Origin of the sequence: Lelliottia sp. WB101 (assembly GCF_003051885.1) — a bacterium.
Classification (GTDB): domain Bacteria; phylum Pseudomonadota; class Gammaproteobacteria; order Enterobacterales; family Enterobacteriaceae; genus Enterobacter; species Enterobacter nimipressuralis.
The window spans coordinates 517,445-574,923 of sequence record NZ_CP028520.1 but is presented as its reverse complement, the minus strand read 5'-3'; the positions used below and the strand labels follow the sequence as shown (position 1 = coordinate 574,923).

Sequence of the window (57,479 nt, the reverse complement as noted above, 5' to 3'; positions counted from 1 at the left end):
GCCGGACGACTGTCAGCGTAACGAAGAGCGCATCGAAGCGAAGCGCCAGAATTTGATGCGCGATATCACCCTGAACAAAGGCGAGCTGTTCCGCATCGTGGATGTGCAGGTGATGCCGGAGAGCCTGCCTGCAGCGCTGTCTCACCTGCTCAACTCGAACGTTAATGAATTTACCAAATCGCTGGTGATCGACTGCGGCGGCACCACCCTGGATATGGGCGTGGTGATTGGCGAATTTGACGATGTGTCGGCCATCTACGGCAACAACGAAATCGGCGTGGCGATGGTGACGGACGCGACGCGCAAACTGCTGGCCGCTGCCGACAGCGACTCCAGCTATCTGGTGGCGAATGAGCTGATCAAGCGCCGCCACGATCTTAACTTTGTAAAAAGCGTGATTAACGACGAATCGCGCATCGACGACATTCTCGAAAAGATTGAGATTAAAATTCAGGAGCTGGGCGATCAGGTCGCTTACGAAGCGAAAAAATTCGCCAAAAACCCGAACCGCGTTTACCTGGTCGGCGGCGGTGCGCACCTGATCGAAGGGGCGATTCGCGACGTCTACGCGACCCTCGGCGATCGCGTGGTGAGCATTGAAAATCCGCAGAGCGCCCTGTCGCGCGAAATCTGCCTGTACCACTCTGACGCCGGTGTGCAGACGGTCGAGGAGCCGTTAATGGCCGAGGTGGGTGACGATGCGTAAGGGACAGATTCGCCGCGTCAATCTGTCCCTGCACCTGACGCCAGACCAGTCGCGCGCGGATCTGCGCGCGATGCAGCAGCTGCAAAAGTGGCATCAGTCCATGGACAAGTCTGCCAGCATTGACGACACGAATATGGAGATCCGCGCGTTCCACCGCGACGTCTACCTGGCGGGCCTGCAGCTGCACCTGATGGACCCGTCCCTGTGCCACCATGTGGCGGAATCGCTGGGGCGCGAAACGCTAACGCTCGCGCAGCTGCTGGGGGAATTGACGCCGCAGGAGTCTGTGCCGGAAAAAGCGGTGGATAGTTCCGCAGAGCAACTGGCGCAGTTGCAGATGATTCGTAACGAAGTCGCAGCTCTGAAGCCGCTGCTGGAGCAGCAGAAGCTGGCGTTACAGCAGTTACGAATGGCCGGGAAAACGGCGGCGGAACCTGAGCGCGCGGCGAGTGGCAAAGAAGAGCTGGATTTGAGTCAGGTGGATGCGCCGACGGAGAAGATGAAGAAGGTACGGCAGAAGGGCATTTTCTAACGGCTTGTGCCTGTTATCCTGACCCTCTCTCTGTGTGAGAGGGCCGGGATGTGAGGACTAAACACGCAGCGATCAGGTAATGACCATCGGCCAGTCAGGCGGGGTATGGCTCATCGCTTCGATCATCACCTCTTTCATGTTGCCCCAGATCGTCGCCACGTCCACCATGGTGATACCCAGTAATCCCGTCGCGAACCAGCATGCAGCGCCTACGCCCAGTAAGGTGCTAATCACCGCCAGCCCCGCAAGGTCAGATTTACGAAATTGAATGTTCAGCGTGCTGGCTAAAAACATCAAAACCGCACTCAACAACGGCCAGCGCAGTAAAACCATGCTGGTGGTAATGGTCGCCATAAAACCAGATCCTCGGAAAGCGTGTGAACAACAATGAAACAGTGTTTCGCGTTACAGAATATGTGTGAACTATATCACATTTGTTCTTTTATTCGCCAGTCTCGTTGCGGCAAAAATGTGCGCTTTTTAACCCTTCTCAGGAAAAGAAGGGGGACGCAAAATATATCTTTGCAGACTAATCGTGATTTCATGTACGTCTTTATAACGAATTCATTGAGATACAAAAGTCTCTACAGCCAGGAGGGGTCTGTACAATATTTACAGTATTTGACCTATGGCTTATGCTTGAACGGACAATAAAATATACACAATTAATAATTCAGGTTACTGAATTCATTGCTTTTTATTCTCTGGTGTCACTTATTATTCACACACACATGCAATTTTTCACATATTTATGCGTTGCCTGGAATAAAAGCTCTCAATGAGATTATTCGAATCCTGAGTTATTCGTTGCGCCTGTTTTCTATGTTTCAACGACCTGCGAATAAACATGATGAAAGAGACATGCCGCGAAATTGTTAACGACAGCATGCAGGCTTTGCATGCTTTAGCAAAATTGATGCCGCTGTTAACGTCCCAGTGTTCGCTGACTGAGATGCTGGAAACGATCAACCGCTCGCTGGGTTCGGCGCTGGCGTGGGTGAGTGTGGATGATGATAGCGGCTTGCCGCGCGTGGTTTGCGCGGGTGATGTCACCTGCCACTCTTTTGAAGTGACCGATTTTCTTGCCAGCACGCTGATGAAGCGTCATCACCGCTCGTGGCGCGCCATTTACTGGAAAGAAAATATTGGCCGCTCGCTTTTTAACGCCCAGCATCCGGGTTATGTGCAATTACAAAGCGGCGTGTTATGTAAACTCTCTTCCCGGGATGGCAGCTGCAACGGCTATTTCTTCCTGGGTTTTTCGCAACGATTGTGTGCATTACCGACGCTGAAAAATGTGGTGGTCGTGCTGGTCGAAAAATTAAAAGATTATTTTGCCGATATGATTTCCCGCGAGCGAACGGCAAAAGAGATGCAGCTGGTGGTGACGCAATATAAAACGTTATTTGAACGCGCGCCGGTATTAATGAACTCTTTTGATCGGCGTAATCGCTGCGTATTGTGGAATATGGAGTGTGAAAAGATATTTGGCTGGACGATGGCGGAGATCAATATGTATCCCGATCCGCTGGCGCTCTTTTATCCCGACCCGGAAGTGCGGCAGCGGGTCCGCGAATCGGTCCATGTGTCGCCTCTGAAAGACATGTACGAGTGGCATCCGATCCGTAAAGACGGGGAAGAACTCACCATTCTGTGGTCGAACATTCTGCTGCCGGACGGCTCTATTCTGAATATTGGTCTGGATATCACCGAGCGTAAAAAAGCCGAGCAGCAGCTGGCGCTGAAAGCCACCACCGATGACCTGACTGGCTGCTTGAATCGTTCGGCAATTTTACAGGCGCTGCAGAGCGCTCTTGAGCGCAATCAAACGCGTGACAGCCCATTCTGCGTGCTGATGTTTGACCTGGATTATTTCAAGCAGATCAACGACGAGTGGGGCCATCAGGTGGGTGATGCCGCGTTGATCCACTTCTGCGATCGCCTGCGCGAGTTAAGCCCTGCACATTCCGCACTGGGGCGGGTTGGCGGAGAAGAGTTTTTACTTCTACTCTCAGAGGCGGACTGTGAAGCGGCTATAGCCCTCTCGACAAAACTGCGCGCGGCGCTGCTGGAGCGGCCGATGTGGGTGGGCGATAAATCTCTGCTCCTCACCTTTAGCGCCGGAGTGGTGGAGGTCGGACGTGGACAGCGCGATACCTCGTCGCTGCTTACCCGCGCCGACAAAGCTTTATATGATGCAAAACGAAGCGGCAGAGGAAAAACGGTGATTGCCATTGATTATTTATAAATCAATATCGGGGTAAGCCGTATCCAATAAGTCTGAAAATTCATGATCACGCTGAGCTTTTTTCATGCTGTCGTGAGTTTGGCTTAATCAATGATCCTCTGTTGTGTTATCTTAAAACTCACCGTTAAGTCTTGATATTTATTTTCCTTAATAAAAACGGCACGCATTCTTTAAGTTTGGCTTACGGACAAATAATATCGTCATAACCAAATATTGGGTTTCTGATGATAAAAGTCAGTTGCTAACTTCGCATGATTCATGCAACGTAATCACCTGTTTATCAAAGCATCCGGCCTTCATTACTACAGGCACACATATTGCAGGGATATAGGGCGGAAATGAATCGTAGCGCACGGCGCAAGGTGCTGAGGGTAGTCGGGATCATCATGGTAGTTTTGCTACCGGTGATGCTGGCGCTATGGTTTGCCCAGCTAAGAGCCGTCACCGAAACAAGCAGTCAGCTACGCTCCTTTGCGCAACTCGCTTTAGATAAAACTGAACTGGTAATTGAACAGGTTGATTTAGCCCGCGACGCCGCCGAAAAATATCAGGGCGAGATTTGTTCCCCCACCCATCGGCAATATATGTTGAACGTTGTGCGTGGCCGTCTGTATGTGTCCGATTTAATTTATGCCGAAGGCCAGCAGTTTCTCTGCTCCACGGTAATGACTCCCGATAAGCCGTATCTGATACCTGACGCCAATTACAAACGAAAACCTGACGTCTCTATCTATTATTTCCGCGATACACCCTTTTTTGCTGGTTATAAAATGACTTATATGCAGCGCGGGAATTATGTCGTCGTGGTCAATCCGCTCTCATACAGTGAAGTGATGTCGACGGATCACTCTCTGGCATGGGGCGTATTTGATACGGTGACCAATGCCTTCTTTTCCGTCAGCCCGCGGGCCAATATTTCTTTATTACACACGCTCGTCGGAAATGTGAGCGCGCCATTTCAAAAAGACGATCGTTTTTACACCATCGTCAGCTCAGCGAAGCGGCCTATTGCCGCGATCGTCTCGACATCCAATACCCGTTTTTATGAAATTCTTTACCACCAGGCCACATTGACCCTGCCGCTGGGGATGATTTGCAGCATTATTATTTTGCTGGTCTGGTCGCGCACGCACCGTGAATTTAATTCGCCAGGACGGTTATTGCACCGCGCGCTCAATAAGCGCCAGCTGTGCGTTCATTATCAGCCGATCATTGATATTAAAAATAACCGCTGCGTCGGTGCCGAAGCGCTGCTGCGCTGGCCGGGGTTTAATGGCCCGGTGATGAGCCCGGCAGAGTTTATTCCGCTGGCGGAAAAAGAGGGGATGATTGAGCGCATTACCGATTATGTCGTCGAAGAGGTGTTTAACGATCTCGGTGATTTCCTCGGCAACAATCCGCACCTCTATATTTCGATTAACCTGTCGGCGTCGGATTTCCACTCGTCGCGCCTGATTGCCCTGATCTCGGATAAAGCGCGGCATTACTCCGTGCGGGCGCAGCAGATTAAAATTGAGGTAACGGAGCGCGGATTTATTGATGTGCCGAAAACCACGCCGGTGATTCAGGCGTTTCGCCAGGCGGGTTATGAGGTGGCGATCGATGATTTTGGCACCGGGTATTCGAACCTGCATAACCTCTATTCGCTCAACGTCGATATCCTGAAAATCGATAAGTCGTTTATCGATACCCTGACCACCAACAGCACCAGCCACCTGATTGCGGAACACATCATTGAGATGGCCCAAAGTCTGCGGCTGAAAACCATTGCGGAAGGGGTGGAAACGGCGGAGCAGGTGACCTGGCTCCTCAAGCGCGGCGTGCAATATTGTCAGGGCTGGCACTTTGCGAAGGCGATGCCGCCGCAGGAATTTATGACCTGGCAGCAACAGCCTGTCGGCGTGCTGATCCCGCGCACGAGTTAATTCAGCTGGTGGCGGTAGTCGCTCGGCGTGCGGTCGAATTCGCGACGAAACACCCTGGAGAACGTCTGCTGCGACACATATCCCAAATCCATCGCAATATCAAAAATCGGACGCTTGGTCGTGCGCAGAGCCTGTGCCGCCAGCAGTAACCGACGCTGACGGATGTAATCCCCCAGAGTCTGATGCATGACGGTGCGGAACATCCGCTGCAGATACCACTTCGAATAGCCCGACTTTTTAGCGACAGCGTCAATATTTAACGGTTGGTCGATATGTTCATCAATCCATTCAATCAGTGTCTGAATAATTTGCTGATGCGACATAAGGTTGCCCCTCTTTAGATACAACTTTCTCTGTTGATTCGTCGTTTTCTCTGCGGGGGAGTATAATTCCTCAAGTTAACTTGAGGTAAAGAGGTTTTATGGAAAAGAGATTACCCAGAATTAAGGCGCTGCTGACGCCGGGGGAAGTCGCAAAGCGTAGCGGGGTGGCGGTCTCAGCGCTGCATTTCTATGAAAGCAAAGGCTTAATTAAAAGTATCCGCAACGGGGGCAATCAGCGCCGCTACACCCGCGATGTGTTGCGCTACGTGGCGATTATCAAAATTGCGCAACGGATCGGCATTCCGCTGGCGACCATTGGCGATGCGTTTGGCGTGCTGCCGGAGGGGCACTCCCTGAGTACGAAAGAGTGGAAGCAGCTATCCTCCCAGTGGCGTGAGGAGCTGGATCGGCGCATTCATACGCTGGTGGCGTTGCGCGATGAACTGGACGGGTGTATCGGCTGCGGGTGTCTGTCGCGCAGCGACTGCCCGCTGCGAAATCCGGGGGATACGCTGGGTGCGCAGGGGACCGGCGCGCGGCTGCTGGAAGAAGATTGAATTCGCAGGATTTATATGCCGGATGGCGCAATGCATATCCGGCCAACAAAAAACGCACAATCCTGTGGGCTGACTAAAATGTAGTAGCCACCCAACGCAGAAAAAACTAAAGCGCCAGACTAAGGCGCTTTAGTTTATTCCCGGTCTTTGTCTTTCTCTCTATCCCGTTGGTACACGGGAGGGTTTCCCCCGACATCAACACCCCTCATGTCGAGCACGTTGGGGAGGTTCCGGTTTGTGTTGACACTTTAATTGTATGCAAAACCCGGTTGTTCGCCAGTGGCTTTGGTCAGAATCTCGCCAAAACTTTTTCGCCATGTTGTGCAATTTTCTATAGTTAGTTTGTATGAATCACAGGAGAAAACCATGCTGACGCTCCACCACCTGAACCAGTCCCGCTCCCAGCGCGTTATCTGGGCGCTTGAAGAGCTATCTGTGCCGTATCAGATTGTCCGCTACCAGCGTGAAAAGACGATGATGGCGCCCCCGTCGCTCAAAAAAGTGCATCCCCTGGGCAAATCGCCGGTAATCGAGGATAACGGCCTGATCCTCGCAGAGTCCGGCGCCATTCTGGAATATCTGCAGGAGACCTATGACACCCAGTCGCAGCTCAAGCCCGAGGGCGCGGCGGACAAAAATCAGTATCGCTTCTGGCTGCACTATGCGGAAGGTTCCCTGATGCCGCTCCTGCTGATGAAGCTGGTGTTTGCCAGCCTCGGTAAGCCGCCGATTCCGTTTGGTATGCGCTCGCTTGGCAAAGTGCTGGGTGGGGGCGTGCAAAAAGCCTGGCTCAATCCGCAGCTCGAAACCCACGCGCGCTATATCGAATCCCATCTCAGCGAAAACCCCTGGTTTGCCGGTGAGCAGCTGAGCATGGCCGATATCCAGATGACCTATCCGATCTTCGCACTGCTGGCACGCGGTGGGATCGACAATCTTCCGCACACCCAGGCGTGGAAAAAAAGAGTGGAAATGCGTCCTGCCTGGCAACGCGCGATTCAGCAGGGTGGGCCTTTTGAGATCCCTGGCGGGTGACAGATTGTTATCAAATTGCGCATTCACGATAACGTTTGCGCATCCTCTGGTTATTTCTTCAGCGTCATAAGGGAATTTTAGCGAAAAACGATAAAGTTCAGTTGAAAAGGGCGTGGATTACGCTAGATAATCGTTTGCCTTCAATTCACCACCCGTTTTGTCAGCGCGGAGCTAAACGTTTGCTTTTTTTGTGACGGCCCCTTTTCGTCGCAAACGCAGCACAAGGATTTGACGTTTCGCTGGCAGTGGAGTTGTCCACCACGCTGACAGGCGAATGATAAAAATTTCTCAGGGGATGTTTTCTATGTCTACGCCATCAGCGCGTACCGGCGGTTCACTTGACGCCTTGTTTAAAATTTCTGCTCGCGGCAGCACCGTGCGTCAGGAAGTTGTTGCAGGTCTGACGACGTTTCTGGCGATGGTTTACTCCGTCATCGTGGTGCCTGGCATGCTGGGTAAAGCGGGCTTCCCACCGGCGGCCGTTTTCGTTGCCACCTGTCTGGTTGCGGGCGTCGGCTCCATCGTCATGGGTCTGTGGGCAAACCTGCCGCTGGCGATTGGCTGTGCGATCTCGCTGACCGCCTTTACCGCGTTCAGCCTGGTGCTGGGTCAGCACATCAGCGTGCCGGTCGCGCTGGGTGCGGTATTCCTGATGGGTGTGTTGTTCACCATCATCTCCGCCACCGGGATTCGTAGCTGGATCTTGCGCAACCTGCCGCAGGGCGTGGCGCACGGCACCGGTATCGGTATCGGCCTGTTCCTGCTGCTGATTGCGGCGAACGGCGTCGGTCTGGTAATCAAAAACCCACTGGACGGCCTGCCAGTGACCATGGGCCATTTCGCCAGCTTCCCGGTGATTATGTCCCTGATTGGTCTGGCGGTGATTATCGGCCTGGAAAAACTGAAGGTGCCGGGCGGTATTCTGCTGACCATCATCGGTGTTTCGATTGTCGGTTTGATTTTTGATCCGACCGTTCACTTCTCCGGCGTTTTCGCCATGCCGTCTCTGAGCGACGACCAGGGTAACTCCCTGATTGGTAGCCTGGATATCGTCGGCGCGCTGAACCCAATTGTTCTGCCAAGCGTGCTGGCGCTGGTGATGACCGCGGTGTTTGATGCCACCGGCACCATCCGCGCTGTCGCGGGGCAAGCGAACCTGCTGGATAAAGACGGGCAGATTATCGATGGCGGCAAAGCGCTGACCACCGACTCCCTGAGCAGCGTCTTCTCCGGCCTGGTCGGTGCGGCACCGGCGGCGGTGTACATCGAGTCCGCAGCGGGCACGGCGGCAGGTGGTAAAACCGGTCTGACGGCGATCACCGTGGGCGTGCTGTTCCTGCTGATCCTGTTCCTCTCTCCGCTCTCCTATCTGGTTCCGGCCTACGCGACCGCGCCTGCGCTAATGTACGTGGGTCTGCTGATGCTGAGCAACGTGGCGAAAATTGATTTCGCGGATTTCGTCGATGCGATGTCCGGCCTGATTACCGCCGTGTTTATCGTACTGACCTGTAACATCGTGACCGGCATCATGATCGGTTTCGCCTCGCTGGTGATTGGTCGTCTGGTCTCCGGTGAGTGGCGCAAGCTGAACATCGGCACCGTGGTGATTGCCATTGCGCTGGTGGCATTCTATGCGGGCGGCTGGGCGATTTAAGCCTGTCCGACGCCTTAAAACGGGTGGCTTAGGCCGCCCGTTTTCATTTTCAGACCCATTTCGTTGTCTTTTGCGTTACTCTGGAAGCGGTAGAATAGAAGCACGACGCTTCAGCTTATGCCTGTCATACGTTTAGTTGCACGTGCGTTGGCTGCGGTCATTCTCCCTCATCACTTACTTGAGTAAGCTCATGGAGATGCACTTACTGCCACCTTCTTTCAACTCGACTTATTTAGGGCATACACAATAAGAAACACGCAAACAGGGAACGCATGGAAATCTTCTTCACAATACTCATCATGACCCTTGTGGTCTCACTTTCCGGGGTAGTTACCCGCGTACTACCCTTCCAGTTACCCCTTCCGCTGATGCAAATCGCCATTGGTGCGCTGCTGGCGTGGCCGACGTTTGGCCTGCACGTTGAGTTCGACCCCGAGCTGTTCCTCGTGCTGTTCATTCCGCCGCTGCTGTTTGCCGACGGCTGGAAAACGCCGACGCGTGAATTTCTTGAACACGGGAGAGAGATATTTGGTCTGGCGCTGGCGCTGGTTGTCGTCACGGTTGTCGGGATAGGGTTCCTGATTTACTGGATGGTACCGGGCATTCCGCTGATACCGGCCTTTGCACTCGCCGCCGTCCTGTCGCCAACGGATGCCGTGGCCCTGTCCGGTATCGTCGGCGAAGGCCGGATACCGAAGAAAATCATGGGCATTCTGCAGGGCGAGGCGCTGATGAACGACGCCTCCGGCCTGGTGGCGCTGAAATTTGCCGTCGCAGTGGCGATGGGAACCATGATTTTTACCATCGGTGGCGCGACCGTTGAATTCTTTAAGGTGGCGATTGGCGGCATCCTGGCCGGGTTTGTGGTGAGCTGGCTGTACGGTCGCTCGCTCGGGTTCCTCAGCCGCTGGGGCGGTGACGAACCCGCCACGCAGATCGTCCTGCTGTTCCTGCTGCCGTTTGCCTCTTACCTGATTGCCGAACATATCGGCGTATCGGGCATCCTGGCAGCCGTCGCGGCGGGGATGACCATCACCCGTGCGGGTGTGATGCGCCGCGCACCGCTGGCGATGCGTCTGCGCGCCAACAGCACCTGGGCGATGCTGGAGTTTGTCTTTAACGGCATGGTGTTCCTGCTGTTGGGCCTGCAGCTGCCGGGCATTCTGGAGTCCTCGCTGGTGGCGGCAGAAGCCGATCCGAACGTGGAAACCTGGATGCTGTTTACCGATATCGTGCTGATTTACCTGGCGCTGATGCTGGTGCGTTTCGGCTGGCTGTGGACGATGAAAAAATTCAGCCTGCGTTTTCTGCACAAGAAGCCGATGGAGTTTGGCTCCTGGACCACGCGCGAGCTGCTGATTGCCTCATTTGCGGGCGTTCGCGGGGCGATTACCCTCGCCGGTGTGCTCTCGATTCCCCTGCTGCTGCCGGATGGCAACGTCTTCCCGGCGCGTTACGAACTGGTGTTCCTGGCGGCTGGCGTGATCCTGTTCTCGCTGTTTATCGGCGTGGTGATGCTGCCGATTCTGCTGCAACACCTGGAGGTGGCCGACCACTCCCAGCAGCATAAAGAGGAGCGTATCGCGCGCGCGGCGACCGCCGAAGTGGCGATTGTGGCGATTGAGAAGATGGAAGAGCGTCTGGCGTCCGATGCGGAAGAGAACATAGATAATCAGCTGCTGAAAGAGGTGAGTTCGCGGGTGATTGGTAACCTGCGCCGCCGCGCCGATGGGCGTAACGACGTAGAAAGTTCGATGCAGGAAGAGAATCTGGAGCGCCGCTTCCGTCTGGCCGCGCTGCGTTCAGAGCGAGCCGAGCTTTACCACCTGCGTGCTACGCGCCAGATCAGCAATGAGACGCTGCAAAAACTGCTGCACGATCTGGATTTGCTGGAAGCCTTATTGATAGAACAGTAGGGCGCGCGACCTGATGGCGGCATCCATTCCCTCTCCCTTTCGGGGGAGGGGGAACACCCGCCGCAGGACTTACTCCGCTGCGACCCAAAACCCTTCGCAGCACGTCAGCCACGCCTGGGCGCTGTGCGACAAATACACCCCTTCGCGCCAAATCATCCCCAGTTGCCAGTGCAGATCGCTCTCAAGCGGTATCCAGCGCAGCGTGTTCTTATCCAGACGCTCGCAAATCGGCTGCGGCAAAATCGCAATCCCGACGCCCGCCTGCACCATGGCGGCAAGAAAATCCCATTGACCGCTGCGCACGGCGATGCGCGGTTTGACGTCGTGCTGATGGAAAAGCTGCATCAGCTGGCGGCTCAGGGCGAAATCCTCGTTGTAAATCAGCAGAGGATGCTCCGCCAGCAGCTCGGGTTTTACCGTATCGATCTGCAGCCAGTCGCCGGAGCGCGGGACCAGCACGCACAAGGGGTGGCTGAACAGTGGCAGCGTCGCCAGACCGCTGTCCTCTTCGACGGGCAGGGCTGTCATCGCCAGATCCAGTTCGCCGTTCATTACCGCCTGTTGGACGGTCAGCCCGCCGAACTCGGAGATCTTCAGCTCGACGCCGGGATAGCGCTGGCGATAGAGGCTGATCGGTCCGGCCATCATCATGCCAACCATCGGCGGAATGCCTAAGCGCAGCAGGCCCTTGTTCAGGTGGTTAATATCGCCAAGCTCGGCTTCCAGCTGGCGGAACTCAGCCAGAATCGCCAGACCGCGCTCAAACACGACGCGCCCGGTGTCCGTCAGCAACAGCTTGCGGCCATCGCGAATCAGCAGGGTACAGTTCAATTCATCTTCGAGATTTTTCAGCATTTTGCTGATGGTGGGCTGGGTGACAAATAACTTCTCCGCTGCGCGGGTAAAACTCTGCTGGCGAACCACTTCGACAAAATAGCGCAGCGTTCTTATGTCCATGATTATTCCTCGAAACTATACCTTTGATGATTTTAATTCATTTCTGTCCACTCCGTGTGGTCACTATACTGGCGCCTCGTCTCATTTCTGAGGAATTCTCCCATGGCCGTGGCGTTAGGTCGTGTTACGCCTGCTGTTGTGCAACGGCTCCAGGTACCGGTTCAGGTACTGCTTTATGCCGCGCTGTTTGTTTTCGCTGAATATCTCGTTACCTGGCTGCATCTGCCGCTGCCCGCCAATCTGGTGGGAATGTTACTGATGCTGACGCTCATTCTGTGCCGCATCATCCCCCTGAACTGGATCCGCGCGGGTTCTCGCTGGCTGCTGGCGGAAATGCTGCTGTTCTTTGTTCCGGCGGTGGTGGCGGTGGTGAACTATGCGCAGCTGCTGATGGTCGACGGCTGGCGGATTTTCGCCGTCATCGCCCTGAGCACGCTGATGGTGCTCGGCGCAACGGGATGGGTGGTGGATAAAGTCTATCGCTATGAGATCAGCAGGCAGAAGCATGACTAACTTTCACATCAGCGTGCTGTGCCTGGTGGTCACGCTGGTGATCTATTTTGCCAACAAACGCCTCTATCGCCGCTTTCACGCCCTGCCGCTAATGCCGCTGGTCTTCACCCCGTTGTTACTGGTGCTGATGCTGATCTTCGGCCACATCTCCTGGCAAAACTACATCGGTGAATCCCACTGGCTGCTGTGGCTGCTCGGCCCGGCGACTATCGCCTTTGCCGTGCCGGTTTACGATAATCTGGCGGTGATCCGACGCCACTGGATGTCCCTGACGGCGGGTGTTGTGACGGCAACGGTCGTCGCAGTAACCAGCTCTGTGTGGCTGGCACGCTTGTTCACTCTGTCGGATGAGATCCAGCGCAGTCTGGCGGTGCGTTCCGTCACCACGCCCTTTGCGCTTGCGGCGGCGAAACCTCTCGGCGGACAGCCGGATCTGGTGGCGCTGTTTGTGGTCGTAACCGGCGTGTTTGGTATGGCGGTGGGCGATATGCTGTTTTTGCGTCTGTCGATCCGCGAAGGGATGGCAAAAGGCGCCGGGTTTGGCGCGGCGTCGCACGGTGCGGGGACGGCGCGTTCTTATGAGATGGGTCAGCAGGAGGGCGTGGTCGCCAGCCTGGTGATGATGCTGTCCGGTGTGGTGATGGTGCTGGTTGCCCCGCTGGTGGCGTGGGTGATGTTCTGAAGACTCCCCGGCCAGCGTGACCGGGGAGAGTTAGCACTTAATGCGCGCGGCCCTGATCGATCCCAAGACCCGTTTGTGAGCGAATAAACTGGGCGCGGAATTTGTCGCGTTCCAGATTTCCTTCCGGTGAGTTATCGGTGGCCGAGAAGAACCAAATTCCGATAAACGCCACGGCAATGGAGAACAGCGCCGGGTATTCGTACGGGAAGATGGCTTTTTCGTGACCGAGGATCTGCACCCAAATAGTCGGGCCGAGGATCATCAGAATCACCGCCGTCAGCAGGCCCAGCCAGCCGCCAATCATCGCGCCACGGGTGGTCAGTTTTGACCAGTACATGGAGAGCAGAATGATCGGGAAGTTGCAGCTTGCGGCAATCGAGAACGCCAGGCCGACCATGAAGGCGATGTTCTGTTTCTCGAACAGAATGCCCAGCAGAATCGCCACCACGCCCAGGATCAGCACGGTGATTTTAGAGACTTTCAGCTCCTGACGCTCCGTTGCCCCTTTACGCCACACGTTCGCATAGAGGTCATGAGAGACCGCCGATGCGCCTGCCAGGGTCAGGCCAGCAACCACCGCCAGAATCGTGGCGAACGCCACGGCGGAGATAAAGCCGAGGAACAGGTTGCCACCCACGGCATCGGCCAGATGTACCGCCGCCATGTTATTGCCGCCAATCAGCTGTCCCGCCGCATCTTTAAACGCCGGATTCGCCCCAACCAGCATGATCGCGCCAAAGCCGATGATAAAGGTCAGGATGTAGAAATAGCCCATAAAACCGGTGGCATAGAAGACGCTTTTACGCGCTTCGCGAGCGTCGCTGACGGTAAAGAAGCGCATCAGGATGTGCGGCAGACCAGCCGTACCAAACATCAGACCGAGACCGAGCGACAGCGCGGATATCGGGTCTTTCACCAGCCCCCTGGGCTCATGATCGCTTCCCCTTTCGGGTGAACCGCCATTGCTTCGGTGAACAGGTTGTTGAAGCTAAAGCCGACGTGTTTCATCACCATAAAGGCCATGAAACTTGCGCCGAACAGCAGCAGCACGGCTTTGATGATCTGCACCCAGGTGGTGGCGAGCATCCCGCCGAACAGAACGTACATCACCATCAGCACGCCAACCAGCACCACGGCGACGTGGTAGTTCAGGCCAAACAGCAGCTCGATCAATTTACCTGCGCCCACCATCTGGGCAATCAGGTACAGCGCCACCACCACCAGCGAACCGCAGGCGGAGAGGGTACGGATCGGGCCTTGCTTCAGGCGATACGAGGCCACGTCAGCAAAGGTATAACGCCCGAGATTACGCAGACGCTCAGCGATCAGGAACAGAATAATCGGCCAGCCGACGAGGAAGCCGAGAGAGTAAATCAGACCGTCGTAGCCGGAGGTGTAAACCAGCGCGGAGATCCCGAGGAACGACGCGGCTGACATAAAATCGCCCGCAATCGCCAGCCCGTTCTGGAAACCGGTAATGTTGCCACCCGCCGTGTAGTAGTCATTACGCGAGCGCACGCGTTTTGACGCCCAGTAGGTGATGTAGAGGGTCAGCAGCACGAAAATCAGGAACATGATAATCGCCTGCCAGTTGGTCGGCTGGCGTTGGACGTCGCCGGTCAGGGCATCGGCCGCATGCGCCGCAAAAGGCAGTGTGGCGGCTAGCGCCGTCAGAACTCGCTTCATGATGCTTTTACCTCACGCAGTACTGCTTTATTGAGACGATCAAATTCACCGTTCGCGCGCCAGACGTAGACGCCGGTCAGCACGAAGGAGATGACAATCACACCGATGCCGATGGGGATCCCGCGCGTGACGCTGGTTCCGGCGTGCAGGGGCGTGCCCAGCCAGTGCGGGGCAAAGGCGATCAGCAGAATAAAGCCGACGTAGATAATCAGCATGATGATGGAAAGGATGAAGGCAAACCGTTGCCGTTTTTCGACGAGCTCCCTGAAATGCGCACTATTTTCTATCTGCTGATAAATATCAGTATTCATCACAGAACTCTCCAGAGTATTGGTGTAGGGAAGGGCGTTTTTATTATTCCCTCTCCCGAAAGGGAGAGGGTTAGGTTGAGGGGAACTCAGTTACGAAGGCATTGCGATGGCCTGCTTCTCTTCGAGCAGTTTGTCCACCACGCCAGGATCGGCGAGCGTTGAGGTATCACCGAGGTTACTGGTGTCGCCCGCAGCGATTTTGCGCAGAATGCGGCGCATGATCTTGCCGGAGCGGGTTTTCGGCAGCGAGTCGGTCCAGTGCAGCACATCCGGCGTGGCGAGTGGGCCGATCTCTTTGCGCACCCAGTTACGCACTTCGGTGTACAGCTCAGGCGTCGGCTCTTCGCCATGGTTCAAGGTGACGTAGGCGTAAATCGCCTGGCCTTTGATGTTGTGTGGGATCCCAACCACCGCCGCTTCGGCGATTTTCGGATGGGAAACCAGCGCCGACTCAATCTCAGCGGTGCCCAGACGGTGGCCGGAGACGTTCAGGACATCGTCCACGCGTCCGGTGATCCAGTAGTAGCCGTCTTCGTCACGGCGCGCGCCGTCGCCGCTGAAATACATGTTTTTAAAGGTCGAGAAGTAGGTCTGCTCGAAGCGATCGTGATCGCCAAACAGGGTACGCGCCTGGCCCGGCCAGGAGTCGGTGATCACCAGGTTGCCTTCGGTCGCGCCGTCGAGCGGGTTACCTTCGTTATCCACGAGCGCAGGCTGCACGCCGAAGAACGGACGAGTCGCGGAACCGGCTTTCAGCGGGATTGCGCCCGGCAGCGGAGTGATCATGAAGCCGCCGGTTTCGGTCTGCCACCAGGTGTCCATCACCGGGCATTTTTCGTTGCCGATTTTTTTCCAGTACCACTCCCAGGCTTCCGGGTTAATCGGCTCGCCGACGGAGCCAAGAATGCGCAGGGAGGAGCGGTCGGTGCCTTCGATGGCTTTGTCGCCTTCGGCCATCAGCGCGCGGATCGCGGTCGGCGCGGTGTAGAGAATGTTGACCTTATGCTTATCGACCACCTGACACATACGGGCAGGTGTCGGCCAGTTCGGAACGCCTTCGAACATCAGCGTTGTCGCGCCGCAGGCCAGCGGGCCGTACAGCAGGTAGCTGTGGCCGGTGACCCAGCCCACGTCGGCGGTACACCAGTAAACATCGCCCTGGTGATAGTCGAAGACATATTTAAAAGTAGTGGCCGCGTAAACCAGATAGCCGCCGGTGGTGTGCAGCACACCTTTCGGCTTGCCGGTCGAGCCGGAGGTATAGAGGATAAACAGCGGATCTTCAGCGTTCATCGCTTCGGGCTGATGCTGGTCGCTGGCTTTTTCGATCAGGTCGCTCCACCACAGGTCACGCCCCTCTTTCCACTCGACGTTGCCGCCGGTGCGCTTAAGGACGATGACGTTGTTGATGGTTTTGACGTTCGGGTTTTTCAGCGCTTCGTCGACGTTTTTCTTCAACGGAATGCCGCGTCCGGCGCGCACGCCTTCGTCGGCGGTGATCACCAGTTTTGAACTGGAATCAATGATGCGCCCGGCGACGGCTTCCGGCGAGAAACCGCCGAAAATCACCGAATGTACGGCACCGATGCGCGCGCAGGCGAGCATCGCCACGGCCGCTTCCGGCACCATAGGCATATAGATGGCAACCACATCGCCTTTTTTGATGCCCTGCGCTAACAGCACGTTGGCAAAGCGGCAGACGTCGCGGTGAAGTTCTTTATAGGTGATGTGTTTGCTCTGCGAGGCGTCGTCACCTTCCCAGATAATGGCGGTCTGATCGCCGCGCTCGGACAGATGGCGGTCCAGGCAGTTCGCGGCCAGGTTCAGGGTGCCGTCTTCGTACCATTTAATCGAGATGTTGCCTGGCGCGAAGGAGGTGTTCTTCACCTTCTGGTAGGGGGTGATCCAGTCAAGAATTTTGCCCTGCTCGCCCCAGAAGGCATCAGGGTCGGTGAGAGATTGTTGATACTTTTGCTGGTACTGCTCCGGATTTATCAGGCAACGGTCCGCAATATTTGCGGGAATGTCATGTTTGTGAATTTCGCTCATGGCTTTTGTTCTCCTTTTAGGATGTTAATAATATGTCGCAAAAACGTTAATTGTAGGGGCTTTGGTAGCTTTGTTTGTTATTTGGGCGACAGATCACGCAATAAATGAACAGGTGAAAAAAGCAGCAAATGAAACTTTGAAGGAAAATAATTTACACAGTCGATTATTCACAATTAGTTGAAAAAAACCGTTTTTATAACAAAAGGTTATTTATAAGAATTATTACAAATTAGCGTCCTATGACCTTTTTGCAGTGGAAAGCCTTGTTCTTTAAGGCTTGCGCAGCAGGCCATGCAAATGATACTGATACGGCGCGTTAAAAAACCCCATAAACCAACGCAACACAATTCATACCCTTTCAGTATGTGTCATTCCTGCCAGTGATGGGGGGAAGGGCGCTTCATTGAGGAAGTCTGTTTTTATGAAAAACTTGAAAATCAGCCTCGCCTGGCAAATTTTGCTGGCCATGGTGCTGGGCATCTTGCTGGGCAGTTATCTGCATTATCACAGTGACGACCGCGAGTGGCTGGTGGCGAATATGCTGTCACCGGCGGGCGATATCTTTATTCACCTGATCAAAATGATTGTCGTCCCGATTGTGATCTCAACGCTTATCGTCGGTATTGCCGGTGTCGGTGATGCGAAGCAGCTCGGGCGTATCGGTGCGAAAACCATCATCTATTTCGAAGTGATCACTACGGTTGCTATCATTCTGGGTATTACGCTGGCGAATGTGTTCCAGCCGGGTGCCGGGATTGATATGTCGCAGCTGGCAACGGTGGATATTTCGAAATACCAAAGCACAACCGCAGACGTGCAAAGCCATGCGCATGGCCTGATGGGAACCATCCTGTCACTGGTGCCGACCAATATCGTGGCGTCGATGGCGAAGGGCGAAATGCTGCCGATTATCTTCTTCTCGGTGCTGTTTGGTCTGGGCCTCTCTTCCCTGCCCGCCACGCACCGCGAACCGCTGGTGACCGTGTTCCGTTCTATCTCCGAAACCATGTTTAAAGTGACACACATGGTGATGCGCTACGCCCCTGTGGGGGTGTTCGCGCTGATTGCCGTGACCGTTGCGAACTTCGGCTTTGCCTCCCTGTGGCCGCTGGCGAAGCTGGTGATTCTGGTTCACTTCGCGATTCTGTTCTTTGCGCTGGTCGTGCTGGGGCTGGTTGCACGTCTCTGCGGCCTGAGCATCTGGATCCTGATTCGCATCCTGAAAGACGAGCTGATTCTGGCGTACTCTACCGCCAGCTCCGAAAGCGTGCTGCCGCGTATTATTGAGAAGATGGAAGCCTACGGCGCGCCGGCGTCGATCACCAGTTTCGTGGTGCCGACGGGCTACTCCTTTAACCTCGATGGCTCAACCCTGTACCAGAGTATCGCGGCAATTTTCATCGCGCAGCTTTACGGTATCGATCTCTCCCTGTGGCAGGAGATCGTCCTGGTGCTGACCCTGATGGTGACCTCGAAAGGGATCGCAGGCGTGCCGGGTGTCTCCTTCGTGGTACTGCTGGCAACGCTTGGTAGCGTCGGTATTCCGCTGGAAGGCCTGGCCTTTATCGCCGGTGTTGACCGTATCCTCGACATGGCGCGTACCGCACTGAATGTGGTGGGGAATGCGCTGGCGGTGCTGGTGATCGCCAAGTGGGAACATCAGTTCGACCGCAAAAAGGCGCTGGCGTACGAACGCGACGTGCTGGGTCGTTTTGATAAGACTGCCGATCAGTAATATAAAAAGCCGGGGGGCGGTTTCGCCTGACCCGGCTGACTTTTTAATTGTGGGGAGTTACTCCCCGCTCAAGGCATCAAACTCTTCGCATCCGGTATCAAACCCTTCGCTACAGCTCAGATTGAACCAGTACAGCGCCTTCTGTTTGTTCGGGGCAATAAACCCTTTTTCGCCCTGCTGGAAAACCATTCCTGCCCAATATTCCGCGTAACCGGTACGCGAAAGCGCTGAGCTGCGTTTGAACCACATTTGCGCCTGAGCATCGTCCTGAGCCATCGATACGCCGTTGGCGTAGATCAGCCCCAGCAGCATCTGGGCATCGACTGCAGAGTCGTTGTCGATATCATCCGTGGCGGTTTGCAGCAATTTGATTGCCTGCGGATAGTCCGTTTTACCGGCCTGCGTATTTACCAGCAGGCGCGCCAGCATGATCGCCCCGCGTTTGCTGCCAGCAATGGTCGCCTGTTGCGCCAGGGTTTTGGACTGGGCGTAATCGGCATGCTTAAAGTGGATTTGCGACAGCAGCGCCACGGCATCGACATCGCCGCCTTTTGCCGCTTTCTCCGCCCACAGCGCAGCCTGCTTATCGTCACCTGCGCTGAAGTAGGTATCGGCCAGATAGTACTGAGCGCGCGCGTCGCCCGCTTCGGCCTGTTCTTTATATTGGCTACCGGGTTCGTCAGCGTGAGCAAACGCGGTAAAAAGGAAGAGCAACATCAAAAGGGTTTTCATGAGTTCTTATCATCCGGGTACATAGCGCGCAGTATAAGCGCGGTCAATGAAGAATAAAAAGGGTGCGTTAAGACCTCAACGTCCAGACAAGCCGGGCGGGTTTCCCCGCCCACAAAATCATCCTGATATACAGGCTAATTTTGCCGCCACTTCCTGATGTTCACTCTTTATTGTCAGCTCACAAAGTTTGCCGCGATTAATAAAGGTAAAAATCACGATGGTCAGGCAAATAATAAAAACAATGCCTAACACAGTTTTTAATGGCGTCATGCCTTTTACTCCTTGCATTTATAAGAATAAGAGGCTAACTTCAACTTGTTGGAGTTGATGTTGTTTGGTAGCCTCGGGTGAGTTTAACTTTCCCGGGGCTTTCAACTTTCTGCTCCTCACACATGCTCAAAACAGAAAGTCTTAAGCACCCGCCGCCATCTTATCCTTCTGAATTAAAATGCAAAGATGTAATTTCCGCATTTAAAAGTTGCATTGATTTCTGCGAACTACATTCCAGAATAATATTGATAAAATTAATGCTAAATATACAAATAAAAATGGGGTGAATATCTCACCCCATTTATTCATTGAACATCTACTTAATTAACCCATCGCACTTTCGCGTAAGCGGGCTTTCAGTTTCGTGTATTCATCAATCACATATTGCTCGGCGCTTTGCTGATCGGCAATCGGCTCCACGCGCACGGCGCAATACTTATACTCAGGCGTTTTGGTTATTGGGCTGAGGTTTTCCGTCACCAGCTCGTTACAGGCACCAATCCACCACTGGTAGGTCATATAAACCGCCCCTTTGTTCGGACGATCGCTGACCTGTGCGCGGGTGATGATGCGACCTTTGCGCGAATTCACCCACACCAGCGCTTCATCCTCAATGCCCAGACGGGCGGCATCGGCGGTGTTGAGCTGCGCATAGCCTGGCTCGTCTGCCAGTGCAGCCAGCGCGGCACAGTTCCCGGTCATCGAGCGACAGGAGTAGTGACCCACCTCACGCACCGTCGAGAGCACCATGGGGTACTCGTCGGTGAGTTTGTCGATAGGCGCCACCCAGTCGCAGGTGAAGAACTGCGCCAGCCCGTTCGGGGTATCGAACTTCTCGGCGAAGAGGTAAGACGTCCCCTGATCCGCCTCGGATTCGTCCCGGCAGGGCCACTGGATATACCCCAGCTCGCCCATCTTCTCGTAGGTCGCCCCGGTGAAATCCGGACACAGATTGCGCAACTCATCCCAGATCTCCTGGGTATTGTTGTAGTGCATCGGATAGCCCATGCGGGTGGCAATTTCGCTGATAATCTGCCAGTCCGTTTTCAGATCCCACTTCGGCTCGACCGCTTTAAAGAAGCGCTGGAAACCGCGATCCGCTGCCGTATAGACGCCTTCGTGCTCACCCCACGACGTTGACGGTAAAATCACATCCGCCGCCGCCGCCGTTTTGGTCATGAAGATGTCCTGCACAATCACCAGTTCGAGATCCTCAAAGCCTTTGCGCACCGCCGACAGTTCAGCGTCGGTTTGCAGCGGATCTTCGCCCATGATGTAAGCGGCACGCACTTCACCGAGCGCCGCGCGGTGCGGCAGCTCGCTGATGCGATAGCCCGTGTGCTCCGGCAGGCTTTCAACGCCCCAGGCCCTGGCGAATTTCGCCCGGTTTTCCGGGTACTTGACGTACTGATAGCCCGGATAGGTATCCGGCAGTGCGCCCATGTCGCAGGCACCCTGAACGTTGTTCTGCCCGCGCACCGGGTTTACGCCCACATGCGGTTTGCCGAGGTTGCCCGTCAGCATTGCGAGGCTGGTCAGTGACCGCACGGTTTCCACGCCCTGATAGAACTGGGTTACACCCATGCCCCACAGAATCGACGCGGTTTTCGCGGCGGCGTACATGCGCGCAGCCTGGCGAATCTCTTGTGCGCTGACGCCTGTAATCTCTTCGACCGACTCCGGCGTATAGCCTTCGACAATCTTGCGATACTCCTCGAAACCTTCCGTACGTGTGGCCACAAACGCCTGGTCATAGAGGTTTTCTTCAATAATCACGTGCCCGATGGCGTTAAGCAGCGCGATATTCGAGCCGTTGCGTAAGGCGATATGCATATCCGCAATGCGCGCGGTTTCGATTTTACGCGGATCGCAGACGATGATTTTCGCCCCGTTGCGTTTCGCGTTAATGACGTGATTTGCCACGATAGGGTGGGAATCCGCCGGGTTATAGCCGAAAACAAACACCAGATCGGTGTTATCGATTTCGTTGATAGCGTTACTCATTGCGCCGTTACCGACCGACTGGTGCAGACCTGCAACCGATGGGCCGTGTCAGACGCGAGCGCAGCAGTCGACGTTATTGGTACCAATAACGGCGCGCGCGAATTTTTGCATTACATAGTTGGTTTCATTCCCCGTACCGCGTGAAGAGCCGGTGGTCTGGATCGCGTCCGGGCCGTATTTGGCTTTGATCTCGCTCAGGCGGCGGGCGACATAGTCCAGCGCTTCCGTCCAGGAGACGGACTCCAGCTTGCCGCCGCGCTCACGGCGAATCATAGGGGTTTTCAGACGGGGGGTGAGGATCTGGGTATCGTTAATAAAATCCCAGCCATAGTAGCCTTTCAGGCACAGCGTACCCTGATTGGTCTTACCCTGTGCAGCCTCCGCCCGGACGATTTTGCCGTTATCGACCACCAGGTTTATCTTGCAACCTGAGGCACAATAGGGGCAAACCGTGACGACTTTTTTCATCGGTCTCGCTCCAGTTAATCAATGCTTTCCCACCCCATTATGCAGCTTCTATGCCATGTTTTTATTGTGGGTATCCCCTGACTTTACGGCCAAAGTTTGGTCAAAACCCTGACGAGAAGCAGGCAATCGTCAAAATTGACGTGTCGAAAGGGCAATGGATGTGACATGGGTTGAAATTCCATCACGCAACAATGGATTTGGCTGGAGCCGTTTGCAGAATAGGTCAGACTTAACATAATCCCCTGACGGAAGCATACGATGAAACCGGCGATTCTGGTGGTTGATGACGATACGGCGGTCTGCGAACTGCTGCAGGATGTGCTTAACGAGCACGTCTTTACGGTGCACGTCTGTCACAACGGGCTGGATGCGCTGGCGCTGGCTCAGCGAGAACCGGGTATTGCGCTGGTATTGCTGGATATGATGCTGCCGGATATCAACGGGTTACAGGTTTTACAGCAGCTACAAAAGCAGCGCGCCGAGCTGCCGGTGATTATGCTCACCGGTCTTGGCAGCGAATCGGACGTCGTGGTGGGGCTGGAGATGGGCGCGGATGATTACATCGGCAAGCCATTTAATCCGCGTGTCGTGGTCGCCCGCGTAAAAGCGGTACTGCGCCGCACGGGCGTGCTGGCGGCGGAACCCACCGCACCGCGCGCGTCGGGCATGGGCTTCAACGGCTGGACCCTCGACACCACCCGCTGCGAATTAAGCGATCCGAAGCAGGTGACGGTGCCGTTAACTCAGGGGGAGTACGGTTTACTGCTGGCCCTCGCGCAGAATGCCCGGCGGGTTTTGAGCCGCGAACAGCTGCTGGAGCTGACCCACAGCGAAAGCGCCGAAGTCTTTGACCGCACCATCGACGTGCTGATCATGCGCCTGCGGCGAAAAATCGAAATTAACCCTCATCAGCCGCTGCTGATCAAAACCATTCGCGGCCTCGGCTACGTATTTGCCGCAGACGTGTCTCACCACGACAAAGCCGCTTAAAGATTCAACTTCAGTTCGTCCAGCGTTTTCGCCCCGTCGATAGCATTGGCCGCCAGCAGACTGGCCCGCGCGCAGGCATGTGCCAGGGCAATGCTCTCGGGCAGCGACCACGCCTCGTGGCAGCCGTACAAAAAGCCCGCGCAAAACGCATCGCCCGCACCGACGCTGCCGATAATCTCATCCTTTTCAAGCTGCCGTGACGGCACCCACTGGCCTGGCTCACCCGGCGCTTCGCCCCAGGCGCCTTCAGGACAATGAATGACCACGCGCTGACGCACTCCGGCCGCCAGCAGTTGCGACGCGGCTTCGGCGATATGCAGAATGTTCGGCGCATCAAACTCGTCGCGCATCTCCAGCCCGCTAAACTCACCGGCCTCCAGCTCGTTGATCACCAGATAATCCACATAGCGCAGGGCAGGGAGTACCAGCGGTTGATAGCGCGGATCGCCTTTGCGCGACACCAAATCCAGTGACGTTTCATACCCCAGATCGCGCATCTGAGACAGCAGGCGTGCGCTGCGGGTGCCAAACTCGTCGTCCGGCATATCCAGGCTGTCGAGCAGCAGCAAATAGCCGAGATGGAAAATTTTCATCGTCGGGTCGAGGCGGTCGAAAGCCGGAAGATCCAGTAGCCGGTTGGCCGCCGGGGAGTGGAAAAAGGTACGCTGTCCGCTGGGATCGGTCATCACTTGCGACATGGAGGTAGGCGCAAAAGTGGTGCGCTGCACCCGCTGGCGGTTGACGTGGTACTGATCGAGCATGGCCAGAATGTAGTCCCCGTCGCTGTCGTCGCCAATCAGCCCCACCGCCTGCAGCGGTATGCCGACGTGCATTTTGGCGAGCGTCAGCAGGACGTTCAGCGGCGCGCCGCCGGTGGCCCGTTCGCTATGAATAATTTCCGCCAGCCAGCCGCGCTCCGGCCACTGCACAATCTGATGCACGTGGTCGACGAGCATATTCCCTGCGGCGATAACGCCCCGGCGTACCATCAGGCCCTCCCTGCGCTACCGAAGATGCGCATTTGTTCCGATACGGTGTCGGTAATCGCCTCTTCAATGCCCAGCAGCAGTTCGGCAAATTCGTCGTAAATCGGCTGACGATGGGTGATCCGCTGCTCGACGGAGGCCAGCGCCGCCTGCGACATCCCGGTGTAGAAATTGATTTTGTGAATGCCCAGCTCAATCGCGCGGCGGAAATCGGCGTCGCTGATCCCGGAACCCCCGTGCAGCACCAGCGGCAGGCCGGTTTGCAGGCGGATCGCATCAAGCCGCGCGAAATCGAGCTTCGGCTCGCCTTTGTATTTGCCGTGCGCATTGCCGATGGCGACGGCGAGCGCGTCAATGCCGGTCTGATCGACAAAATCGCGCGCCAGAGCCGGATCGGTGAAAAAGGCTTCATCGGCATGGCCGTACAGCGCGCCGCCCTCGTCACCGCCCACGGCGCCCAGTTCGGCCTCCACCGACACCCCAACGGCATGACACATTTTCACGACTTCCCTGGTCTGGCGAATATTCTCTTCGTAACTCAGGGTGGAACCATCAAACATCACGGAGCTGAAGCCTAAGCGCAGCGCCCGCACCACCGCCTCAAAATGCAGGCCGTGATCGAGATTGAGGACCACCGGAATATCGTGTCGCGCGGCCTCGAACCGGACCGCTTCAACTAATGAATCGAGCGATAAATACTTAAAATGCACTTCGGCGATGTTGATGATAAAGGGCGAGCGCTCCTGTTTTGCCGCGGCGAACAGGGCGCGCAAAAAGTGGGAGTCGAGAACGTTAAATGCGCCGAGGGCGTAGCGATGTTCACGGGCGTGTTCCAGCCCGGCGGCGAGAGAAATTAGCGGCATCATTCACTCCTTAGGTTCGAAACAGGCTGTACTCGTTACAGAGCACCAGCACCGCCGTTTCGTCTTCTTCAATATTGTTATAGCGCGCGAGCGGCTGTAAAAAGTGGTTGTCGTGCTCATCGTCATTCACGGATGACACTTCGCCGACCAGCACATCGCCAAAACCGCGCTCCCCCCAGAAACTGTGGTACAGGCCGGGCGTGAGACAGATGCTTTCCCCTGGTGTGAGGCGCAGCTGGCTGCCGGGAGCGTGAGTCTGAATACAGCCGTCAACCACCACCGTAACGTCGGTGTTTTCCGTCTCTTCATGCCCACCCGCGTTCCACAGCTCAATAATCAGATTTCCTCCGCCGCGATTAATGATGTCCTCGCGTTTACGCCAGTGGAAATGCATCGGTGTGACCTGCCCGTCGCGGACGTGCATGATCTTCTCCGCGTAGCATTTTTCGTAAGGTACGCCGTTCGGCGAGCCATTGCGCAGAGTGAAAAGGGTGAGTCCCTGTGCGGCAAAATGGTTCCCGCCGAAGGCGGTGACGTCCCAGCCGAGTTTGAGATCGAAGACTTCGCGCCAGGCGTGGCGATCGAGCTGCTGCCACTGGGTCGGCGGGAAACTGGCAAACGGCGGCAGGTGTACGTCATGCATCGAAAAGAACTGCCGCGTATGGCCGAGGATTTCGTTGATTTCGGAGCGTTTCATGGGAACTCCTTTAGTGGTGCGCTGCGCTGACCCCTCACCCTCTTTGCGGGAGAGGGTGAGGGCATCAACGCGCACAAACCTTATTTAACCGTCCACCCCTTGTACGTCCCGACGCTCTTCTTATCGATCATCGTCACCGGGATCAGCACCGGCTCTTTGGGTGCCGGTTTGCCCTGCAAAATGTCATAGCCGATCTCTACCGCTTTGGCCGCCATAACCTGCGGATCCTGCGCAGGGGTTGCCACAAACAGAGAGTTTTCGCGCTTCAGCGCCTCTTCACCGTCCGGGCTGCCGTCCACGCCAACGATAAAGAACTCGCTGCGCTGCGCCTGTTTCGCCGCCAGATCGGCACCGATCGCTGTCGGATCGTTAATCGCGAAAACGCCGTCGATCTTCGGATTCGCGGCCAGCAACGCGGTCATCACTTCCAGGCCACCTTCGCGACTGCCTTTGGCGTTCTGGTTATCCGACAGCACTTTGATATCCGGGTGGCGCTTGAACTCGGTCTGACAGCCTTCCACACGGTTCTGTACCGCGGAGACCGGTGGTCCGTTGATGATCACCACGTTGCCTTTGCCTTTCAGGCGATCGGTGATGTATTTACAGGCCATTTCGCCCGCCTGGGTGTTATCCGAGGTGATAGTGGCGTCGGCCCCTTCGGCCGCCACGTCAACGGCGACCACCACAATCCCCGCTTCTTTTGCGCGCTTCACCGCCGGGCCAATCCCTTTCGAATCAGCGGCGTTGAGAATGATCATATCGACCTTCGCGGCGATAAAATTATCAATCTGAGAAACCTGCTGGCCCAGATCGTAGCCGCTGGAGACCAGCGTCACTTTTACGTTATCCCCCGCCAGTTTGCGGGCTTCAAGCTCCGCACCTTTGGTGATCTGCACGAAGAACGGGTTGGCGAGATCGCCCACCGTCACGCCGATGGATTTCAGATCTTTCGCCTGCGCAAACGGGGCTGCGGCAAGCAGTGCGCCAGCACAGAGCGCGGTGACCAATGGCTTCAATCTCATGCTGTTATCCTCATTATCGTAGGGTGTTGTTGTTATGCACTTTGATGGTGTCGGGTACGGTATTTGTCGATCAGTACCGCAATGATGATCACCGCCCCTTTGATCACCAGTTGCCAGAAGTAAGAAACGCCCATTAACGTCATGCCGTTATTCAGGGTGGCGATAATCAGTGCGCCCACCAGCGTGCCGGTGATCGTGCCGATCCCGCCGACAAAACTGGTCCCGCCGAGGATCACCGCCGCGATGGCGTCTAGCTCGTAGCCGGTGCCTAAGTTGCCGTTGGCGCTGTAAAGCCGCGAGGCGCTCATCACCCCGCCGAGACCGGACAGCAGGCCGCTCATGCCGTAGACAAACAGCAGCACTAGCCAGACTTTGATCCCCGTGAGACGCGCAGCCTGCATGTTGCCGCCCACCGCGTAGATATGAACGCCGAGCGTGGTGCGACGCAAAATGAACCAGCACACCACGATCACCGCCAGGGCGATCACCACCAGCCACGGCACCGGGCCGAGATAGTTATTGCCGATCCATTCAAAATTAATGTTCGAGTTAATCACCGTGGTGCCGTCGGCCAGCAGATAGGCCGCGCCGCGCAGGGCGGTATAGGTGCCGAGGGTGACAATAAACGGCGGGAGTCCGGCAAAGGCCACCAGTGCGCCGTTGAAGAGACCCAGCACCATGCCGAGCATCAGCGCCGCCGGAATCGACAGCATCGCCAGTTCAGGCATCAGGGAGACCACCATCGCCGCCACTGCCGTGGTGCCGAGAATCGATCCCACCGACAGGTCGATCCCGCCGGTCAAAATGATGAAGGTCATCCCGGCGGCCAGCACGATGTTGATCGACGCCTGACGGGTAATATTGAGCAGATTGCTCTCGGTGAAAAAGTTCGGCGCGATAAAGCCAAAGACCGCCACAATCAGGATCAGAATCGGCAAAATCCCGACCGTTTGCATCAGATCGCTCATCAGCATTTTTTTGGCGGAGGCGGATTTCGCCACCTGCTGCGGGTTAGTTGAATGTGTCATGATTGCACCGCCTGATGAGTGTCGTTCACGCCAGTTGCCAGCGTCATAATATTTTCCTGAGTGATGGTTGGGCCGTGTAACTCCCCGGCAATGCTCCCTTCACGCATCACATAGACCCGGTCGCTCATGCCCACCACTTCCGGCAGCTCGCTGGAGATCATCAGGATCGCCACACCTTTACGCGCCATCTGGTTCATGATGCGATAGATCTCGCTTTTTGCCCCGACGTCCACGCCGCGCGTCGGTTCATCGAGGATCAGAATGCGCGGGCCGATCGCTACCCAGCGGGAGATCAGCAGCTTTTGCTGATTTCCACCCGACAGCCCACCCGCGCGTACCTGTGAATGCGGCACGCGAATATTGAGCAGGGCGATGGCGTCATCGGAGATCGACTGCGCTTTTTTGCGGTCCAGCATGCCCCAGGTGGCGTCGCGCTCAAGCGTCGCCATGGTGATGTTCTCCTGCGCCGCCAGCTCCAAAAACAGCCCCTGTTCTTTGCGGTTCTCGGTTAAAAAACCGATGCCGTGGTCGATGGCGGCGCGCGGGGAGTGGATCACCACCGGCTCGCCGTCGACTTCAATCATCCCGCCCGTCGCTTTGCGCACGCCGAAGATCAGCTGCGCCAGCTCCGAACGTCCGGCCCCTACCAGCCCGGCGAGACCGACGATCTCCCCGGAACGCACCTGCAGGCTGCACGGCTGCACTTTTTTGCCGTCGGTGAGGTGATGGACGTTGAGCCGCGCGCTGCCAAGAGGGATATCGCGCTCTTTGTTGAACAGATCGCTTAAGGGGCGGCCCACCATCATCCTGACCAGCTCCGAGGCGTTGAGTTTGTCGCGGGTCAAACTGCCGACGTACTGGCCGTCGCGCAGCACGCTGACGCGGTCAGAAAGCTCGTACACCTCCGCCATGCGGTGGCTGATATAGATAATCGCCATCCCCTCATCGCGCAGACGCAAAATCAGTTCAAACAGGCGATGGGTTTCGCGCGAGGAGAGGGCGGCGGTGGGTTCATCCATCACCAGCACGCGGCTGTTGCGGTGCAGCGCGCGGGCGATTTCTACCTGCTGTTGTTCGGCAATGGTCAGTTTCATCACCAGATCGGTGGCGCTGAAATGGGCGCCGAGGCGGTCAATCACCGTCTGGGCCTGCGCGGCCATCTCTTTCCGCTTCACCAGCCCGCCACGCGACAGTTCGCTGCCGAGGAAGATGTTTTCCGCCACCGTGAGGTTTGGCGCGAGCTGCATCTCCTGATAAATCAGGGTAATACCTGCGGCCAGCGCGTCTTTCGGCCCTTTGATGTGGTACGGCTGGCCGTCAATCAATATCTCGCCGCTGGTGGCGATATACGCCCCGGCGAGGATTTTCATCAGGGTGCTTTTGCCTGCGCCGTTTTCGCCCATTAACGCGTGGATCTCGCCGGGCCAGACCGTCAGATCCACACCCTTGAGCGCGTGAAAGTTGCCAAAGGTTTTGGCAATGTTGCGCATCTCTAATACCGGGGTCCTGCTCATAGCGGATCTCCTGTGAAGGTCGATATCAGCAGTGCATCACATCCCGGTAAATGCAAAATGTCAGAAGCCGTTCATATTTGTCATAGTTATGAATAGTTAACGGGCGTCACAATTCTGAGCCTTTTTCCTCTCACCGGAGCCACCATGCCATCACGCCGCCCTCCCTTTTTTGCCAGCGCCCGTGGCCGCCTGCTGATCTTCAATCTGCTGGTGGTGGCGGTGACATTGATGGTCAGCGGCGTGGCGGTGCTGGGCTTTCGGCATGCCAGCCAGATTCAGGAGCAGGTGCAGCAGCAGACCTTAAACGACATGACCGGCAGCATGAATCTGGCGCGCGACACCGCCAATGTGGCCACGGCGGCGGTGCGTCTTTCGCAGGTGGTGGGGGCGCTGGAGTACAAAAGCGAAGCGGATCGCCTGAAGCAGACGCAGACGGCACTGCGTCACTCCCTTGAGCAGCTCGCCGATGCACCGCTGGCGCAGCAGGAACCGGCGCTGGTGGCGCGAATCATTCGCCGCAGTAATGAGTTACAGCAAAGCGTCACCGGGATGCTGGAGCGCGGTCAGCGACGTCATCTGGAGCGCAACGCGCTGCTCAGTTCGCTTTATCAAAGCCAAAGTTTTTTACGCCATTTGCAGGATATCAACCGTCGCTTCGGCGACAACGTGCCGGACGCGCGCCAGTTGGCTGAAATGGACCGCCTGATAATGGCAGCCATCGAAACGCCGTCGCCGCGCGCCACCATTCAGCAGCTGAATACCGTAACCACCACGCTGCCAGAGACCGCCCGCCAGCCGGTGATTGACTTTGTGCTGCCCGATTTCAACGCCGAGCTGCAAAAGCTCGCGCCCCTCTCGAAGCAGCTTGAAGAGAGCGATCTGACGATCAACTGGTACATGTTCCACATCAAGGCGCTGGTGGCGATTTTAAACAGCGATATCAACCAGTACGTGGCGCAGGTGGCGCAGGCGTCGGAGCTGCGCACCGCCCAGAGTCATCAGGAGTTGCGCTCCATCAGCGTCTTTATCAGCGTGTTCGCCGTACTGGCGCTGATGATCACCGGCTGCGCCTGCTGGTATATTTACCGCAATTTAGGCTCCAACCTGACGGCCATCTCCAGAGCGATGTCGCGCCTGGCCCACGGCGAGCCGGACGTGTCGGTACCGGCCCTCCAGCGCCGCGACGAGCTTGGCGAGCTGGCGCGTGCGTTCAACGTGTTTGCACGTAACACCGCGTCGCTTGAGCACACCACCCGCCTGCTGAAAGAGAAAACGACGCAGATGGAGATCGACCGGCTAGAGCGCGTGGGGCTGGAAGAGGCGCTGCTGCACAGCCAAAAAATGAAGGCGGTCGGGCAGTTGACGGGCGGTCTGGCGCACGATTTTAACAATCTGCTGGCGGTCATTATCGGTAGCCTGGAGCTGGTTGATCCCGAGTCGCCGGATGCGCCGCGCATCACCCGCGCGCTGAAAGCCGCCGAGCGTGGCGCGCTCCTGACCCAGCGACTGCTGGCTTTCTCGCGCAAACAGTCTCTGCATCCGCACGCGGTGGAGATGAAACCGCTGCTGGAAAACCTCGGCGAGCTGATGTGCCACTCGCTCCCGGCCACCCTGACGCTGGATATCGAAGCGCAGCACCCGGCGTGGCCCGCATGGATTGACGTCAGCCAGCTGGAAAACGCGATTATCAATCTGGTCATGAACGCCCGCGACGCGATGGAGGGGCAGAGCGGTGTGATCCGCATTCGCACCTGGAATCAGCGCGTCACCCGCAGCGATGGGCGCAGGCAGGATATGGTGGCGCTGGAGGTGATCGACCATGGCTGCGGGATGTCGCAGGAGGTGAAATCTCAGGTCTTCGAGCCGTTCTTCACCACCAAACAGACCGGCAGCGGCAGCGGGCTGGGTTTGTCGATGGTCTACGGTTTTGTGCGCCAGTCCGGTGGGCGCGTTGAAATTGAAAGCGCACCGGGGCAGGGAACCACCGTGCGCCTGCAGCTTCCGCGCTCCGCGCAGGCGGTGGTGGAGCATGATGAAGGACTGGCGGCAACGGAGTCAGAACAGAGCGACCGGCTGGTGCTGGTGCTTGAAGATGAAAGTGACGTGCGTCAGACGTTATGCGAACAGCTACATCAGCTCGGCTATCTGACGCTCGAAGCTGAAACGGGCGAGCAGGCGTTGAAGATGCTGGAGGCCTCGGCCGATATCGAACTCTTTATCAGCGATCTGATGCTGCCGGGGGCGTTAAGTGGCGCAGAGGTGATCCACCACGTCCGCACCCATTTCCCGCATCTGCCGGTACTACTGGTGAGCGGGCAGGATTTACGCCCCACCCACAATCCGCAGCTGCCGGACGTGGAGCTGCTACGAAAACCCTTCACCCGAGCGCAGCTGGCGCAGGCGCTTCGTAAGGCGTCGGCATAACGCGTACCGCATGCACGAAAGGCGCGTTTTGAGATTCCTCCGCTACTCCGTCTGAGCGCCGATGATTAACGTAAAGCCAGCTCACCTGCTGCGAGACTGGCTCTATGAAACGCTCTACCACCGCTCTGTTATTTGGCCTGCTGTCATTAACCAGCCAGCTTGCCCACGCTGATATCATTGACGACGCCATTGGGAATATCCAGCAGGCGATCGGCGAAGCGTACAACCCCACCAGCAGCCGTCAGAATGACGACGATGACCGCTATGAAGAGAGCCGTCGTACGGACAGTCGCCAGTACGATGATCGTCGTCGACAGCTTGAGGATCGTCGCCGTCAGTTAGACGACAGACAGCGCCAGCTCGATCAGGACCGGCGTCAGCTGGAGGACGATGAGCGCAGGCTGGAAGATGATTACGACCGGTGAGGAAGTCCGTGAGATGCGTGCTGCCTGACGCCCGGCGTGCCGCTCAGTCCAGCACGATTCTCATCCCGTCATACCCCGCCTCAAACCTTTCTGGCAGCGGGTTATCCATCATCCATACGTCGAACTGATGGCTGATGTGCGTCAAAATGACCTGCGGACAGCCAATAACCTGATTGAGCGCGATGACGGTGTTTAAATCGCAATGGTTGCGCGGCGTCTGCTCGCGCGGTTCGTGGCTGCAGTCGATCACCATCACCTGCGGATGATTATTGAGTAAAAATTTCAGCGTTTTGTCCGGCAGCCCGGCAGTGTCTGACAGCCACGCCACGCGGCTGTGGGCGCTCTCCAGCAGATAGCCAAAGGTCAGCTTCGAGTGATTGAGCGGCAGCGGCGTTACGCGCAGCCCCTGCAGCTCAAACACCACAAAAGGCTGGACGGTATGGCTGAAATCCAGAAGACCGGGGTGTTTGAACAGATCGTCGCAGCCCGTCTCGTCCGGCGGGCCATACACCGGAATCGTCGCCCCTACGCCCCAGCGCAGCGGGAACAGCCCCTGGACATGATCCATATGATAGTGGGTCAGTAAAAACTGCTGGAAACTGCCCGCGGGCCAGTCGTCCATCAGGTGCGGAATGCCCGCGTCCAGCAGCGTCACCGCGTCGTTGAAGGTCACGACCGCGCTGCACGGCCGACGGCGATGCGCCTCCTGCAAACGCGCCCGGCGGCAGGCCGCGCAGTCGCAGCCGAAGACAGGTACCAGCTGGGCACCGCCGGTGCCGGTCAGTTGGATGGTTAGGGCCATGGTTTCCCCCTTTAACGACATTGCCAGGCGGCGCTGTGCTCAGGTTTTACAGCGCTTTGGTAAAACGAAAATGGCTCTGGGCATACCCTTCGCGAAGATAAAACCGGTGCGCATCCACGCGCTTCACGCTGGTCGACAGCTCGGTCATCTCGGCACCTGCATGTCGCGCCTGCGCTTCGGCCCAGGCCAGCAGCTGGCTGCCGACTTTCAGGCCACGGGCCTGCGGCAGCACCACCAGCTCCTGAATCTCACCGATCCAGTTGGCGTGATGCAGATGAAACTGCAAATGCAGGCCAATCATCCCGACGACGTGCCCGTCCAGCTCCGCAAGATGGTAGTGCATGTTGCGATCCTGAAGATTCGCGAGATACCCGGCATGAAAGGCTTTCTGGTCGAATTCCGCCTGTTTTAACTCACAGATCAGACCGTAAACGGCCTGCGCATCGTCCGCAGTGGCGGGGCGCAGCTGGCAGTCAGGCATGTTGTTTCTCCTTCTGACGGATAAGCGATAACAAATTCTCGACTGACTGTAGCAAACTTCCGTCGTTATTGAGCAGATGGCAGTCCGACGGCGTGTAGCGCGCTGCACGCGCCAGACGCAGGTCGATCTCCCGCGCGCTTTCGCGCCCGCGCTGCTGCAAACGCTGGCGCAGCACTTCCGGTGAAACCTGCAAACAGACCGGCAGCAGCGCCTGGGCGTAGCGCGCGCGGGCCTGTTGCAGATGGGCGCGCGAGCCGTTCACTAGCACGTCGAAACCGGCGTGCAGCCACAGGTCGATCTCAATGCCCACACCGTAGTACAAGCCGTTCGCGTGCCAGCTCAGTGCCAGTAAGTTCTGCCCGGCGCGGGTAAAAAACTCCTGCTCGCTCAGGGCAATATGATTCTCGCTGCCCGCGTTCGCCGCGCGCGTGATGTAGCGATGCGCCACCAGCAATTGCGTGTGCTCCTGCTGGCGCAGCGCCGACAGCAGGCTGTCTTTTCCGGAGCCGGACGGCCCCATGAGCCAGATCAGTTTTCCCATCAGAACACCCGTTTTCCCTGACGCCAGACGTGGTCGATATGGATGTGCTCGCCCTTGCGATGCGCCAGCACCAGATCCGCCCGTTTGCCTTCGCCAATCACCCCGCGATCGCTCAGGTTCAGCGCGTCAGCCGGGTTTTTGGTCACCAGACGAATGGCCTGCGGCAGGGTGAAAGGGTTGCCCGTGTCATCGGCGACGCGGAAGGCCGCGTCCAGCAGGCTCGCCGGATAGTAATCTGAGGAGAGAATATCCAGCAGGCCGAGCGCTGCCAGCTGGCTGGCCGCCACGTTGCCGGAGTGGGAGCCGCCGCGCACGATGTTAGGCGCCCCCATCAGTACGTTCATTCCGTGCTGGCGGGAGGCTTCTGCTGCGGCAAACGTGGTAGGAAATTCGGCGATCACGCTACCAAGCTGATGGGATTCCCGCACATGGTCGTGCGTGGCGTCGTCGTGGCTTGCCAGCGCAATGTTACGCTCCCTGCACATCGCCGCAATCGACAGGCGGTTCGGCTGCGACCACTGGGCCGCCAGCGCCAGCTGCTCCTCTTCGTAGCGCGCCATTTCTTCGTCATTCAGGGCGTATTTGCCCTGATAATATTCACGGTACTTCTCGATATTGGCGAACTGACGCTGGCCCGGTGAGTGGTCCATCAGCGACACCAGAGAGACCGGCTCGCGGTCAACCAGCTTTTCAAACAGCGGCAGGGTGGTGTGGTGCGGCAGTTCGCAGCGCAGATGCAGGCGATGCTCGGCGCGGTTCAGGCCGCGCTTTTGCGTCTCTTCCACCGCGTTGATCATCTTTTCCAGATTCTCCAGACGGTCGCCGCCGTCGCGCACATCCCCAATCGCCACGGCATCGAGTACCGTGGTGATGCCGCTGGCGACCATCAGCGCGTCGTGGCTGCTCATCGCCGAGTGGGCCGGCCAGTCCACCTTTGGGCGCGGGGTGAAGAATTTATCCAGATTATCCGTATGTAGTTCGATAAGCCCCGGCAGCAGCCAGCCGCCGTCGCCATCCATCGCCTCCGGCAAGCGGCTCTGGGTTTCGGCGTATGTGCGAATCACGCCGTCCTGAATGTCGATCGATCCCGCGATCACGTCGTTTTCCAGTACCAGTTTGACGTTATTGATGATCATGCTGCGGCTCCCATCGGATGAAGACGATCCGCCACGCGATCGCGGACTGCGGCGTCGTGGAAGATCCCCACGATCGCCGCCCCGCGCGCTTTGGCCTGTTCGATCAGCTCGACGACGGCGGCGCTGTTTTTGGCATCCAGCGAGGCAGTCGGTTCATCGAGCAGTAAAATCGGGTAATCGACGATAAAGCCGCGGGCGATATTCACGCGCTGCTGCTCGCCGCCAGAGAAGGTTGACGGTGCCAGGTGCCACAGGTGTTCCGGGACGTTGAGGCGCGTCAGCAGCCGGGCAGCTTTCGCCGCGCATTCGTCGCGGGAGACGCCCAGATCCAGCAGGGGCTGCATGACCACGTCCAGCGCGGAGATCCTCGGGATCACCCGCAGAAACTGGCTCACCCAGCCGATCGTCGCCCGGCGGACTTCCAGCACTTTGCGCGCCGGGGCCTGCACCAGATCCACCCACTCGTCGCCATGACAGATATGAATGTGGCCCTGGTCGGGCAGATAGTTGGCGTAAAGGGAGCGCAGCAGCGTCGATTTTCCGCTGCCCGAATGGCCATGCAGCACCACGCATTCCCCCTTTTTGACCTCAAGAGAGGCATTTTGCAGCACCGGCAGTCGCACGCCGTTTTGCTGGTGGAGCACAAACGTCTTACTCACATTTTCTACGCGGATCATGTTGGCCTCTTAGTTCTGCAATACCGATGAAACCAGCAGCTGGGTGTACGGATGGTGCGGATCGTCGAGCACGCGGTCGGTTAATCCACTTTCGACCACCTGGCCCTCCTTCATCACCATCAGACGGTCTGCCAGCAGGCGGGCCACGCCCAGATCGTGGGTAACAATCACCACCGCCAGATCCAGCTCTACCACCAGGCCGCGCAGCAGGTCGAGCAAACGCGCCTGCACGGAGACATCCAGCCCGCCCGTCGGCTCATCCATAAACACCAGTTTCGGATGGGTGACGAGGTTGCGGGCGATTTGCAGGCGCTGCTGCATTCCGCCGGAAAAGGTGGTTGGCAGGTCGTCGATACGCGACGCCGGGATTTCGACATCGGTCAGCCACTGCTGGGCGGTTGCGCGGATATTGCCGTAGTGGCGCGCGCCCGTTGCCATCAGCCGTTCGCCGATGTTTCCGCCTGCCGAGACCTGGCGGCGCAGGCCGTCCATGGGATGCTGATGCACCACGCCCCACTCGGTGCGCAGCAGGCGACGGCGCTCGGCTTCGCTCATGTCGTACAGGGACTGATCCTGATAACGGATCTCGCCGGTTTGCGGCGCCAGGCGTGCGGAGATGGACTTGAGCAGGGTGGTTTTGCCGGAGCCGGACTCGCCGACAATCCCCAGCACTTCACCAGGCCACAGCTCAAACGACACGTCGCTAAAGCCTTTGCCGGGCGCATACAAATGGGTCAGGTTGTTCACCGAAAGCAGCGGTTTCATTGGCCGTTCGCCTCACTCTGTTGGCGGCAGAAATCGGTGTCGGAGCAGACAAACATGCGTTTGCCCGTATCGTCGAGCACCACTTCGTCGAGATAGCTGTGTTTTGAACCGCAGATGGCACACGGCTCGTCCCACTCCTGCACCCGGAACGGGTGATCGTCGAAATCGAGACTTTCGACGCTGGTGTAGGGCGGCACGGCATAAATGCGTTTTTCGCGTCCGGCGCCGAACAGTTGCAGTGCGGGCATCATGTCCATTTTCGGGTTATCGAATTTCGGGATTGGCGATGGGTCCATCACGTAGCGCCCGTTCACCTTCACCGGGTAGGCGTAGGTGGTGGCGATATGACCGAAGCGGGCGATATCTTCGTACAGTTTCACCTGCATCACGCCGTACTCTTCGAGGGCGTGCATGGTGCGGGTTTCCGTTTCGCGCGGCTCGATAAAGCGCAGCGGCTCAGGGATGGGCACCTGGAAAATCAGAATCTGATCTTCCGTCAGCGGCGTTTCCGGGATGCGGTGGCGGGTCTGAATCAGGGTGGCATCTTCCGTGCGCTCGGTGGTGTTCACGCCGGTGACGCGCTTGAAGAAGTTGCGAATCGACACGGCATTGGTGGTGTCATCCGCCCCCTGGTCGATGACTTTCAGCACGTCCGCTTCGCCAATCACGCTGGCGGTCAGCTGAATGCCGCCGGTGCCCCAGCCGTAGGGCATCGGCATTTCGCGGCCACCAAACGGGACCTGATAGCCGGGAATCGCCACGGCTTTTAAAATCGCGCGGCGGATCATGCGCTTGGTTTGTTCGTCCAGATAGGCAAAGTTATAGCCGCTGAGGTTAGCCATGATTGCGCTCCCGTTGAAGACGTTTCAGCAGTTCCAGTTCCGCCTGGAAATCGACGTAATGCGGCAGTTTGAGGTGCGAGACGAAGCCCGCCGCCTCAACGTTATCCGCGTGGGCCAGCACGAACTCTTCGTCCTGCGCCGGGCCGGAAATCGTCTCGTCATAGTCCGGGGCCTGGAGCGCGCGATCAACCAGCGCCATCGCCATCGCCTTGCGCTCGCTCATGCCGAACACTAAGCCGTAGCCGCGCGTGAAATGCGGCGCGTCGTTTTCAGGGGCCACGAAGCCGTTGACCATTTCACACTCCGTCATCAGCAGTTCGCCGACGTTGACCGCAAATCCCAGCTCTTCCGGCACGATATCGATTTCAACGAAGCCGCTGCGGATTTCGGCAGCAAACGGATGGTTGCGCCCGTAACCGCGCTGGGTGGAGTAGGCCAGCGCCAGCAGATAGCCTTCGTCACCGCGCATCAGCTGTTGCAGGCGCGAGGCGCGCGAGCACGGATAGACCGGCGGTGTACGGGTGACGTCGTCCGGCACGCGGCCTGAGTCCTCTTCGGCTTTCGCCAGCCCCTGGTTCGCCAGCAGGCTAAAGACGTGGGGAGCGGATTCCTGCTCTGCGTCTGAGGTGTTTAGCCTCGGGGCCTCACCGTTCGCCAGCAGGGTGAAATCGAGCAGGCGGTGGGTGTAGTCGTAGGTGGGGCCGAGCAACTGGCCGCCGGGAATGTCTTTGTAGACGGCGGAAATGCGGCGCTCCAGTCGCATCTTCGCGCTGTCCAGCGGCTCGCTGACCGCCAGTTTGGCCAGCGTGGTGCGGTAGGCGCGCAGCAGGAAGATAGCTTCGACGTTATCGCCGCTGGCCTGTTTCAGCGCCAGGGCCGCCAGCTCGCGGTCGGCAATTCCGCCTTCGGTCATCACCCGGTCAACGGCCAGGTTTAGCTGCTGTTCGATTTGCGCGACGCTCAGCTCGCTAAGCGCTTCATCGCCGCGTCTTCTGTGCTCTTGCAGCGCATGGGCGGCAGCTATCGCCTTCTCGCCCCCTTTAACGGCAACGTACATCAGCACACCTCGACATGTGTGGTCCGTGGGATTGCCAGCAGGCGTTCGCCGCAGGTGAGGATCAGGTCGATCCCCAGTGGGAACGGATGCGGACGTTCAGTGAGTTCGTGAATGATGCATTCGGGCAGCTGTGGCGCGACCATGCGCTCGTCGGCGATCCCGGCCCCGGTCAGGCGCAACATGCGCCCACCGCTGAGGCTTGCGACCTGCAGAATCAGCGTGGCGCTGGTCTCCGGGGCGACGGCGCTGCCGGACGAGAGCGCGTTCAGCTGCTCGTGGCTGATCAGCTCGTCGGCCACGGCAAACACCGCCTGCTGCGGCTGATCCACCCGTGGGGCGCTGGTGTGAAAGCGCAGGTTCTGGCTGGCAATGTCGTTGGCCATGCTGGCCGACAGCCAGACCGGCGTGTCGTTATCCGCCAATGTCAGCAGCACGCTGGTGGTGGCGAGATTCAGTGGCTGCCAGCCGTGGGTGAGCTGATGCAACGAGACAATTACGCCCGGCTCGCTCATGGCTTTCAAGAGGCGACGAAAACTGTGCTGGGCATCCTGCACGGCGTGGGTAAAAGCGGGTTGAAGCGTCATGCGTTATCTCCGCGAACGAGCGTAAAGAAGTCGACCCGGCTGGTGTTGATTTCGGCCTGACGGGCGGCAATGCGCGCGGCACGGTCGGCTTCCAGCGGGGCAATTAAGGTTTCCATTAACGACTGAAAATGGGTCGGTTCCTGCAACAGCGCGTCGACGACGGCGCACTGCTCGGCGTGTTGTTTATCGCGCCCCAGCAGGTAGCTGTAGCCTGTGGTGCCGCTCTTAAGGCGAATCACCGTACGAGTCAGGGTGGCGTCTCCGGCAAAAAAACGGTCGCCGGTGCCGCCCATCCGCGCCTGTATCTGCACCAGGCCGATCTCGGGGGCGCGCAGGGTGTCGTATTCCGGAGCGAGGTTCATCAGGCGCAGACGCTCGCGCAGGGCGGCGGGCTGGCTGTGGGCCAGGGCGCTCATCCAGCGCTGGCGAGTGGGAGTATCGAAGTGCATTCAGTGCTCCATGGTGAATTCAATCATGTCGGCGCGGGTCAGGCTGACAGAGTATTCCGTCGCGTTGACCTCGCCGTCACGGTGGTTGAGGGTGCGCACGCAGAGCAGCGGTGCCATGTTCGGGATCTCCAGCACCTTGCTCTCTTTGGCCTGCGCGCGACGGGCGCTGATCCGCGTCTGGGTGCGCCTGAGGGCGATGCCGGTAGCGTCGAAGAGAAAGTCATGCAGCGAGCCATTGGAAAAATGTTGCAGCGTCGGCCAGAGGGTGAGGTCAGCGAAGTAGTGGTCGATCTGGCAGACCGCCACGCCGTTGACGCGTCTTAAGGTGCGCAGATGCACGACGTTGTCGCCCTCCTGAATCCCCAGCGCATCAGCGATGTGGCTGGAGGCCGGGCGCAGCACCGAGAGCAGTTTTTCGCTGGTCGGGTGGCTGCCCTGATCGAGCAGGTTCTGACTGAAACGCGCCTGGGAGTTCAGCGGATAGTCGAAGGGGCGCATCAGCACCAGTACGCCAATCCCCTGGCGGCGCTGGACCCAGCCGCGTTCCACCAGCTGGTCAATGGCGCGGCGCAGGGTGTGGCGGTTGACTTCGTAGCGGTCGGCGAGCTGCTGTTCGGCGGGCAAATAGTCGCCGCAGCGGTAGTGGGTGCGCAGCTCGATTTCGAGCCTGGCGGCGATCTCTTGCCAGCGCGTGGGGTAACTGGTCGGATGTCTGGATAAGTGCATAGAAATCAAAGCCTCGCTTCTCAGATGAAGTGCTTACGCAAACGTTGAGAGAGGAAATCCAGCAGGCTGACGGTGATGATGATGAGGACCATCAGGGCGCAGGTTTGCTGGAACTGGAAGCCGCGAATCGCTTCCCACAGGGTGACGCCAATCCCGCCCGCACCGACCATGCCGACCACCGTCGCCGAGCGAACGTTGGATTCGAAACGGTAGAGGGAGTAGGAGATCAGCAGCGGCATGACCTGCGGCAGGACGCCGTAGAGAATTTCTTCGATTTTGTTGGCCCCCGTGGCGCGGATGCCTTCCACCGGGCCGGGTTCGATGGCTTCAACCGCCTCAGACAGCAGTTTGGAGAGCACGCCGGTGGTGTGGATGAACAGCGCCATGACGCCAGCAAACGGGCCGAGACCGACGGCGACCACGAACAGCATCGCGAAGACCATTTCGTTGATGGCGCGACAGGCGTCCATCAGGCGGCGCATCGGCTGGTAAATCCACCAGGGGACGATGTTTTCGGCGCTCATCAGGCCAAACGGAATGGAGAGGATGACCGCCAGCGCGGTGCCCCAGACGGCGATTTGCATGGTGACGGCCATTTCGCCGAGATAGTCCTGCCACTGGCTGAAGTCTGGCGGGAAGAAGTCTGCCGCGAAGGTCGCCATGTTGCCGGAGTCTTTGACCAGCATCAGCGGGTCCATTTCCGCACCTTTCCAGGAGATGACGAGCACCGCCAGCAGAATGGCCCAGCTTATCAACGAGAACCAGCTGCGTTTCGGGGGTGGGACGGTGATGGTTTGCATGAGTTCTCCTAATGTTCTCTCCCTCTTCGTGTGGAAGAGGGAGAGGGACGGTTACTGCACCGCTTTATTCACTGACGTCATCGCGCTTAGCGCGGCGGTCAGGCGGTCCAGATCTTCCAGCTGCGCCTGAATCACAGAGACTTTGCTGGTCTTCTCTTCGGCGTTCAGCCCTTTGTTGTCCTTCACGCCCTGCATCTCTTTAAACAGGGCCAGCTGACGGATAGGCACCAGCTGCAGATCGCTTGAGGCGCGGAACGGCGCCCAGCCCAGACGTTCGAGAACCGTTTTCTCTTCCGCCGTTTTGCCGTAATTCATAAAGAAGTCGTAGATCTTGTCTTTGGTGCTCTCAGAGAGGTTTTTGCGCCAGACAATCGGGTCGCCCGGAATGAGTGGTGATTTCCAGATCACCTTCAGCTGTTTCAGTTTTTCCGGCGCGGAGGTTTTCAGTTTGTCGAGGTTTTCGGTGTTGTTGGTGGCGACGTCAACCTGCTTGTTGGCAACGGCCAGCGCGTTGGTTTCGTGTCCGGCGTTAACCGTGCGTTTGAACTCGCTGGTGGAGACGTTGTTTTTGGCGAAGACGTAATAGCCCGGTACCAGGAAGCCGGAGGTGGAGTTTGGATCGCCGTTACCGAAGGTGAGATCTTTGCGTTTGGCGAGCATATCGTTGAGATTGTTGATCGGACTGTCTTTGTTGACGATCAGCACGCTCCAGTAGCCAGGGGAGCCGTCTGCGGCGACGGTCTGGGCGAAGACCTGACCGTTGGCGCGATCCACCGCTTCCATGGCGGAGAGGTTGCCGTACCAGGCGATGTCGACTTTGTTAAAGCGCATCCCCTGGATGATGCCCGCGTAATCCGGGGCGAAGAAGGCGTTCACTTTGATGCCCAGTTTGGTTTCCATATCTTTCAGGAAGGGTTCCCACTGGGGTTTCAGGTTTTGCTGTGATTCTGTCGAAATAATGCCGAAGTTCAGGGCTTTTTCCTGTTCCTGCTCCTGCGCAAAGGCCGGGGTTAACAGGGTGCTGATGCTGAACATGCTGGTGAAGGCCAGCGCGGCAACGGCTTTATAGCTCATCTATCATCCTCTTTTGGCATTGTTCCAGGCCAGTTCATTTGCCAGCCTGAACGCTTCGTGAAATTACGCAGCCTGCGCGTTCTCTTCGACGCGGTTAATGCTGCGGTACAGGTGGTCAAAACGTTCGTTATCAAAGTGTTGGCTTGCGCCGTCATAGAACACATGGCCCTGACGCAGGGCGACGATGCGCTCGCAGTAGCGCAGGGCGTAATCCACCTGATGCAGCGTGACCACGACGGTGATGCCGTCGTTCTGGTTAATGTCGCGCAGGGTTTCCATCACGATGCGGGCCGATTCCGGGTCCAGCGAGGCGATGGGTTCATCGGCGAGGATCACTTTGGCTTTTTGCATTAGCGCTCTGGCGATGGCTACGCGCTGCTGCTGGCCGCCGGAAAGGGTGGAGACGCGCTGGTGGGCTAAATGGGCCATCCCGACGCGGGTCAGGGCCTGGAGTGCCTGCTGTTTTTGTGCCGGGGAGAACCAGCGCAGGCAGGTGCGCCAGAAGGGGGTGCTGCCGAGGGCGCCGATCAGGACGTTCTCCAGCACCGTCAGACGATTCACCAGGTTAAATTGCTGGAAGATGCAGCCCGTTTGCGTGCGGCTTTTACGAATATCGCCCGCCAGACGGCCCGCGCGCTGCACGGTATTCCCCAGCAGCTCGACGTGACTTTCCGGCGTTTTATCGCCGGTAATGAGGCCGCTGAGATGGCGCAGGAGGGTGGATTTTCCGGAGCCGGAAGGCCCGAGCAGCGCTACCATGTCGCCCTGCTGGACAGTCAGATCAACGGCATGCAGAGCCTTGTTGTGGTGAAAGGTCTTGCTCAGTTTCTCGACACGGATGACAGTTTGCATGTTCAGGCCTCACGATAAATGTGGCCTCATGCTGGCGGATTAATGTGACATTTAGGTTAAGTATTGGTTGCGGGATTTTGAAGAGTTGAAGTGAATGGGATGACAGGCGGAGGGGGCGCCTCCGCCAGACGATCACTGCTGTTTAACGACGTTGATCATCCATGGCACACCATATTTATCGGTCACTTTGCCGAAACCGTGTGCCCAGAAGGTCTCCTGCCAGGCCATTTCAACGTTACCGCCCGCGGCGAGCTTGTCAAACCAGCCTTTGCCTTCGGCGACGTCCTGGGTGTCGAGCACCAGCGTGAAGCCCGCGTACTGGGCGTTACCGCCGGGCACGCCGTCGCTCATCATGATTTCGCTGCCAGCGATATGAACGTTGGAGTGGGCAATCGCGGTGTCCGGGAATGTCATGCCAGACGGGCAGCCTTCTTCGCTGTTTTCGTCTTTGGGCATTTCGCCGTAGGTGATTTTATAGGTGAGTTCTGCGCCGACGGCTTGCTGGTAGAAGGCGATGGCTTCTGCACAGTTTCCGGCGAATGAGATGTAGGGACTTAACGACATAATCATTACCTCAGGTAAGAGAAGCTCGTTAAGTGTAGTACGAATTTTGTACAATATTCTGTCGGCCCGGTCAGCGCAGCGCCGCCGGGCACCTGGCCGGATGCGTTGCGCTTATCCGGCTTACAAAACAATAAAAGCTTATATATCAGTTCTTTTTCACGAACTCAGATTTGAGCTTCATCGGGCCAAAGCCGTCAATTTTGCAGTCAATATTATGATCGCCTTCAACCAGACGAATATTCTTCACTTTGGTGCCGATTTTCAGCATCGAAGAGGCGCCTTTAACTTTCAGGTCTTTTACCACGGTGACGCTATCGCCGTCGGCCAGCAGATTTCCGTTGGCATCTTTCACAATCAGCGTATCGCTGTCTTGCGCTGGCTCTGCATCATTCCATTCATGGGCGCATTCAGGACAAATGAACATCCCGTTATCTTCGTAGGTGTATTCGGAATTACATTTTGGGCAGTGTGGAAGTGACATATTGAGTTCCTCAAAAGTGCTAACGGGGCTGGAAAGCGCCAGCCAAAAGATGGCAGTTTGCCGAAAAAGGCGTCAAGTATAGCGTAAGTCCACACCGTTGTCGGTGATATTATTTTTTTTGCGAAGAGTGAAATCGTCGTGTCTGGAGTGACACTTTCTGTCAGTCACTTAAGCGATGCTAACAGCGTACTTAAGATTTAAACGGCGCGATGAAATATATCGAATATTTTATTGCGTAAATTGCCAGGTACTGTCATTTCGGATAAGGTGAGGTGAGCAGTTGTTATTTATCAACGGCACCCGCGATTGCCATTCCTCCTTAGGCGTGCGGGAATTACCTCTCATTTTGGGTGGGTAAATTACTTTGATATATCCTATAGCTTCATAAGAAATGGTCTACGCTCATTATCTTTCGGCTTTCTTTGTCGAGAGGAGCGTACGAGCGCTCTACGCTTCAGGCCGAATATATTCCGGTTTGTCATCAGGCGCTTATATTCATTGAACATATTTTCCACGCGTAATCTAAAAAGCCGAAATTTCATTATTAAAACTATCCGGCTAAATAAAAGTAATAAATTTGCGTTAAGGAAAGGCTTTTATCATGCATACACAAACAATTTTTGAATTAAGCCAGGAAGCGGAAAGGCTTCTGCAACTTGCTTTGCAGAATCTTGACGCCCTGAAATCAATGCCGATTGCGGTGCTGGATAGCACCACCGCTGCGATGACCGGGGAGACGAATAATGTTCTGCCTCTGCATTTCAGCACCCGTGGCGTTGAAACGCAGCTTTCTATGCTTAATAACGAATTACGCAAAATTACCCGTCTGGAGATGGTGCTGGCGATTGTCGGGACCATGAAAGCCGGGAAATCGACCACTATAAATGCCATCGTCGGGACCGAGGTGCTGCCAAACCGCAACCGCCCGATGACCGCGCTGCCGACCCTGATCCGCCACACGCCGGGCCAGACCGAGCCGGTGCTGCATTTCGCCCATGTGTCGCCAATTGATACGCTGATCAAGCAGTTGCAGGAGAAACTCTGCAATCACGATCGCGGAAAACTGACTCAGCGCCTTGAGATCGATAAAGACATGAACGCGCTGCTCGGGCGTATTGAGCAGGGCGAAGCGTTCGAAAAACACTATCTGGGCGCGCAGCCGATTTTCCAGTGTCTGAAAAACCTAAACGATCTGGTGCGTCTGTCGAAAGCGCTTGGCGTCGATTTTCCGTTCTCGGAATATGCGGCGATTGAACATATTCCGGTTATTGAGGTGGAATTTGTCCATCTGGCCGGGCTGGATTCCCATCTGGGCCAGCTGACACTGCTCGACACCCCAGGGCCGAACGAAGCCGGACAGCCGCATCTGCAGAAAATGCTCAGTGAACAACTGGCACGATCGTCGGCGGTGCTGGCGGTGATGGACTACACCCAGTTGAAATCGATCTCCGATGAAGAGGTGCGACAGGCTATTTCGGCGGTCGGAAAATCGGTGCCGCTGTATGCGCTGGTGAATAAGTTTGATCAGAAAGATCGCAACAGCGATGACGAAGAGCAGGTGCGGGCGATGATCTCCGGCACGCTGATGAAAGGCAATATTTCGCCGGGGCAGATTTATCCGGTGTCGTCGATGTGGGCCTATCTCGCCAACCGCGCGCGCTATGAAATTGCCAGCCATGGCCGCTTGCCGAACCCTCAGGAGCAGCGCTGGGTGCAGGATTTTGCCGAAGCGGCGCTCGGACGTCGCTGGCGGACGGCGGATCTGGATGATGTTGAGCATATTCGCCATGCCGCCGATCTGCTGTGGGAAGATTCGTTATTCGAACAGCCGATCCGTAAACTGATCTACGCCGCTTACGCCAACGCGTCGCTCTATGCCCTGCGATCGGCTTCCCATAAGCTGCTGAATTACGCGCAAAATGCCCGCGAATACCTGGATTTTCGCTACCAGGGGCTGACGGTGGCCTTCGAGGAGTTGCAGGTAAATATCACGCGTCTTGAAGAGGATATGGCGCTGTTGCAGATGCGTCAGGAGGTCGTCAGCGACGAAGTGGGGCATGAAGTGGAACAGGCGCTGGATGCGGCGAACGCGTTTATTTCGCAGCAGAAAAGCCAGATTCAGCAGGCCATCGGCCACATCTTTAACAGAGATAATATTCTCGATTTAGCGGGCATCCAGCCTATGAGCCTGAGAAACAGCTCCCAGGAAGAGATGGGGCAGCTGGTGCTGGATGATGAAGGGCAGGCGCAGATTGTGTTGAGCAAAATCCGCTCCTCCTGCGAGCTGATCATGCTGGATGCGCAGGGAAAAATCAGCCGCGAGCTGGCGCTGCGCTTTGACCAGCTTGAGTCCACGCTGGCGCGTTCCCTTAACGAAGCGATGCGCCCCATTGAGAAACGCATTAAAGAAGAGCTGAGCCATGCCGGTTTCCGGGCGCGGATCAGCTTCCCGGCGTTCCAGGCGAGTCAGCTTAATTTCAACACGCGTGGGCTGTTTACTGATGCCATTGCGTCGGAAAATCGTCCGGCGGGTGATGTGTCGGCCTCAGGCAGCGTACGTGAGACGGTGTCGCGCTGGCTGAACAATCCGGGCTGGGGCTTTGAAGATTACGTGATGACACGCACCCGATATGTTATTGACATCGCGCAGCTTCATGAGCGATTTAAACAGCATATTGATCAATTTTGTGAACAAATCTGTAAAGCTTTGGTGGCGCAGGTCGATGTCTCTGTTACGGCAGGAATGGCGACGTTTTTCGCAGAATTTTCGTTATGTCTGACCGGGTTACAGGAAAGCTTGCGTGATAGCCTCGCAGTGCGCCAGCAAAACGAGCACTCCACCCGAGCGCTCAGCCAGCTGTTGCAGCAAAGTATTACCACTGCGACGTGGATTCAGGAAGATACCCGACTGTTACGCGATGATATTCAAACCTTATTCGCGGCTGAGCAACTATGACAACACAACTACTGGACGGTCCCGGGCGGACGCTGGAGTGTATTCATCCGAAGTTTATGGTCGATCTGGTACAAGGGGTGGACGCGGTGCGTCTTCCCCCTCTCGCCCCTCAGCAGCAGCAATTTCGTGAGCGTTTAACTCAGGAGATCATGACCCAGACGAAGCTTCGGCCCTGGGCGATGACGGGAATGTTCAGCGAAAATGCTGCCCTGCGGCTGGGGCTTGCGGAAAAACTGGCGGGGATGTTCGATCCCGGCCATCTGGCGCTGACGCGCATGACGGAAAAACTCACCACGCTGCGCCAGCAGACCAGCCGCCAGGGGCAACAGTCTCCGGGCCTGATGCAGCAGTACGACGATCTCTCTGCCCATTTTTCTCAGCGTGCTGCCTATAAAGAGAAAGCGCTTTCCCAGCGTGGCCTGACGGTGCAGGCGGGCGAACATAGTGAGCAAATTTTTACCCACTGGCGGGCCGGGCAATACGATGGCTGGTCGCTGGCCGGGCGTTGTTACCTCGCGCTGGAAGAGCTTCGTTGGGGGGCGTTTGGCGATGCCTGTCGCCTGGCAAACGAAGACGTTGGCGCGATGCTGAAAGACAATTTACGCAGCCTGGCGGCAAATTATCTGGCGCAGGGCATTAACGCTTCTCCCGCCACTCGCCATTTCTATCACCAGTGGCTTGCCACACCGATTTCAACGGGCTTAATGGACCATAAGGATATGCTGGGGTGGCTGGGCGACTGGTGTCATCCTGACCGTCATCCGGTGAGCTGGTCTGTGACGCAAAGCTGGCAGACGGTGGCACTGGGAATGCCGAGACTCTGCTCAGCGAAAAGGCTGGCGGATGCGATGGTGAGTGAAGTGTTTGGCGAGGGATAACTAAAACCCTCTCCGAAGAGAGGGCGTAGAAATCTTAGTGATGTAAGGATTCAACCGGCTGCGGCTCTGACTCGGCCTGCGGGATATTGCCATAACGTTTGGCGTACAGCGCCGTAATAATCGGTACCAGAATCGCGGTCACAATCACAGCCGCTGCAACCAGCGCGGTTGCGGAGGCGGCCACCGGTTCGAAGGCCGGGTTAATCTGCGCGATAATCACCGGGTTCGCCACGGCTGCACCTGCAGCAGATGACGCAGCGACACCTGCGGTCCCATTCCCTCCTCCAATCACGCGGTCTGCGATAATCAGTGGAATACCGGTGATGATGATAACCGCGACGCCCAGGGCGATGCCCAGCAGACCGGTATCCATAATCACGCCCAGGTTGATGGTGTTACCCAGTGCGAAGCCGAAGAACGGAATCAACACCGGCGTGGCTTTGCTGAAGAAATCGCGCAGATCGGTGTCCAGGTTACCCAGTGCGAAACCGATCAGGAACGGCAGAATTGCGCCGACGAAGTGGTGCGGTTCAAACGAGGCCAGACCGGCGGAGCCCAGGATCAGCATGGTCATCAGCGGACCGGATTCCAGCGACATTAAAACGAAGGCGCCAGACTCTTCTTTGGTGCCGTACTGGTTCATCAGGCTGGCGTAGAGACCGCCGTTGGTCATATCCATTGCCGAAACAATCGCCAGAATGGACAATCCGGCGAAGAATCCGGTCTGAATTCCGTTCTCAGGAATAAACATGGCGCAGACCATTGCGACGACCCAGGCGACCGCAATTTTGGTAATGACCAGCGTACCTGATTTACGCAGAACGGTACCTGTAGCCCGTAAATTAATAGAGGCGCCAATACAAAAGAACCAGACCGCCAGAATGGGAACGGTGCCGGTGATCATCCCTTTTGTGAATCCGCCAAAATAAGCGCCGGTATTTGGCGCAAGGGTATTTAATATTGCGCCAAGGACCAGGGGAACCAGCATCATCCCGCCAGGGATGCGTTCAATTGTGGCTTTAATCTTCATGATAAATCCTCACATCTCATCTCGCGTTTCTGGCGGACAAGTCAGGTAATATTAATGATTACATTCAAATGATTACGAAAATTTAACTGTCTGAAGTTCCGTCTGGTAATGCACAAACCGCAGCCCGTTTACACGTGTTAAACGGTTGGTGAGTTGCAGCCATCGCGGCGTGTTCGGGCTTATCATGCGATCATTGGAATTGCGATTCAATGAAAATAAAACAGTGTTTTAGTTATCTTGATCACATATTTGCGTAAACGAAGAGATTGACCGCTTGTAATTAAAAAAGCTGTGAATTGGATGTAAATGAAAGTCAGTGTTTTATTTAATTGCGAGAGGAATAATAACCAGCGGAAGAATCGTCTGAATGCGATTAAAACGTAACGAAAGAGAGAGGGGTGCTTACGTTTTCTGACAACTTCTGACGCCATACGTAAGTTTTTGTGAAGTTGATCACTAATTTAAACGCTGGTAGGGTAAAGAGGTCACTAACTGCCCAGACAGGCGTCAACAGGTTCGGTTGTATCGACAGTAAATGTCAATGTAAGTAAACCTGCTACGCTTGAAGAAGAAGATTCGCATGAGGCGAATCTCACTTTACAGACCGCATGAGTTTCTGTGGTATGGACAGGGCTGAGTCTACGAGGATAGCAATGCTTAAAAGGAAAAAAGTAAAACCCATTACGCTCGGCGATGTCACCATTATTGATGACAGCAAGCTGCGCAAGGCCATCACTGCCGCATCGCTGGGTAACGCGATGGAATGGTTTGACTTCGGTGTTTACGGCTTCGTTGCCTATGCACTCGGTAAGGTCTTCTTCCCCGGCGCCGATCCCAGCCTGCAGATGATTGCAGCGCTTGGTACCTTCTCTGTACCCTTCCTGATTCGCCCGCTCGGTGGGTTGTTCTTCGGGATGCTGGGCGATAAATATGGTCGCCAGAAAATTCTCGCCATCACAATCGTGATTATGTCGATAAGTACCTTCTGTATCGGCCTGATCCCGTCTTACGCCACCATTGGCATCTGGGCACCGATATTGCTGCTGCTGTGTAAAATGGCGCAGGGCTTCTCCGTCGGCGGTGAGTATACGGGCGCATCGATCTTCGTTGCCGAATACTCCCCGGACCGTAAACGCGGCTTTATGGGAAGCTGGCTGGACTTTGGCTCGATTGCCGGGTTTGTGCTGGGTGCGGGCGTGGTGGTATTGATTTCCACCGTCGTCGGGGAAGAGAACTTCCTCGAGTGGGGCTGGCGTATTCCGTTCTTCCTGGCGCTGCCGCTGGGTATCATCGGCCTCTATTTGCGTCATGCATTAGAAGAGACCCCGGCGTTCCAGCAGCACGTTGAGAAACTGGAGCAGGGCGATCGCGAAGGCCTGCAGGATGGACCGAAAGTTTCGTTCCGCGAAATTGCGACCAAACACTGGCGTAGCCTGCTGACCTGTATCGGTCTGGTGATTTCGACCAACGTGACCTACTACATGTTGCTCACGTATATGCCGAGCTACCTGTCGCATAACCTGCACTATTCAGAAGATCACGGCGTGCTGATCATTATCGCCATCATGGTTGGTATGCTGTTTGTGCAGCCGATTATGGGTCTTATGAGTGACCGCTTCGGTCGTCGTCCGTTCATTATTCTGGGTAGCGTCGCGTTATTCGCACTGGCGATTCCGGCCTTTATCCTTATTAACAGTAATGTGCTGGGGCTGATTTTTGCCGGTCTGCTGATGCTGGCGGTGATCCTGAACTGCTTCATCGGGGTGATGGCGTCAACGCTCCCGGCGATGTTCCCAACGCACATTCGTTACAGTGCGCTGGCGGCAGCATTTAATATCTCGGTACTGATTGCGGGTCTAACGCCGACACTGGCGGCCTCGCTGGTCGAAAGCACCCAGGACCTGATGATGCCGGCTTATTATCTGATGGTTATCGCGGTTATCGGTTTAGCGACCGGTCTGACGATGAAAGAGACGGCCAACCGACCTCTGAAAGGGGCCACGCCGGCGGCATCGGATATTCAGGAAGCGAAAGATATCCTGCGCGAGCACTACGATAATGTTGAACAGAAAATTGATGACATTGACGTAGAGATTGAAGAGCTGCAGAAGAAACGTTCTCGTCTGGTAGATCAGCATCCACGGATTAACGAGTAACAAACGAAAAACCCGCCGCTGGCGGGTTTTTTATTAGCAGCCTGCGGCAATGTAGTCGCCGTTAGCGCTGATGGGAATGACCGTTAAGAACAGCACCGTCGCGAACAGAATCAGCACAATCCCACCGACAATTTTTGCCACCGGCACCAGCCAGCTCAGGTGAGACTCTCCGCCGAAGAGCGCCACCGTGCGTTCGCGCGCATAGCGCACCGCCAGCGACAGCCCCATGATCGACAGCGCCGTGCCGAGGGACATGGTCATCACCGCCGCAATTCCCCAGGTCACAATACCCAGCGCGTTCGAGAACATCAGAATCATAATCGCCCCACTGCATGGGCGCGCGCCGATGGCCAGGATTACCCCCAGACGTATTTTCCAGTTTTCCCCGTTCAGCGCGGCACCCACACCGTGGTGACCGCAGCCGCAACTTTCATCATGTTGATGAAGAGGTTTAAGGGCGTGAACCGTCATCCTGCGAGGGCGCAGGCTTTTCAGCGCCTGGTAAATGACAAACGCGCCGAACGCACCAATCATGACCGCGCTGATTTTTTCCACATACCAGCGGCTGGCGCTGAAATCGCCGGAGGCGAGATTAAATCCCACGGCCAGAATAAAGACGAAAAGAATGGCGCTTACACCCTGCATCAGGCTGCCGAGGAAGGGCACAACGCGTGCGGCGAGCTGGCTTTCTTTATTAGTAGAGAGATAGGTGGTGACGATAAATTTGCCGTGGCCTGGCCCAATGGCGTGAAGCACACCATAAAAGAACGCACCCGTCAGCAGCCACAGCCCACCGGCGTACTGGTGATTATTGAGTTGCAGAAGGTACATCACCAGATAGCGGTGCAGGGTGATTTGCGTTGCGAGGCACCACTGAATAAAGGCGTTCCAGTGGGCGTGTAGCGTAAAGGCTGCCAGCAGAATGCCCAGCGCCATCAGCCCGGCAGTGGGGAGGCGCCAGTCACGTGCGAGACGTTGTGTGGTCATGGTATGGCCTGCGGGAGAGGATTTTTGGCAAGTATAGCGTTTATGATCGCGGGCGCGCTGAGGTTTACTCTTCCGTCATCCCTTCGCCGCTTTTACCTTTCACCCATGCGACCCGGCGGTGGAACATTTTTTTCAACGCCCGGCCCAGGGTATTAAACCAGCCTGTCGGGCGCGGATCGGCAAGCATGCTCAGGGCGCGGGCGTAGTCCAGCACCAGCCCTGGCGTCCAGGCCATGGTCTCGGCGCGTTTACGCAGCTGGAGTGCGACCCAAAGTTCCGGCGTGGACATCAGCTTTCCAATCGCCAGCCAGAACCCGCGCGTTTGCCAGAGTCTTCCGACGGATCCCTCCAGCGCGGCTTCCAGCGCCCGTGCCACGCTGCTGGAGCAGTTACGGTGGGTCAAATTGTAGGATTCATTCTGACGGTAGTTTTCCCAGAAGGCGCTCAGGCGGGTTTCACTGTAATTGCGGATGCGTACTTTTCGCGTAGAGGGACACCATTGCGCTGACTCTGTTGCATAGTCGGGCTGGAAAAGCCCTTGCACATTATTCTCCGGCGTCGCCCGCAATAGTCGGGCGAAGGCATCCGGTGAGCGGTCGATGAGTTCCGCAGGGTACAGGCTGATATAGATCCCGCCAGGAGATTCTAGCGCGGCGTGGCCGGTGGATATAATGCCGTTTTGATCCACGGCGGCGATATAACGGTTGATGACCGGACGGGGGATGGTTTCGCCGGGCGCGGAACCTACGGGAGTCCAGATGTGAACCGTCAGCGCTTTTTCGTCATCTTCCGGTGGGCCATCCCATTCCACAGTCGCGGGCGGGAGCGTATCTGCTTCTTCCATATACTCTTCGCCTTTAAGACCCGGGTTGGCGGCGGCCACTTTGACGCGGTTGGCGAGGATAAACATGTTCCATCCTGCGAAGGCAAGGCCCAGACCCAGACAGTAAGGAACGGTGCCGGCATAATTTGACGGCCAGGGCTGATAGAAGAAGATGGCCAGCGCGATCTCGACGATCCCGCCTGCCAGGGCTGAGCGCCAGCGTTGATAGCGAACGACCAGGGCGGAGGCTATTTGTAGCGCACCATCAAGCAAGAACAGCGTGCCGAAGATGATCGCCAGTACAATATCGCCATCGTGGTTCCCCGCCAGGATCAGGACCGCGGCGAGTGAAAAGGTGGCACCTTTGACATAGCGTAAGATGCGCTGCCCGCCCATGCCGCTGTGCGCCACCATTAATGTAAGGGCACCTTCGAATAATAGCAGGCAGGCGAAAGGTTCAATCGGGAAGAACAGCGACCCGTCCATGGCGTCGATGAAGATGACGGTGCCGGCGATCAGAGTGATCCAGCCAAAGCGGCGAAGCCCGCGCCAGTGTGAACGCAGGAAATCGATACCCAGCAGGATCAGGATCAGTCGCATCATAGGAAAACGTCCGGAAATAGCCTTCCACATATATAGCTTATTGGATTGTTTAGTGCGTGATGAGTGAGAAACGTGTCGGTAATACTGGCCGGGTTGTGGATAAGTCTGTGTGTAAAAGGGTATAAGGCGGGGTTTTGCTGTGGAATGCAGCAGTCAGTCATTTTTCTGTCATTTAGCGGTTGCGGGCTGACGAGAACTCCCTATAATGCGCCTCCATCGACACGACAGATGTGAATCACTTCACACAAACAGCCGGTTCGGTTGAAGAGAAAAAATCCTGAATTTCAGGGTTGACTCTGAAAGAGGAAAGCGTAATATACGCCACCTCGCAACGGTGAGCGAAAGCCGCGTTGCACTGCTCTTTAACAATTTATCAGACAATCTGTGTGGGCACTCAAAGTGACATGGATTCTAACGTCGCAAGACGCTAAATGAATACCAAAGTCTCTGAGTGAACATACGTAATTCATTACGAAGTTTAATTCACGAGCATCAAACTTAAATTGAAGAGTTTGATCATGGCTCAGATTGAACGCTGGCGGCAGGCCTAACACATGCAAGTCGAGCGGTAGCACAGAGAGCTTGCTCTCGGGTGACGAGCGGCGGACGGGTGAGTAATGTCTGGGAAACTGCCTGATGGAGGGGGATAACTACTGGAAACGGTAGCTAATACCGCATAACGTCGCAAGACCAAAGAGGGGGACCTTCGGGCCTCTTGCCATCAGATGTGCCCAGATGGGATTAGCTAGTAGGTGGGGTAATGGCTCACCTAGGCGACGATCCCTAGCTGGTCTGAGAGGATGACCAGCCACACTGGAACTGAGACACGGTCCAGACTCCTACGGGAGGCAGCAGTGGGGAATATTGCACAATGGGCGCAAGCCTGATGCAGCCATGCCGCGTGTATGAAGAAGGCCTTCGGGTTGTAAAGTACTTTCAGCGAGGAGGAAGGCATTGTGGTTAATAACCACAGTGATTGACGTTACTCGCAGAAGAAGCACCGGCTAACTCCGTGCCAGCAGCCGCGGTAATACGGAGGGTGCAAGCGTTAATCGGAATTACTGGGCGTAAAGCGCACGCAGGCGGTCTGTCAAGTCGGATGTGAAATCCCCGGGCTCAACCTGGGAACTGCATTCGAAACTGGCAGGCTAGAGTCTTGTAGAGGGGGGTAGAATTCCAGGTGTAGCGGTGAAATGCGTAGAGATCTGGAGGAATACCGGTGGCGAAGGCGGCCCCCTGGACAAAGACTGACGCTCAGGTGCGAAAGCGTGGGGAGCAAACAGGATTAGATACCCTGGTAGTCCACGCCGTAAACGATGTCGACTTGGAGGTTGTTCCCTTGAGGAGTGGCTTCCGGAGCTAACGCGTTAAGTCGACCGCCTGGGGAGTACGGCCGCAAGGTTAAAACTCAAATGAATTGACGGGGGCCCGCACAAGCGGTGGAGCATGTGGTTTAATTCGATGCAACGCGAAGAACCTTACCTACTCTTGACATCCAGAGAACTTAGCAGAGATGCTTTGGTGCCTTCGGGAACTCTGAGACAGGTGCTGCATGGCTGTCGTCAGCTCGTGTTGTGAAATGTTGGGTTAAGTCCCGCAACGAGCGCAACCCTTATCCTTTGTTGCCAGCGGTCCGGCCGGGAACTCAAAGGAGACTGCCAGTGATAAACTGGAGGAAGGTGGGGATGACGTCAAGTCATCATGGCCCTTACGAGTAGGGCTACACACGTGCTACAATGGCGTATACAAAGAGAAGCGACCTCGCGAGAGCAAGCGGACCTCATAAAGTACGTCGTAGTCCGGATTGGAGTCTGCAACTCGACTCCATGAAGTCGGAATCGCTAGTAATCGTAGATCAGAATGCTACGGTGAATACGTTCCCGGGCCTTGTACACACCGCCCGTCACACCATGGGAGTGGGTTGCAAAAGAAGTAGGTAGCTTAACCTTCGGGAGGGCGCTTACCACTTTGTGATTCATGACTGGGGTGAAGTCGTAACAAGGTAACCGTAGGGGAACCTGCGGTTGGATCACCTCCTTACCTGAAAGAACCTGCCTTTGTAGTGTCCACACAGATTGTCTGATGAATGATGAACTTCTGAATGTACTTTCGAGTGCATTAAGAAGTTTTGTTCTTTAAAAATCTGGATCAAGCTGAAAATTGAAACGACACGCTGCGTCTGTTCTCCGTAATAAGAACAGGATGACAGTGTGTTCGAGTCTCTCAAATTTTCGCGACACGACGATGTTTTACGAAACATCTTCGGGTTGTGAGGTTAAGCGACTAAGCGTACACGGTGGATGCCCTGGCAGTCAGAGGCGATGAAGGGCGTGCTAATCTGCGATAAGCGTCGGCGAGGTGATATGAACCTTTGACCCGGCGATACCCGAATGGGGAAACCCAGTGTGTTCCGACACACTATCATGTCATGAATACATAGTGGCATGAGGCGAACCGGGGGAACTGAAACATCTAAGTACCCCGAGGAAAAGAAATCAACCGAGATTCCCCCAGTAGCGGCGAGCGAACGGGGAGGAGCCCAGAGTCTGAATCAGCGCGTGTGTTAGTGGAAGCGTCTGGAAAGTCGCACGATACAGGGTGAAAGTCCCGTACACAAAAATGCACACGTTGTGAACTCGAAGAGTAGGGCGGGACACGTGGTATCCTGTCTGAATATGGGGGGACCATCCTCCAAGGCTAAATACTCCTGACTGACCGATAGTGAACCAGTACCGTGAGGGAAAGGCGAAAAGAACCCCGGCGAGGGGAGTGAAAAAGAACCTGAAACCGTGTACGTACAAGCAGTGGGAGCCTCTTTATGGGGTGACTGCGTACCTTTTGTATAATGGGTCAGCGACTTATATTCTGTAGCAAGGTTAACCGTATAGGGGAGCCGAAGGGAAACCGAGTCTTAACTGGGCGTTAAGTTGCAGGGTATAGACCCGAAACCCGGTGATCTAGCCATGGGCAGGTTGAAGGTTGGGTAACACTAACTGGAGGACCGAACCGACTAATGTTGAAAAATTAGCGGATGACTTGTGGCTGGGGGTGAAAGGCCAATCAAACCGGGAGATAGCTGGTTCTCCCCGAAAGCTATTTAGGTAGCGCCTCGTGAACTCATCTTCGGGGGTAGAGCACTGTTTCGGCTAGGGGGCCATCCCGGCTTACCAACCCGATGCAAACTACGAATACCGAAGAATGTTATCACGGGAGACACACGGCGGGTGCTAACGTCCGTCGTGAAGAGGGAAACAACCCAGACCGCCAGCTAAGGTCCCAAAGTCATGGTTAAGTGGGAAACGATGTGGGAAGGCACAGACAGCCAGGATGTTGGCTTAGAAGCAGCCATCATTTAAAGAAAGCGTAATAGCTCACTGGTCGAGTCGGCCTGCGCGGAAGATGTAACGGGGCTAAACCATGCACCGAAGCTGCGGCAGCGACACTTATGTGTTGTTGGGTAGGGGAGCGTTCTGTAAGCCGTTGAAGGTGTGCTGTGAGGCATGCTGGAGGTATCAGAAGTGCGAATGCTGACATAAGTAACGATAAAGCGGGTGAAAAGCCCGCTCGCCGGAAGACCAAGGGTTCCTGTCCAACGTTAATCGGGGCAGGGTGAGTCGACCCCTAAGGCGAGGCCGAAAGGCGTAGTCGATGGGAAACAGGTTAATATTCCTGTACTTGGTGTTACTGCGAAGGGGGGACGGAGAAGGCTATGTTAGCCGGGCGACGGTTGTCCCGGTTTAAGCATGTAGGCGGAGGTTCCAGGTAAATCCGGTACCTTTTTAACGCTGAGGTGTGATGACGAGGCACTACGGTGCTGAAGTAACAAATGCCCTGCTTCCAGGAAAAGCCTCTAAGCATCAGGTAACATCAAATCGTACCCCAAACCGACACAGGTGGTCAGGTAGAGAATACCAAGGCGCTTGAGAGAACTCGGGTGAAGGAACTAGGCAAAATGGTGCCGTA

At 56.5% G+C, this 57,479-nt stretch carries 50 protein-coding genes, 2 rRNA genes and 1 pseudogene (2 of these 53 running past the window's edge); 19 read left to right on the top strand and 34 right to left on the bottom strand.

What is annotated here, in order from left to right:
• Together parM and DAI21_RS02685 are read left to right on the top strand one after the other, a co-directional pair.
• Positions 1-706 carry the 3' portion of a plasmid segregation protein ParM domain-containing protein gene (parM, locus tag DAI21_RS02690; RefSeq protein ID WP_107702435.1) on the top strand. 344 nt of this gene lie to the left of the window's left edge, so the window shows 706 of its 1,050 coding nt (coding positions 345-1,050); the start codon falls outside the window, past its left edge; the stop codon is at positions 704-706.
• Positions 699-1,238: a hypothetical protein gene (locus tag DAI21_RS02685; RefSeq protein ID WP_107702434.1), complete on the top strand. Its 540-nt coding sequence runs from the start codon at positions 699-701 to the stop codon at positions 1,236-1,238. Before parM ends, DAI21_RS02685 begins: the two co-directional genes overlap by 8 nt.
• A 72-nt stretch (positions 1,239-1,310) precedes the next feature.
• On the opposite strand, the gene DAI21_RS02680 is transcribed toward DAI21_RS02685, so the two are convergent.
• On the bottom strand, positions 1,311-1,592 hold the full coding sequence (locus tag DAI21_RS02680) for a YjcB family protein (RefSeq protein WP_100777994.1): 282 nt from the start codon (positions 1,590-1,592) through the stop codon (positions 1,311-1,313).
• A gap of 496 nt (positions 1,593-2,088) precedes the next feature.
• Between DAI21_RS02680 and DAI21_RS02675 the strand changes: the two genes are divergently transcribed.
• Positions 2,089-3,486, top strand: coding sequence for a sensor domain-containing diguanylate cyclase (locus DAI21_RS02675; RefSeq protein ID WP_100780779.1), 1,398 nt, complete (start codon positions 2,089-2,091; stop codon positions 3,484-3,486).
• Between the two features lie 338 nt (positions 3,487-3,824).
• The gene (locus DAI21_RS02670; protein WP_100777993.1) at positions 3,825-5,411 is read left to right on the top strand and encodes an EAL domain-containing protein; all 1,587 of its coding nucleotides are present in this window, start codon (positions 3,825-3,827) and stop codon (positions 5,409-5,411) included.
• Here DAI21_RS02670 and soxS read toward each other — a convergent pair.
• On the bottom strand, positions 5,408-5,734 hold the full coding sequence (gene soxS, locus DAI21_RS02665; RefSeq protein WP_100777992.1) for a superoxide response transcriptional regulator SoxS: 327 nt from the start codon (positions 5,732-5,734) through the stop codon (positions 5,408-5,410). The two genes, DAI21_RS02670 and soxS, sit on opposite strands and share 4 nt — an antisense overlap.
• A gap of 98 nt (positions 5,735-5,832) precedes the next feature.
• Between soxS and soxR the strand changes: the two genes are divergently transcribed.
• The 4 genes from soxR (at position 5,833) to DAI21_RS02635 (ending at position 10,896) form a co-directional block, all read left to right on the top strand.
• Positions 5,833-6,291: a redox-sensitive transcriptional activator SoxR gene (soxR, locus tag DAI21_RS02660; protein WP_100777991.1), complete on the top strand. Its 459-nt coding sequence runs from the start codon at positions 5,833-5,835 to the stop codon at positions 6,289-6,291.
• 366 nt (positions 6,292-6,657) lie between these two features.
• A complete protein-coding gene (locus DAI21_RS02650) occupies positions 6,658-7,326 on the top strand; it encodes a glutathione S-transferase family protein (RefSeq protein WP_107702433.1) in 669 nt (222 codons plus the stop codon).
• A gap of 304 nt (positions 7,327-7,630) precedes the next feature.
• Positions 7,631-8,980, top strand: a complete 1,350-nt coding sequence (gene ghxP, locus DAI21_RS02645) for a guanine/hypoxanthine transporter GhxP (RefSeq protein WP_102105724.1) — start codon at positions 7,631-7,633, stop codon at positions 8,978-8,980.
• A 272-nt stretch (positions 8,981-9,252) separates the two neighbouring features.
• Positions 9,253-10,896: a Na+/H+ antiporter gene (locus DAI21_RS02635; RefSeq protein WP_100777988.1), complete on the top strand. Its 1,644-nt coding sequence runs from the start codon at positions 9,253-9,255 to the stop codon at positions 10,894-10,896.
• 69 nt (positions 10,897-10,965) lie between these two features.
• Here the strand turns inward: DAI21_RS02635 and DAI21_RS02630 are convergent, their stop codons facing one another.
• Positions 10,966-11,853 carry a LysR family transcriptional regulator gene (locus DAI21_RS02630; RefSeq protein WP_100777987.1) on the bottom strand — a complete coding sequence of 296 codons (888 nt, stop codon included), beginning with the start codon at positions 11,851-11,853 and terminating at the stop codon, positions 10,966-10,968.
• Between the two features lie 102 nt (positions 11,854-11,955).
• Between DAI21_RS02630 and DAI21_RS02625 the strand changes: the two genes are divergently transcribed.
• On the top strand, positions 11,956-12,366 hold the full coding sequence (locus DAI21_RS02625) for a CidA/LrgA family protein (RefSeq protein WP_107702432.1): 411 nt from the start codon (positions 11,956-11,958) through the stop codon (positions 12,364-12,366).
• Complete coding sequence (locus DAI21_RS02620) at positions 12,359-13,048, top strand: LrgB family protein (protein ID WP_100777985.1); 690 nt, start codon at positions 12,359-12,361, stop codon at positions 13,046-13,048. Before DAI21_RS02625 ends, DAI21_RS02620 begins: the two co-directional genes overlap by 8 nt.
• Before the next feature lie 37 nt (positions 13,049-13,085).
• Here DAI21_RS02620 and actP read toward each other — a convergent pair.
• The 3 genes and pseudogenes from actP to acs all read right to left on the bottom strand — a co-directional run bounded on the left by actP (position 13,086) and on the right by acs (position 17,094).
• A pseudogene (actP, locus tag DAI21_RS02615) lies at positions 13,086-14,734 on the bottom strand (cation/acetate symporter ActP).
• Entirely contained in the window at positions 14,731-15,045 is a 315-nt protein-coding gene (locus DAI21_RS02610) for a DUF485 domain-containing protein (RefSeq protein WP_100777983.1), read from the bottom strand. The pseudogene actP and the gene DAI21_RS02610 overlap by 4 nt, the downstream one beginning before the upstream one ends.
• 90 nt (positions 15,046-15,135) lie before the next feature.
• Positions 15,136-17,094, bottom strand: a complete 1,959-nt coding sequence (acs, locus tag DAI21_RS02605) for an acetate--CoA ligase (RefSeq protein WP_107702431.1) — start codon at positions 17,092-17,094, stop codon at positions 15,136-15,138.
• Positions 17,095-17,515: 421 nt separating this feature from the next.
• On the opposite strand from acs, the gene gltP reads away from it, so the two are divergent.
• The gene (gene gltP, locus DAI21_RS02600) at positions 17,516-18,829 is read left to right on the top strand and encodes a glutamate/aspartate:proton symporter GltP (RefSeq protein WP_100777981.1); all 1,314 of its coding nucleotides are present in this window, start codon (positions 17,516-17,518) and stop codon (positions 18,827-18,829) included.
• 57 nt (positions 18,830-18,886) lie between these two features.
• Here the strand turns inward: gltP and DAI21_RS02595 are convergent, their stop codons facing one another.
• The 3 genes from DAI21_RS02595 to fdhF form a co-directional block, all read right to left on the bottom strand.
• The gene (locus DAI21_RS02595) at positions 18,887-19,561 is read right to left on the bottom strand and encodes a tetratricopeptide repeat protein (RefSeq protein ID WP_107702430.1); all 675 of its coding nucleotides are present in this window, start codon (positions 19,559-19,561) and stop codon (positions 18,887-18,889) included.
• Positions 19,562-19,678: 117 nt separating this feature from the next.
• Positions 19,679-19,831, bottom strand: a complete 153-nt coding sequence (locus DAI21_RS02590) for a Hok/Gef family protein (protein WP_102105728.1) — start codon at positions 19,829-19,831, stop codon at positions 19,679-19,681.
• A gap of 324 nt (positions 19,832-20,155) precedes the next feature.
• Entirely contained in the window at positions 20,156-22,303 is a 2,148-nt protein-coding gene (fdhF, locus tag DAI21_RS02585; RefSeq protein WP_107702429.1) for a formate dehydrogenase subunit alpha, read from the bottom strand.
• Positions 22,304-22,561: 258 nt separating this feature from the next.
• Here fdhF and DAI21_RS02580 point away from each other — a divergent pair, with 258 nt between their 5' ends.
• Positions 22,562-23,293 (top strand): response regulator, encoded by a 732-nt coding sequence (locus DAI21_RS02580; RefSeq protein ID WP_100777977.1) that lies wholly within the window; start codon positions 22,562-22,564, stop codon positions 23,291-23,293.
• Here the strand turns inward: DAI21_RS02580 and DAI21_RS02575 are convergent.
• The 6 genes from DAI21_RS02575 to DAI21_RS02550 form a co-directional block, all read right to left on the bottom strand.
• Positions 23,290-24,282: a carbohydrate kinase family protein gene (locus DAI21_RS02575; RefSeq protein WP_107702428.1), complete on the bottom strand. Its 993-nt coding sequence runs from the start codon at positions 24,280-24,282 to the stop codon at positions 23,290-23,292. The two genes, DAI21_RS02580 and DAI21_RS02575, sit on opposite strands and share 4 nt — an antisense overlap.
• The gene (locus DAI21_RS02570; RefSeq protein WP_100777975.1) at positions 24,282-25,142 is read right to left on the bottom strand and encodes a ketose 1,6-bisphosphate aldolase; all 861 of its coding nucleotides are present in this window, start codon (positions 25,140-25,142) and stop codon (positions 24,282-24,284) included. The genes DAI21_RS02575 and DAI21_RS02570 overlap by 1 nt, the downstream gene beginning before the upstream one ends.
• Before the next feature lie 10 nt (positions 25,143-25,152).
• A complete protein-coding gene (locus DAI21_RS02565; protein ID WP_107702427.1) occupies positions 25,153-25,839 on the bottom strand; it encodes a D-lyxose/D-mannose family sugar isomerase in 687 nt (228 codons plus the stop codon).
• 80 nt (positions 25,840-25,919) lie between these two features.
• A complete protein-coding gene (locus DAI21_RS02560) occupies positions 25,920-26,861 on the bottom strand; it encodes an ABC transporter substrate-binding protein (RefSeq protein ID WP_100777973.1) in 942 nt (313 codons plus the stop codon).
• A 32-nt stretch (positions 26,862-26,893) separates the two neighbouring features.
• Positions 26,894-27,889, bottom strand: a complete 996-nt coding sequence (locus DAI21_RS02555) for a ribose ABC transporter permease (RefSeq protein ID WP_100777972.1) — start codon at positions 27,887-27,889, stop codon at positions 26,894-26,896.
• Complete coding sequence (locus DAI21_RS02550) at positions 27,886-29,403, bottom strand: sugar ABC transporter ATP-binding protein (protein ID WP_102105734.1); 1,518 nt, start codon at positions 29,401-29,403, stop codon at positions 27,886-27,888. Before DAI21_RS02550 ends, DAI21_RS02555 begins: the two co-directional genes overlap by 4 nt.
• A 144-nt stretch (positions 29,404-29,547) precedes the next feature.
• On the opposite strand from DAI21_RS02550, the gene DAI21_RS02545 reads away from it, so the two are divergent.
• Both DAI21_RS02545 and yjdP read left to right on the top strand, forming a co-directional pair.
• The gene (locus tag DAI21_RS02545) at positions 29,548-31,827 is read left to right on the top strand and encodes an ATP-binding protein (protein ID WP_107702426.1); all 2,280 of its coding nucleotides are present in this window, start codon (positions 29,548-29,550) and stop codon (positions 31,825-31,827) included.
• A 104-nt stretch (positions 31,828-31,931) separates the two neighbouring features.
• Positions 31,932-32,252 (top strand): DDRRRQL repeat protein YjdP, encoded by a 321-nt coding sequence (gene yjdP / locus DAI21_RS02540; RefSeq protein WP_100777969.1) that lies wholly within the window; start codon positions 31,932-31,934, stop codon positions 32,250-32,252.
• Positions 32,253-32,295: 43 nt separating this feature from the next.
• Here yjdP and phnP read toward each other — a convergent pair whose 3' ends face one another.
• The 16 genes from phnP to DAI21_RS02460 all read right to left on the bottom strand — a co-directional run bounded on the left by phnP (position 32,296) and on the right by DAI21_RS02460 (position 44,083).
• Positions 32,296-33,054 carry a phosphonate metabolism protein PhnP gene (gene phnP, locus DAI21_RS02535; RefSeq protein WP_107702425.1) on the bottom strand — a complete coding sequence of 253 codons (759 nt, stop codon included), beginning with the start codon at positions 33,052-33,054 and terminating at the stop codon, positions 32,296-32,298.
• A gap of 46 nt (positions 33,055-33,100) precedes the next feature.
• Positions 33,101-33,535 (bottom strand): aminoalkylphosphonate N-acetyltransferase, encoded by a 435-nt coding sequence (gene phnO / locus DAI21_RS02530; protein ID WP_107702424.1) that lies wholly within the window; start codon positions 33,533-33,535, stop codon positions 33,101-33,103.
• Positions 33,528-34,079 carry a ribose 1,5-bisphosphokinase gene (phnN, locus tag DAI21_RS02525; RefSeq protein ID WP_100777966.1) on the bottom strand — a complete coding sequence of 184 codons (552 nt, stop codon included), beginning with the start codon at positions 34,077-34,079 and terminating at the stop codon, positions 33,528-33,530. The genes phnO and phnN overlap by 8 nt, the downstream gene beginning before the upstream one ends.
• Positions 34,076-35,212, bottom strand: coding sequence for an alpha-D-ribose 1-methylphosphonate 5-triphosphate diphosphatase (gene phnM / locus DAI21_RS02520; protein WP_107702423.1), 1,137 nt, complete (start codon positions 35,210-35,212; stop codon positions 34,076-34,078). Before phnM ends, phnN begins: the two co-directional genes overlap by 4 nt.
• The gene (gene phnL / locus DAI21_RS02515) at positions 35,209-35,889 is read right to left on the bottom strand and encodes a phosphonate C-P lyase system protein PhnL (protein ID WP_107702422.1); all 681 of its coding nucleotides are present in this window, start codon (positions 35,887-35,889) and stop codon (positions 35,209-35,211) included. The genes phnM and phnL overlap by 4 nt, the downstream gene beginning before the upstream one ends.
• A gap of 9 nt (positions 35,890-35,898) precedes the next feature.
• Positions 35,899-36,654: a phosphonate C-P lyase system protein PhnK gene (gene phnK / locus DAI21_RS02510; RefSeq protein WP_107702421.1), complete on the bottom strand. Its 756-nt coding sequence runs from the start codon at positions 36,652-36,654 to the stop codon at positions 35,899-35,901.
• Positions 36,651-37,496 carry an alpha-D-ribose 1-methylphosphonate 5-phosphate C-P-lyase PhnJ gene (gene phnJ / locus DAI21_RS02505; RefSeq protein ID WP_100777962.1) on the bottom strand — a complete coding sequence of 282 codons (846 nt, stop codon included), beginning with the start codon at positions 37,494-37,496 and terminating at the stop codon, positions 36,651-36,653. Before phnJ ends, phnK begins: the two co-directional genes overlap by 4 nt.
• Entirely contained in the window at positions 37,489-38,553 is a 1,065-nt protein-coding gene (locus DAI21_RS02500; protein ID WP_107702420.1) for a carbon-phosphorus lyase complex subunit PhnI, read from the bottom strand. The genes phnJ and DAI21_RS02500 overlap by 8 nt, the downstream gene beginning before the upstream one ends.
• A complete protein-coding gene (phnH, locus tag DAI21_RS02495) occupies positions 38,553-39,137 on the bottom strand; it encodes a phosphonate C-P lyase system protein PhnH (RefSeq protein WP_100777960.1) in 585 nt (194 codons plus the stop codon). Before phnH ends, DAI21_RS02500 begins: the two co-directional genes overlap by 1 nt.
• Complete coding sequence (gene phnG, locus DAI21_RS02490) at positions 39,134-39,586, bottom strand: phosphonate C-P lyase system protein PhnG (RefSeq protein ID WP_107702419.1); 453 nt, start codon at positions 39,584-39,586, stop codon at positions 39,134-39,136. Before phnG ends, phnH begins: the two co-directional genes overlap by 4 nt.
• Positions 39,587-40,312 carry a phosphonate metabolism transcriptional regulator PhnF gene (gene phnF / locus DAI21_RS02485; RefSeq protein WP_107702418.1) on the bottom strand — a complete coding sequence of 242 codons (726 nt, stop codon included), beginning with the start codon at positions 40,310-40,312 and terminating at the stop codon, positions 39,587-39,589.
• Positions 40,313-40,332: 20 nt separating this feature from the next.
• Positions 40,333-41,112: a phosphonate ABC transporter, permease protein PhnE gene (phnE, locus tag DAI21_RS02480; RefSeq protein WP_100777957.1), complete on the bottom strand. Its 780-nt coding sequence runs from the start codon at positions 41,110-41,112 to the stop codon at positions 40,333-40,335.
• A gap of 51 nt (positions 41,113-41,163) precedes the next feature.
• Positions 41,164-42,186 (bottom strand): phosphonate ABC transporter substrate-binding protein, encoded by a 1,023-nt coding sequence (phnD, locus tag DAI21_RS02475; protein ID WP_107702417.1) that lies wholly within the window; start codon positions 42,184-42,186, stop codon positions 41,164-41,166.
• Positions 42,187-42,249: 63 nt separating this feature from the next.
• Positions 42,250-43,038, bottom strand: coding sequence for a phosphonate ABC transporter ATP-binding protein (gene phnC / locus DAI21_RS02470; RefSeq protein WP_107702416.1), 789 nt, complete (start codon positions 43,036-43,038; stop codon positions 42,250-42,252).
• A 132-nt stretch (positions 43,039-43,170) separates the two neighbouring features.
• Positions 43,171-43,602 (bottom strand): VOC family metalloprotein YjdN, encoded by a 432-nt coding sequence (gene yjdN, locus DAI21_RS02465; RefSeq protein ID WP_107702415.1) that lies wholly within the window; start codon positions 43,600-43,602, stop codon positions 43,171-43,173.
• A 145-nt stretch (positions 43,603-43,747) separates the two neighbouring features.
• Positions 43,748-44,083 (bottom strand): zinc ribbon domain-containing protein YjdM, encoded by a 336-nt coding sequence (locus DAI21_RS02460; RefSeq protein ID WP_100777954.1) that lies wholly within the window; start codon positions 44,081-44,083, stop codon positions 43,748-43,750.
• A 601-nt stretch (positions 44,084-44,684) separates the two neighbouring features.
• Here DAI21_RS02460 and crfC point away from each other — a divergent pair.
• Positions 44,685-47,039, top strand: a complete 2,355-nt coding sequence (crfC, locus tag DAI21_RS02455; protein WP_107702414.1) for a clamp-binding protein CrfC — start codon at positions 44,685-44,687, stop codon at positions 47,037-47,039.
• The gene (locus tag DAI21_RS02450; RefSeq protein ID WP_102105749.1) at positions 47,036-47,917 is read left to right on the top strand and encodes a diguanylate cyclase regulator RdcB family protein; all 882 of its coding nucleotides are present in this window, start codon (positions 47,036-47,038) and stop codon (positions 47,915-47,917) included. The genes crfC and DAI21_RS02450 overlap by 4 nt, the downstream gene beginning before the upstream one ends.
• A 34-nt stretch (positions 47,918-47,951) precedes the next feature.
• Here the strand turns inward: DAI21_RS02450 and kdgT are convergent, their stop codons facing one another.
• Positions 47,952-48,947 carry a 2-keto-3-deoxygluconate transporter gene (kdgT, locus tag DAI21_RS02445; RefSeq protein ID WP_100777951.1) on the bottom strand — a complete coding sequence of 332 codons (996 nt, stop codon included), beginning with the start codon at positions 48,945-48,947 and terminating at the stop codon, positions 47,952-47,954.
• Positions 48,948-49,600: 653 nt separating this feature from the next.
• Between kdgT and proP the strand changes: the two genes are divergently transcribed.
• A complete protein-coding gene (proP, locus tag DAI21_RS02440) occupies positions 49,601-51,103 on the top strand; it encodes a glycine betaine/L-proline transporter ProP (RefSeq protein WP_100777950.1) in 1,503 nt (500 codons plus the stop codon).
• 33 nt (positions 51,104-51,136) lie between these two features.
• On the opposite strand, the gene DAI21_RS02435 is transcribed toward proP, so the two are convergent.
• Positions 51,137-52,090 carry a nickel/cobalt transporter gene (locus DAI21_RS02435; RefSeq protein ID WP_107702413.1) on the bottom strand — a complete coding sequence of 318 codons (954 nt, stop codon included), beginning with the start codon at positions 52,088-52,090 and terminating at the stop codon, positions 51,137-51,139.
• A gap of 64 nt (positions 52,091-52,154) precedes the next feature.
• Positions 52,155-53,516 (bottom strand): HdeD family acid-resistance protein, encoded by a 1,362-nt coding sequence (locus DAI21_RS02430; protein WP_234419510.1) that lies wholly within the window; start codon positions 53,514-53,516, stop codon positions 52,155-52,157.
• 500 nt (positions 53,517-54,016) lie between these two features.
• Here DAI21_RS02430 and DAI21_RS02425 point away from each other — a divergent pair.
• Both DAI21_RS02425 and DAI21_RS02420 read left to right on the top strand, forming a co-directional pair.
• Positions 54,017-55,556 (top strand): 16S ribosomal RNA (locus tag DAI21_RS02425).
• Between the two features lie 233 nt (positions 55,557-55,789).
• A 23S ribosomal RNA gene (locus tag DAI21_RS02420) occupies positions 55,790-57,479 on the top strand; it runs 1,216 nt beyond the window's last position.
• Together the 16S and 23S rRNA genes form the textbook arrangement of a ribosomal RNA operon.

Bases quoted from the DNA above. Each gene is read 5' to 3' on its own strand.
- DAI21_RS02610 (WP_100777983.1), bottom strand. From the start codon at position 15,045: ATGAATACTGATATTTATCAGCAGATAGAAAATAGTGCGCATTTCAGG.
- phnP (WP_107702425.1), bottom strand. From the start codon at position 33,054: ATGGCCCTAACCATCCAACTGACCGGCACCGGCGGTGCCCAGCTGGTA.
- DAI21_RS02620 (WP_100777985.1), top strand. From the start codon at position 12,359: ATGACTAACTTTCACATCAGCGTGCTGTGCCTGGTGGTCACGCTGGTG.
- proP (WP_100777950.1), top strand. From the start codon at position 49,601: ATGCTTAAAAGGAAAAAAGTAAAACCCATTACGCTCGGCGATGTCACC.
- DAI21_RS02580 (WP_100777977.1), top strand. From the start codon at position 22,562: ATGAAACCGGCGATTCTGGTGGTTGATGACGATACGGCGGTCTGCGAA.
- phnM (WP_107702423.1), bottom strand. From the start codon at position 35,212: ATGATCATCAATAACGTCAAACTGGTACTGGAAAACGACGTGATCGCG.
- acs (WP_107702431.1), bottom strand. From the start codon at position 17,094: ATGAGCGAAATTCACAAACATGACATTCCCGCAAATATTGCGGACCGT.
- phnE (WP_100777957.1), bottom strand. From the start codon at position 41,112: ATGCAAACCATCACCGTCCCACCCCCGAAACGCAGCTGGTTCTCGTTG.
- DAI21_RS02625 (WP_107702432.1), top strand. From the start codon at position 11,956: ATGGCCGTGGCGTTAGGTCGTGTTACGCCTGCTGTTGTGCAACGGCTC.
- DAI21_RS02575 (WP_107702428.1), bottom strand. From the start codon at position 24,282: ATGGTACGCCGGGGCGTTATCGCCGCAGGGAATATGCTCGTCGACCAC.
- crfC (WP_107702414.1), top strand. From the start codon at position 44,685: ATGCATACACAAACAATTTTTGAATTAAGCCAGGAAGCGGAAAGGCTT.
- phnK (WP_107702421.1), bottom strand. From the start codon at position 36,654: ATGAAACCGCTGCTTTCGGTGAACAACCTGACCCATTTGTATGCGCCC.
- gltP (WP_100777981.1), top strand. From the start codon at position 17,516: ATGAAAAACTTGAAAATCAGCCTCGCCTGGCAAATTTTGCTGGCCATG.
- DAI21_RS02680 (WP_100777994.1), bottom strand. From the start codon at position 1,592: ATGGCGACCATTACCACCAGCATGGTTTTACTGCGCTGGCCGTTGTTG.
- phnF (WP_107702418.1), bottom strand. From the start codon at position 40,312: ATGCACTTATCCAGACATCCGACCAGTTACCCCACGCGCTGGCAAGAG.
- phnG (WP_107702419.1), bottom strand. From the start codon at position 39,586: ATGCACTTCGATACTCCCACTCGCCAGCGCTGGATGAGCGCCCTGGCC.
- DAI21_RS02460 (WP_100777954.1), bottom strand. From the start codon at position 44,083: ATGTCACTTCCACACTGCCCAAAATGTAATTCCGAATACACCTACGAA.
- DAI21_RS02500 (WP_107702420.1), bottom strand. From the start codon at position 38,553: ATGTACGTTGCCGTTAAAGGGGGCGAGAAGGCGATAGCTGCCGCCCAT.
- phnL (WP_107702422.1), bottom strand. From the start codon at position 35,889: ATGATCCGCGTAGAAAATGTGAGTAAGACGTTTGTGCTCCACCAGCAA.
- DAI21_RS02560 (WP_100777973.1), bottom strand. From the start codon at position 26,861: ATGAGATTGAAGCCATTGGTCACCGCGCTCTGTGCTGGCGCACTGCTT.
- ghxP (WP_102105724.1), top strand. From the start codon at position 7,631: ATGTCTACGCCATCAGCGCGTACCGGCGGTTCACTTGACGCCTTGTTT.
- DAI21_RS02430 (WP_234419510.1), bottom strand. From the start codon at position 53,516: ATGATGCGACTGATCCTGATCCTGCTGGGTATCGATTTCCTGCGTTCA.
- DAI21_RS02550 (WP_102105734.1), bottom strand. From the start codon at position 29,403: ATGAGCAGGACCCCGGTATTAGAGATGCGCAACATTGCCAAAACCTTT.
- DAI21_RS02630 (WP_100777987.1), bottom strand. From the start codon at position 11,853: ATGGACATAAGAACGCTGCGCTATTTTGTCGAAGTGGTTCGCCAGCAG.
- kdgT (WP_100777951.1), bottom strand. From the start codon at position 48,947: ATGAAGATTAAAGCCACAATTGAACGCATCCCTGGCGGGATGATGCTG.
- phnH (WP_100777960.1), bottom strand. From the start codon at position 39,137: ATGACGCTTCAACCCGCTTTTACCCACGCCGTGCAGGATGCCCAGCAC.
- phnJ (WP_100777962.1), bottom strand. From the start codon at position 37,496: ATGGCTAACCTCAGCGGCTATAACTTTGCCTATCTGGACGAACAAACC.
- yjdN (WP_107702415.1), bottom strand. From the start codon at position 43,602: ATGTCGTTAAGTCCCTACATCTCATTCGCCGGAAACTGTGCAGAAGCC.
- DAI21_RS02685 (WP_107702434.1), top strand. From the start codon at position 699: ATGCGTAAGGGACAGATTCGCCGCGTCAATCTGTCCCTGCACCTGACG.
- phnC (WP_107702416.1), bottom strand. From the start codon at position 43,038: ATGCAAACTGTCATCCGTGTCGAGAAACTGAGCAAGACCTTTCACCAC.
- DAI21_RS02450 (WP_102105749.1), top strand. From the start codon at position 47,036: ATGACAACACAACTACTGGACGGTCCCGGGCGGACGCTGGAGTGTATT.
- phnD (WP_107702417.1), bottom strand. From the start codon at position 42,186: ATGAGCTATAAAGCCGTTGCCGCGCTGGCCTTCACCAGCATGTTCAGC.
- soxR (WP_100777991.1), top strand. From the start codon at position 5,833: ATGGAAAAGAGATTACCCAGAATTAAGGCGCTGCTGACGCCGGGGGAA.
- soxS (WP_100777992.1), bottom strand. From the start codon at position 5,734: ATGTCGCATCAGCAAATTATTCAGACACTGATTGAATGGATTGATGAA.
- DAI21_RS02435 (WP_107702413.1), bottom strand. From the start codon at position 52,090: ATGACCACACAACGTCTCGCACGTGACTGGCGCCTCCCCACTGCCGGG.
- DAI21_RS02670 (WP_100777993.1), top strand. From the start codon at position 3,825: ATGAATCGTAGCGCACGGCGCAAGGTGCTGAGGGTAGTCGGGATCATC.
- DAI21_RS02595 (WP_107702430.1), bottom strand. From the start codon at position 19,561: ATGAAAACCCTTTTGATGTTGCTCTTCCTTTTTACCGCGTTTGCTCAC.
- DAI21_RS02545 (WP_107702426.1), top strand. From the start codon at position 29,548: ATGCCATCACGCCGCCCTCCCTTTTTTGCCAGCGCCCGTGGCCGCCTG.
- DAI21_RS02555 (WP_100777972.1), bottom strand. From the start codon at position 27,889: ATGACACATTCAACTAACCCGCAGCAGGTGGCGAAATCCGCCTCCGCC.
- DAI21_RS02650 (WP_107702433.1), top strand. From the start codon at position 6,658: ATGCTGACGCTCCACCACCTGAACCAGTCCCGCTCCCAGCGCGTTATC.
- DAI21_RS02675 (WP_100780779.1), top strand. From the start codon at position 2,089: ATGAAAGAGACATGCCGCGAAATTGTTAACGACAGCATGCAGGCTTTG.
- DAI21_RS02635 (WP_100777988.1), top strand. From the start codon at position 9,253: ATGGAAATCTTCTTCACAATACTCATCATGACCCTTGTGGTCTCACTT.
- DAI21_RS02590 (WP_102105728.1), bottom strand. From the start codon at position 19,831: ATGACGCCATTAAAAACTGTGTTAGGCATTGTTTTTATTATTTGCCTG.
- phnO (WP_107702424.1), bottom strand. From the start codon at position 33,535: ATGCCTGACTGCCAGCTGCGCCCCGCCACTGCGGACGATGCGCAGGCC.
- yjdP (WP_100777969.1), top strand. From the start codon at position 31,932: ATGAAACGCTCTACCACCGCTCTGTTATTTGGCCTGCTGTCATTAACC.
- DAI21_RS02565 (WP_107702427.1), bottom strand. From the start codon at position 25,839: ATGAAACGCTCCGAAATCAACGAAATCCTCGGCCATACGCGGCAGTTC.
- DAI21_RS02570 (WP_100777975.1), bottom strand. From the start codon at position 25,142: ATGCCGCTAATTTCTCTCGCCGCCGGGCTGGAACACGCCCGTGAACAT.